We start from the raw sequence: 56657 nt of genomic DNA on the forward strand, positions 1-56657 counted from the left end.
ATACTAAAGAAAGTATTGTATAGAAGGCTAAATAACACACATCTTACGTTACGGATGGTGAGGTAAAAGAATGTTAAAGGCTATAAGAAGCGCTTTGTTCATCGATTTTTGTTGAGAAAGGCTTTGCTCACTCTTGATCGTTCCTGCGCAATCTTGATTTTTCGCGGAAATTATTGCGCTGCAACACCATATTGCGATGCACATATTGGCGTTGGCGAGGACCAGACTTTGTAATAAAAGTTGATTGAATTGTTTGACACACGGGTCAATAGCCCGGACGAGTTAATATCATGAAAATTGTATATGTCCGCTTAATGGACAACCTTAATGAGAAGGGCAAAGAAAGAGAAAAGACATCGAGTCCAATTGCGCATATTTCGGGGGACTAGTTTTAACGAGTGGTGGGTAAAGTCGTATTCATTCGCAACAGACCATAATCACTCGGTTGAATCTAAAGGATTCATTAAATATATTTGCCTTGTGGGTCTATTTTGGGAGGCAAGACCTTGACCGCTTTTTTCGTGATTGTGCGCGCGAGGTAACGTTATGTATGCGCCACGCTTTTTTGTCAGCATGCTCGGCGCCCTGGCCGTATTTGCCATTGCTACTTACTTCCTGACGCAATCTCTTTCGACCACTTTGATCGAAACGGTGATTTGCGCCGTACTGCTGCAGATCGGTTACTTTCTTGGCGTCCTTTACCTCGTCTGGAAAGAACAGAGGGCGCGAAACGCGTTGTTGAATGAAGATGCGGCCGCAATGCCGATGCGTGACGACGACAAGGTCACCGGCTTGCACGCTTCCAACCTCAACCGTTCCGAACCCTTCAATCCGTAAGGTCACCGCTTGGTCGATCTTTTGGCAATCGTGTGGTTGCCGATAGCTGATGCCGTCCTAAGTCTCCGGCAGAACCATGGAGGCTAATGTGACTGACAGTGCCGAGAACAACGTCTGTGTAATCATCGCCGCAAAGAATGCCGGCGACACCATCGGCCTTGCCGTCGCTTCGGCGCTGCGCGAGCCCGAGGTGGGTGAAGTCGTTGTCATCGACGATGGTTCAACAGATGGCACCGCCGCCTCCGCCAGCCTCGCCGACGACGGCAGTGGGCGTCTCACCATCCGGCAATTCGAGAAAAATCGCGGTCCTGCGGCAGCACGCAATCACGCCATCGAGATTTCGCGCGCGCCTCTGATCAGCATCCTCGATGCCGACGATTTCTTTTTCCCAGGGCGCTTCAAGCCGTTGCTCGCCGCCGACGATTGGGATTTCGTTGCCGACAACATTGCCTTCGTCAATGCCGATACGGTCTCGGATGCTTTTACGATGATCGATCATTTTGATCCAAAGCCGCGCTTTCTGGATCTGGTCGCCTTTGTCGAAGGCAATATCTCCAAACGTGGCGTCCGACGCGGCGAGATAGGCTTCCTGAAGCCGCTGATGCGCCGATCGTTTCTGAACGCCCATGGACTGCGCTATGACGAGGCCCTGCGTCTTGGCGAGGATTACGATCTCTATGTGCGGGCGCTTGCTAAGGCTGCTCGCTACAAAGTCATCCATAGCTGCGGTTATGGTGCGGTGGTGCGCAGCAATTCGCTAAGTGGTCGCCATCGCACCGAGGATTTGCGGCGGCTATACGAAGCCGATAGGGCGATTCTGGCGGCCGGCGGGCTTTCGCAGACCGATGCAGCCGCCATTGGCCGCCACGAGCAACATGTTCGCGGCCGCTATGAGTTGCGGCGCTTCCTGGATATCAAGGGACAGTCGGGTCTGGCCGCGGCGGCTTTTTATGCCTTGGGCAATCCCACCGCTATTCCGGCCATTGCTGGCGGTATTTTTGCCGACAAGACGGAGCGTTTTCGCAAGCGCGGCGCTGCGCCGATTGCTCATTCTGGGACGAACGGCCTGCGTTATCTGCTGCAGGCCGCTCCCAAATAAGTCTACACCGTATCAGAGGTAGTCGCGGCGCACGCCTTCGAGAACATCCCAAAGGCGCTGCTTGCGGCTGGCAAGTGTCGCATCGGCGCTCAATTGCGGCTTCGCCTTGCTGGCCTGCCAAAGCCCAAGTGCCGAAGGCATGGCAAGTGCCTGTTTTGCCATCACCCGTAAACGCGTCTGCTCTGGATCGGCGAGAACCATCGTCTCTCCCTGCCGGCGCTTGTCCAGATCGTCTCCAGCCTGTTCGTCGCGTTCGAAACCGACGCCCCAGAACCGGGCACCCTTGGCGATCGCTTCGGCGCGGGTGGAGACCGGAATGAGCTTTGGCGCGTAGGTAACACCGAGAGAGCGGGCCCAGTCGTTCCACTTGAAGCTGTTGATCGCTCGCGACGTGCTGACGGCGATCCACGGTACGCGGAAGGCATCGGCAAGGATCGCGCCGTGCATGGATTCGGCGACGATCAGCTCGGATGTCGCGATCTCGCGGATCACGGCCTTCGCCTCGCCACGGGGATCGAGGTAGGAAAGGCCGACGGTCTTGCAGATCTCCGGCCATATCCCCGCTGCTGCCGACTCCCAATGCGGCACGAAGGTGCGGCGTTTGCTTTTCGGCAGATTTTTGAATTCCGGCATTTCGGTCACCATCACTGCCGGATCGATGATGCCCATGTCTTGCGGGAGCCCGACTTTTTCCGCTGTCAGCGGGCCGCGCACGCAGCGAATATCCCATTCGTTCCTGTCGCGCATATCGGGAAGCGAGCCATAGCCAAAGCCGCTTCCGATGACGAGCTTGCGGCCCTCAAGCGGCAGTATCAGGGTGTTGAGGACGGTGCCGACACCGACCAGCAGTGTTTCTTCATGCACCTCGCGCAGGCCCGGGAGCAGAAAATCCCAGAGCCAGAGATTGAGATCGTCACCGAAATTGCCATGGGTGGATTCCCAGTGGAACGGCTTCATGCAGGTCTCCTTGGTGATGTGGTAGCCGAACACGCGTTGGCTTTTGAGTACTATGGCATCGACAGCTTTGCTGCAGGTGCGAAAACTAGGGCGCGAACTTGCCTGCGGCAAGCTGCATCGCGCTCTGCAATATCGCCGGATCGCGCCATGCCCATTTTGCCAGGAGCCCGACCTGCGGGAACCGCCGCCGGCGCAATTGTCGCACTTGGCTCCATAGCGCCTGTTTGCGGGCTCGGTTCTTGTAAACGCGAATGGCCGCAACGTCCTGAGGCCGGCGCGAAAACCGCTGTTCCAGTGTGTTAAGCGCCGTCCAGGTGTTGAACTGCTGGTGCAGGAATTCGGGAGAATCGTTATCGATGCTGTGAAAGATATTCATGCCCTCGCCGCGCATTGCGCCGGTATCTTCACAAAGCAACACGCGTTTGGCCGCCAGAATGCAGTCGCAGAAGAACAACACGTCCTCTGCCGCCAGCCGCAAGGCGGCTTCGAAGCGGATTTTCTCAAACAGTGGCCGGCCGATCACCATGCAGGAAAGATGCAGAAAACTCCAGTCTTTCAGCATAACGCTGGCGATATCGGGAATTTCGATGACTGACGGCATTTGGGAGAGACGGGTGGCATCGAACGATTTCGCCAGTTCCGCCATGCTAAAGTGGTAGAAGAATTCCTCGCCACCATAGATCGAGTCCCAATAACAATCAGCATTGTGTCGCGTCAGGGCCTCGAAGGCGTTGCTGAGATGTTCCGGCGCCCATTCGTCGTCGGAATCGAGAAAGGCAACGAAGCGGCTTGATGCCGGCACATTGTCGAGGCCGGTATTGCGCGCACCACCTGGGCCGGCATTGGCCTGACGGATCACCCTAATACGCGCGCGTTCCTCTTCCCCAAGCGATTGCAGTTCGCTTTCCGCCGGAAGCGGCGATTCATCATCGACGACGAGGATATCGAAATCCTGAAACACCTGCCTAGATATCGACCTCAATGCGCGCTGCAGAATGCCTGATTGCTTCTGGTAGAAGGGAATAACAATCGTAACTGACGCCATTTTCTCGCCTTTACGGTTTCAACAAAAAGTTTGCGGCCCCCTTTGCGGGGCCGCGGCCATGTGTTTTCCGACAATCTCCATCACTCATTTTTAGCCGGTCCCAAGAGATAGGATGTCGCAATGACCTCAACAGTTAGCGTCCGTTCGATTACGAACAATGTCGGATGGAGCGTTTTATCCAAGACAAGTACATTTGGATTGAAATTCATTACCGTCCCCATCCTTGCACGCATCCTCAGCCCGGAAGAATTCGGTGTCGTCGCCGTAGCGCTGACGGTGGTGCAATTCCTGGCCATGATCGGCGGCGCCGGACTGACCTCCTCCCTTGTCATTCAGGAAAAGGAGGACATGCTGACCATCCACTCGGTCTTCTGGGTCAATTTGGCCGTGTCGACGCTGATGGCCGTGGTTCTCTACGTCTTCGCCGACTTCTTTGCAGCATTATTGGGCGCAAAAGAGGCAGCCTACCTTCTGCGCATCATGGCCTTCATGATCCCGATTCAGCTTGCGGCCGACGTCGCCTACTCGATCCTGGCGCGGCGGATGAACTTCAGCAAGGACGCTGTCTGGAGCATGGTTTCGGAGTCCGCCGGCGCATTGATGGCGGTCGGACTGGCATATTTCGGATTTGGCGTCTGGTCGCTGGTTGCCCAGCTTTTTGTTTCGGGCACCGTGCGCCTCGTCGGTCTTTATAGCGTCTCCGGTTATTTTCCCCGCCCGGTCTTCTCGTTCAGCCGCGTCAGGGGACTGACGAAATTCTCCTTTGGTATGATGGGCTCGGAAATCGCCAATTTCGTCACCTTCCAGTCGCCGATGGTGATCATCGCCCGCTATCTCGGCCTTGCCGATGCGGGTGCCTATTCGGCCGGCAACCGCTTTGCCAGCATTCCGAACCAGGTGGTGCTCTCGGCAGTCATGGGCGTGTTGTTTCCGGCCTTCAGCCGCATGATGCACGACCGCAAACGCCGGTCGGATGCGCTGATGCTGAGCACGCAGGTGACGACAGTGCTCCTCGCGCCGATGATGTTCGGGTTGTGGGCGATCGCTCAGCCGGCCATGCTGGTGCTGTTCGGACAAAAATGGGCCTATGCCTGGCCGGTACTCGGACTGCTGGCTATTTCCAAGGCGATCCTGACTCCCTGCAGTACCTTCATCCCTTATCTCAAGGGCGTCGGCCGCGGCAATGTTCTGTTCTGGTCGGCAATCATCCGCGCCATCATAACGACCGCTGCTGTTGCCTATGGAGCGATCAGCGGCAATCTGATCTCGGCCATGGTCTGGCTTTGCATCGTCAGCGTCGTCACGCTGATCTTTTATTCCTGGGCAGTCTTTCGCGCCGATGGCACGCCGTTCTTCCAAGGCCTCTATATCAGCAATCGGCCGATGATCACTGCCCTCATCATGGCTCTCATCGTTCGCTTCATGCTTGACCACCTGCAGACGCAGCTACCAGGCGCCGTCCTGCAGGTCGTGGTCGGCTCGGTGGCAGGCGGCGTGATCTATACCGTGCTTGTTCTGCTGACCGAGGGAGCCCTTGTCCGCAAGCTGCTGGAACTTGTTCGCTCACGCAGAATGCCAAAGGGAGAACCACAACTCGTAGGTGAATGATCCTATTCGCACTTTCTCAAGAAGCTTGCATCGCCGCCTCATTTCGATCATTTTTGATCAAGAAGTCTGCGGCGATGCAAAAAAATCCTCGGCCGGTGGAAAAAAATTTGATGCCGCCACAGCGTGTATTTCAATTCCGTTCACATAATATTACGCCGTCCTTAAAATCGTTTTAAACCAGAGACTTCCAGACGAATTAACCCGTTTGGATTATATCGTCGCGCAGTGTTTTCGTCGCGAAATGACTGGCTTTAGCGCTCATATACCTCCGTTTTTTGCTGCAGTGCCATATTTCCTTTCGCGAGATCGCCCTAGGTTAGGTGTCGCGGGCTCTAGTCTGCTCTGGTTGAAGCGGCCGCAAGGGGGAGCGGTCCGAAAAAGGGGTGACAGATATCGTGAACGTGACTGCCAACGTGTCTTCGCGGATCAATCTTATGCGCATCGTGCTTATCTCCGGCATCGTGTTTGTACATATTCCATTCGATACGGATTCCAGCCCGTTCCAAGGCGCCTATGGCTTCTTCGATTGGTTTCGGGTCTTCCTGCGCGATAGCTTGTTTCGCGTCGGCGTACCCTGCCTCAGCGCCATTTCCGGCTATCTCCTTTTCCGTCACGGCGCGGCTTCGCTGGATTATCGCAAGACCATTCGCCGCAAGGCCAAGACAGTTCTTCTGCCGTTTCTGCTGTGGAACAGCGGCTTCTTTCTGTTCGTGCTGATCTTGCAGAACCGCGGCATAGGCGACGGCTATATTCCGGATCTGACAGACGCCAGCCCGCGCACGCTCGCTACACTTCTGTTTGCCATTGAAGGCACGCCAATTGATCTGCCGCTCTATTTCCTGCGCGATCTCTTCGTTTGCATTCTGCTCTCGCCGCTGCTGGCGATGCTGATCTGCCGCTATCCGCTGCCGACGCTGGCATCCTTGTTGCTGCTTGCGGCACTGCCGGTATCGCTTGGCATCGTGCTCAGGAACTCCATCCTCTTCAGCTTCAGCTTCGGTATCTATCTCAGCCTTTACCGCGTCGATCTGACAATCATCGACCGATATGCGGCCCCCATTGGCGCGGCTTTTCTCGCACTTGCGATTTTGTGGGCGACAGCAGCCTATGTGACTGCGCCGGAACCGCCAGTTTGGCTCGAATTCAGCCGAGATATGATGGTGCTTGCTGGTATTCCCGGGTTCTGGGCGCTTTCGGCAATCTTGATCAAGAGCAAGCTTGGACAGCGATTGGCAGAAACCGGCGGCTTGAGCTTCTGGATTTTCTGCGCCCATTATCCGCTGCTGTTCTGCCTTTTTGTTTTGTGGAATCGCAGCGGTGCGGACCTCTATCCTGTGTTCTACCTGCTGGCGGCCGGCATTACCCTGACGGCGCTGCCGCTGACCAACGGTTTGGCGCGCTATGCCGCTCCCTCCTTCTACAATCTTCTGACTGGCAGCCGCATGCAGCGGCCCGCCAATGTTCTGACTGCCGACGGTCGGCAAACGACCTCCGAGTAAAGGTGATACATGACGAATCCGATCTTCCGCGCGAGAAGACTTAGCCTTGTTTCATTCGCCATCTTGGGCATCGGCCTCATTCCCTGCGCGGCTTCCGCGCAGGAGGATCAACCGAGCGGCAAATCTTTCGTCGACAATTTCGACAGGATCGACAGCGGCCGCTGGTATATTTCGGATGGCTGGAACAACGGCCCGCACCAGAATTGCACCTGGTCTAAGAAGCAGGTCAGCGTTGACGGTGGCATGCTGAAGCTTCAATTCACCCAGGCCAAGACCGGTCAGCGCGACTATGCCTGCGGCGAGCTCCAGACGACCAAGACCTATGGCTACGGCACCTACGAGGCGCGTTATCGCACCGCGACCGGTTCGGGCCTCAATTCGGCTTTCTTCACCTATATCGGCGAGACCGACAAGAAACCGCACGACGAGATCGATTTCGAGGTGCTCGGCAAGAATCCTACACAGGTTCAGGTTAATCAATATATCGGCGCCAAAGGCGGCAACGAGAAACTGGTTCCGGTCGCCGGCGGCGCCGATCAAGGCTTCAACGACTATGCCTTCGTCTGGGAGAAGGATCGGCTTCGCTATTACGTGAACGGCAAGCTGGTTCAGGAGGTTACCGATCCTTCCAAGATACCGACGCACGCTCAGAAGATTTTCTTCAGCCTTTGGGGCACAGACACGCTCAGCGGCTGGATGGGCAAGTTCGCCTATGGCGGCGGGCCGGCAACGATGCAGATCGACCGAGTTGCCTTCACGGCGGCTGGCGACAAGTGCCAATTCCCTGAATCGATCGCCTGCAAGCTGAACTGAGATAGTCCGGCCGCGGAGTGAGTTCGCGGTTGGAGCAGGAACCCGTGATGCAACACGAATGAAACGAGGCGCCTGGCCGTTGCCGGGCACGAGAGCGGAAGTTTTGATGCTGCATATTCTCTATTTCGTCCATGATCTCGCCGATCCTGCCGTGCGCAGGCGGGTGCTGATGCTGCAGGCGGGCGGGGCACGGGTGACGCTGGCAGGATTTCGCCGCAGTGACAACGCCTTGGCTGCCATCCATGGTGTCGAACCGATCGAGCTAGGCCGGACGCGTGACGCACAGTTCGCGCAGCGTATCGCCGCTGTCGCCAAGTCCGCTCTGCGACTACGCGGCTTGCTGCGCTCGGTCGACAAGCCGGACATCATCATCGGCCGCAATCTTGAAATGCTGGCTGTGGCCAACCGCGCCAAGTCCATCTTCGGCGGCGATATGCCCGTTGTCTATGAATGCCTCGACATTCACCGGCTACTGTTGCGCCAAGATGTCTTTGGCGGTGCTCTGCGCGGCCTCGAGCGTCATTTCGGCGCGGACGCGGCACTGCTGCTCACCAGTTCGCCGGCTTTTGTCGAGCATTATTTCCGCTCGCGCTCCGGTCTCGACCTGCCGATCGTCCTCCTCGAAAACAAGGTTCTAGCCCTCGAAGGCGCTGAGGCTGAGATTGCGGCTGGTCCTCGATTGCCAGCCAGTGGCGAGCCCTGGAAGATCGGCTGGTTCGGTGCGCTGCGTTGCCGCAAATCGCTGGAAATGCTCGCCGATTTCTCCCGCCAGATGGACGGTCGCTTCGAGATCGTTTTGCGTGGCCGGCCGGCCCGTTCGGAATTCAGCGATTTCGATGGTTTCGTCCGTGATGCGCCTTTCATGCGCTTCGGCGGGCCCTACAAAAATCCCGAGGACCTCGCGGCGATCTATGGCGAGGTGCAATTCTCCTGGGCGATCGACTTCTTCGAAGAGGGGCTGAACTCAAGCTGGCTGTTGCCGAACCGTCTTTATGAAGGTGGCCTGCATGGCGCGGTAGCGATCGCTGTCGATGGCACCGAGACTGCGCGGTTCCTGACAAGCCGTAAAATCGGACTGACGCTCAAGGAGGCGGACGCTGCGCATCTCGCCGATCTTCTGGGCGATATGAGCGAGGAACGCTATCTCGCCGCTTTCAATGCCTTGGCCACGCAAGACCGCAGGCAATGGATGACCGATCGCGCCGATTGCCAGGCCTTGGTGCAACGGCTGGCTTCTCTTGCCCGCGCCAGCGAGCAAACCGCCGAATTACAGGCCCTCCCACAACTGCATCGCAATAGAGGTGGATTGCAATGAAGACCGGAATACCCATGGATAAACGTTGCTTAATCGTTATCCCCTGCCTCAACGAAGAGAAGCACATCGGGCCGCTGATTGCCAAGCTCGGGCCGGCGCTGGACGAACTGGATGCCAGGATCGTGGTGGCCGATGGCGGCAGCACGGATAAAACCCGTGACATCGTCAGGGATATCGCCGTGGCCGATCCGCGCGTTCTCCTGCTCAATAACCCGAAACGGCTGCAAAGTGCCGCGATCAATCTCGCAATCGAAACCTTCGGTGACGACTACGACTATTTCATTCGCATCGACGCCCATGGCGACTATCCGGATGACTACTGCCAGACGCTAGTGCGCGAGGCGGGCGCAACGGGAGCGGATTCCGTCGTGGTCGCGATGCGTACCATGGGCTTCAGCGCTTTCCAGAAGGCGACGGCTGTGGCGCAGAATTCAAAGCTCGGCAATGGCGGCTCGAAACATCGCGAAGGCGCCAAGGGGCACTGGGCCGACCACGGCCATCATGCATTGATGCGCATTGCCGCTTTCCGTGCCATCGGCGGCTATGACGAGACCTTCAGCCACAACGAGGATGCCGAGCTCGATTATCGGCTGCGGAAGGCGGGATATCGTATCTGGCTTACCGACAAGACGGCGATGACCTACTATCCGCGGGCCAGCATTCCGACGCTTTTCCGGCAGTATCTCGGCTATGGCCGCGGTCGGGCCCGCAATATCCTCAAGCATCGCAGCATGCCGAGCATTCGCCAGATGCTGCCGCTCGCCGTGGTGCCGATCTTTGTCGGCGCCTTTCTGGCGATCCTTAATTGGATCGCGGTCATTCCAGTCGGCCTATGGGCGTTCGCTTGCGTCGCCTATGGCTTCTGGATCGCCCTTGGCGAGCGCAACCCCTACGGACCGCTTGCTGCCATCTCGGCCATGGTCATGCATTTCGCCTGGTCGATGGGCTTCTGGATGGAGGTGCTTAGCTTCCGTGGACGCGGGGTAGTACCAGCACACAGAACCGGGAGTGCCGCCCCGTGAAGATCGACATCGCCGTCTGCACCTATCGCCGTGCCGAACTGGACCAGACCTTGCTGTCGCTGGCGGTCTTGTCCGTTCCTGCCGGCACTCTCGTCCGCATTATCGTTGCGGACAACGACGTGACGCCGAGTGCGCGCAACCGTGTCGACGCCATGCGTTCGGCGGTGCCCTTCGAGATCACCTATGTGCATTGCCCCGCTTCGAACATTTCGATTGCCCGCAATGCCTGCCTCGATCACGCGACCGGCGATTTTGTGGCCTTTATCGATGACGATGAGACCGCGTCGGAAGATTGGCTGGCGGAACTGCTGGTGACGGCGGATACGACCGGGGCCGCTGCTGTTCTCGGCCCGGTGCGCGCCGTTTACCCGAACATGGCGCCCGCCTGGATGCGGCGTGGCGATTTCCATTCGACATTACCGGTCTGGGTCTCCGGCGAGATCCGCACGGGCTATACCTGCAATGCGCTGCTGCGGCGCAACACACCGTCTCTTACCGGCCGCCGCTTCAACATCGCGCTGGGGCGCAGCGGTGGCGAGGATACGGAATTCTTCGCCCACATGCACAAGGCGGGCGGACGGATCGCCTATGCCGAAGACGCTCTGGTCTACGAACCGGTGCCGAGCGGGCGGGCGACACGCGCCTGGCTTGCAAAGCGGCGTTTCCGCATGGGCCAGACCCATGGACGCATGCTGCTGGAGAGTTCGGCAGGTCTTGGCCGGTGGAAGGCGATTGCGCTCGCTGGCGCCAAATCCGCCTACTGCTTTGCCGCGGCCACGCTTCTTGCCGCTTTCCCCGTGCAGCGCCATCGCTATGGCCTGCGCGGCATCATGCACGCGGGTGTGGTCAGCGGCCTGTTCGGTGTCCGCGAAATTGAACAATACGGAAGTTTGGAGAAGGCACCGCAATGACGGATTTCATCCCTGATGTCAGTTTCGTCATCGCAGCCTACAACGCCGAGGACACGCTGGAGCGCGCCATTGACAGCGCGCTTGCGCAGGGTGCCGTCAGCATGGAGGTGATCGTCGTCGACGATTGTTCCAGCGACAACACTCCGGCGATCGCCGGTAACCACGCCGACCCGCGGGTCCGGCTGGTGGCGATGCCCCGCAACGGCGGTCCAGCCGCGGCGCGCAATGCCGGCCTCGATGCCGCGCGCGGCCGATGGGTGGCCGTACTCGATTCCGACGATGCCCTGCGCCCGGACCGGATGGCGCGGTTGATCGCGCGGGCCGAAAAGGCCGAAGCCCAGATCGTGGTCGACAATCTCGACATCATCCGGGGAGAGGACGCGGCCGCGAGCACGATGTTTCCTGAAGCGGTGCTCACGCGCCTGCCCGTGCTGACGTTGGCGAAATTCATCTCGTCGAACATGATTTTCCACTCCGAGCATAATTTCGGCTACATGAAACCGGTCTTTGAGCGAGCCTTCCTGGAAAAGCATCGTCTCCGCTTCGATCAGTCCCTCCGGATCGGCGAGGATTACATCTTCCTCGCCTCCGCGCTGGCCAGAGGCGGCGTCTGCGCGGTCGAGCCGACTGCCGGCTATCTCTATTACATTCGCGAGGGCTCGATCTCGCGGGTGCTGAAGCGGGATCACGTCGAAGCGATGATTGCCGCCGACCGCACGTTTTTCGCTGACCATACTTTCGGTGCTGCCGCCCTTGCCGCCCAGCGGCGCCGGACGCGGAACCTGAAAGAAACACTGTCCTTCCTGATGCTTGTCGACAGCATCAAGGACGGCGCCCTGCTGAACGCGCTGAAGATTGCATGCCGCAATCCACGCGCGGTTCGTCACTTGCGCATGCCGATCGCAGCGCGTCTTCGTCGTCTTGCCGCCCTTCCTCGGGTTGGCGGTGAGGCAACCGTCCTGCGGGGCGGCGAAGTGGCTGCGACGTCTCAAATCTCCTCCTCCCTCCCCAGTCTGGGCGCAGGCCCTCACTCTAATAAAGGATAGAGCCATGGACCCTAAGCATCCTGTGAGAAAAGCAATCATCCCGGTTGCCGGCAACGGAACCCGTTTCCTGCCCGCCACAAAGGCTATGCCGAAGGAAATGCTGACGATCGTCGATCGTCCGGTGGTGCAATACGCCGTCGATGAGGCCATCGAGGCCGGCATCGAACACATCGTTTTTGTCACCAGCCGCAACAAGTCGGCGATTGAAGATCATTTCGACGACACACCTGAGCTGATCTCCTCGCTGCACAGGGCTGGCAAGACAAAGCAGGTCTCCGAACTGGAAAGTCTCCTGCCCAGAGCCGGTTCGATCAGCTTTACCCGGCAGCAGGCGCCGCTGGGCCTTGGTCATGCCGTCTGGTGTGCCCGCGACCTGATCGGCAATGAGCCGTTCGCGCTGCTGCTGCCCGACATGGTCTGCCACGGCCTGCGCGGCTGCATGGCCGGGCTCATGGACCTCTATGATGAAGTTGGCGGCAACATCGTCGCGGTCGAGGAATGTGCACCGGAAGAGACCTCGAAATACGGCATCATCGGCCGGGGAGCACCGGTTCGGCACGGCTTCGGTGTGACCAAAATGGTTGAGAAACCGCATCCGTCGGAAGCGCCTTCTAACTTTTACCTTAATGGGCGCTATATTCTCCAGCCTGAGATTTTCGACATCCTCGCGCGCCAGGAGCGCGGCGCCGGTAACGAAATCCAACTGACCGACGGTATGCTGCGCCTGTCGCAAACACAGGCCTTCCATGCCCAGGCCTACAGCGGAAAGACTTTCGATTGCGGATCGAAGCAAGGCTTCATCGAAGCGAATGTCGCCTTCGCGCTTGCACGCACCGATATCGGCGGTCTCGTCTATGACTCGATCCGAAACCTGGTTCTCTCGCACGAAGCGCAGATGACCGCAGCATAAGCCGCTTCAGACTTTCGCCTGCGGCCTCGATGGCCGCAGGCCAGAGCCGTTATTCATTTAGGCTTCTCCGACAAGGTGGTCGCCATGCATCAGAAGAATTTCACCTTCCACAGCGCCCTTCCCAAGGCGGACGATCAGGATGGTTTCATCGACCTCGACCGGCTGATGGCGGTCGTGACCCGTCGCATTCGCACCATTCTCGCCGGCGTGGCCCTTTTCGTCGCGCTGGCGGTCGCTTATCTCGTGACCGCACCTTCGAGCTATACGTCTGCGACACAGATATTGCTTGACGAAACCATGACCAAATACGCGGAGGACCAGCCGCCGGCGGCCAGCAGCCAACAGGCCGACATGGAGATCGCCAGCGCTGTCGAAATCCTGAAATCCAACGAAATGGCGTTGCGCGTCGTCGATGCGGCTGGCCTCCTCAACAATGACGCGATCCTGAATCCGCCGCAGTCGCCGGTAGCGCTGATCAAATCCGGCGTGAAGTCGATTGCCAGCGCCTTCAAGCCGGCGAAGCCGCCGCTAACTCCCGAAGAGGCCCGCGAGGCGCAACGTCAACAAATCGCCGCGACATTGCAGGACGCTCTGAAGGTTGAGCGTGTGACCCGTAGTTCCGTCGTCTCGGTATCTTTCGACTCGACCGATCCGCAATTGGCCGCCAAGGTTACGGCCGCCTATGCCGACGCCTATCTCACCGATCAGCTGAACGCCAATTTCGATGCGACCGAACGGGCATCCGTCTGGCTGCAGGAACGGTTGAACGACTTGCGCCAGCGTTCGCAACAGGCTTCGCTCGAAGTCGAAAAATACAAGGCGGACAATGGTTTGACTCAGACGGGCGGCGAGCTGATGTCGGAACAGCAGATTTCCGATCTCAACAAACAGCTGATCATCGCCCAGGCGGATACCGCCAGCGCCTCGGCACGCTACAATCAATATAAATCGATTATTGACCAGGGGCCGGACAATGCGGTGAAAAACGCAACGATCTCGTCCAGCCAGACCGACAACAGCGTGTTGCAGGATCTGAAGACCCGCTATCTCCAAGTGCAGAAGCGCGAGCAGGACGTGACGCAGAATTTTGGCGCCGATCATCCCCAGGCCGTGGCGCTGAAGGCGGAGCGCGAGGATATCACCCGGCAGATCTATCAGGAGCTCCAGCAATTGACGGCGAGCTACAAGAATGAACTTGACGTGGCACAGTCGCGTGCGGTGTCGCTGCGCGAGAGCATCGAGGGTGTGGTCGGCAAGAATTCCGAGGCCAACAAATCCCTCGTGCACTTGAACGAGCTTAATCAGAAGGCGACCGCGCTGAAGACGCTCTACGAATCCTATCTCAGCCGTTATGAAGAGGCATCGCAGCAGCGCTCCTTCCCGATCGCCAAGGCACGTGTCATATCTGCTGCTGGCGTTCCGACTGCACCGTCTGCCCCGAAAAAGACGCTCGCACTGGCACTTTCGGTCGTTCTTGGCTTGATGGCCGGCGGTGCTTTTGCCGCGCTCCAGGAATTCCGTGATCGCTACTTCCGGGTCGAAGGCGATGTCCGCGCAGCGCTCGGGCTTAAATTCCTGGGCTATCTGCCGCTACTCGGTCAGCAGTCGCTCGACAGGAAGAAGGGCCGCAAACGCAAAGCTGGGGCCGCACCGGCAACGGCCGAGGATGCCGAAAACGGCGTGGCTTTCGAACGCATCATGCGTGTCTCGGTCGAGGCGCCGCGTTCGATATTCGCCGAAACCCTGCGCAACGCCAAGCTTGCCAGCGACGTCATGCTGCAAGGGCGAGCAGATCGCGTCATCGGCGTCGTCTCGGCGCTGCCCGGCGAAGGCAAGTCGACGACGGCAGCAAATTTTGCCGCCCTGCTCGCAAGCAGCGGCAAACGCACGCTGTTGATCGATGCCGACTTGCGCAATCCCGGTTTGAGCCGGATGCTGAAGTCGCCGCCACAGACTGGTCTCATCGAGGCGGTTCTCGGCGAGGTTCCCTGGGCAAGCGCCGTCAGGGTGGATCCGCGCACCAAACTCGCCATTCTACCGGTGGTGCTGCGCGATCACCTGTTGCACACCAGCGAGCTCCTGTCTTCGCAGGGGATGATGAATCTGATGGAGAATGCGCGGAAGATGTTCGACTATGTCGTCGTCGACCTTGCGCCGCTGGGCCCTGTCATCGACGCCAAGGCATTCGCGCCGCAGGTGGACGCCTTCCTGTTCGTTGCCGAATGGGGCGCGACGCCGACCAATCTCGTCAGGGATATTCTGGAACAGGAGCCGCAGATCAGTTCGCGCATCCTGGGCGTCATCCTCAACAAGACGGATATGTCCGAACTGTCGCGCTATAGCGACTTCGGTGGCACGGAGCGCTATCGGCAGAAATACACCAGCTACTACACCGAGGAGCGGCCAAAGGCGGAGATCGACGCCTAAAGGTCGCTCCAGCCTCCTGAACCTAGGGCCACCACCTACGCTTTCGACGCCTTGGCGCCAGCGCGTGCCAAGGCGTTTTCGCGCCAAATGGTGAAAATGCCCGCGGCCACGACGATAATTGCACCGGCGACCGTATTGAAATTGAGGGTCTCGCCGAAAATCGACACACCGATGATCGCGGAAAAGACGAGTTGTAGATAGGTGAGTGGCTGGATCACGACTGCGTCGAGAAGATCGTAGGCGCGGATGAGAAAATAGTGGCTCGACATGCCGGTGAGGCAGAGTACACCCATGAAAACCCAGTCATGTGGCGCAAGCGGTGTCCAGAAGAACGGCCCGATGCAGCTCATCGCGACAGCACCGACGATGCCGGTGTAGAAAAAGCTGGTCATCGCGGAGTCGTCACGGCTCACATAGCGGGTGAGGACGACATAAAACGAAAACAGCAGGGCGCCTGAAAGCGGCACCAGGAAACGGATGTCGAAAAAGCCGCTTTCGGGTTTCAGGATCAGCAGCACGCCAACGAAGCCAATGCAGATCGCCAGCCAACGCCGCCAACCGACTTTTTCGCCAAGGATCGGCACCGACAACAATGCCACCATCAATGGTCCGGACGAGAAGATCGCCTGCGAACGGGCAAGGCCGACAATGACGAAGGACGAGATGGCGACGACGATCTGGGAGGCGAGCAATAGCCCGCGGGCTATCTGCAAGCGCGGTCGCTTGGTGTGGACGGCGACACGCAATCCGCCCGGCGACTTTGACGCCATCGCCACGGCAAAGAGCATGAAGGCCCAATAGCGGATCATCGCCACGAAGAGTGGCGGATAGGCACTGACCAAGTGTTTGGAGATGCCGTCCTGTATGGCAAAAATGCTGATTGCCAACAGCGTGAAGACATAACCGGCTGTATTGGATTTCATTTCAATTCGAAGAAAGATCGTATGCGGGCCCCGGAAGCGCCGGCCGACCCGACGCTGCCGGTCACAATAGGCTATTCTATCTTTCGATCATAGGGTTCGGCATCCGGCTCACTACACGAAATGTGTCGATCAGCTCTTTTGCGTGCTTTCGACAAAGGCGGCGAAACCCTGGACGAAAGCGGCGAGGTTCTGCTTGATTTTCTCGTCGACGATTTGACCTTCCGCATCGAAAACGCTGCCGGCACGCGAAACCATCAGCCGGCCGCCGAACCAGGGATTGGCACCAATGGTTCGCAGCACGGATAGCCAGGCATTCTGACTGAGGATCGTGCCGAAATTGCCGGGCGATGCGCCGAGAACGGCAACAGGCTTGGCCCTGAAGATGCGGGGAATATCGCTGGACGGCCGGGTCATCCAATCGATCGCGTTCTTGAAGACGCCGGGAAGCGAATTGTTGTATTCCGGCGTGAACAGCATCAGTCCATCGGCAGCCGCAGCAAGCTCCTTGAGCTCGGTGACCTTCTCTGGGATACCCTCGCCGACCTCGACATCAGCGTCATAAAGTGGGACGCCGTGGATGGTCGCGGCTATGAGCTCGACACCCGGCGGCGCAAGTTCGACGGCGGCGTGCAGCAGCGCCGTGTTGAAAGAGCCTTTACGGAGGCTGCCTGATATACCGACTAGTTTCAACGCGTCCTCCTTAGCTATTGTTATAAGGAGAGAGATTTATGGTTCGAGGCCGTTCGTCAAGGGCTGGCGAACGCCTAGAGGTGGATCATGCAGCAAGAAGTGATTTAAGTTTGATGTGGTTTGCCGTGAGCGCCACCGGATCCGGGCATATGCGGGCACCGATCAGCATTTCGGCGAGGCGGATATCACGGGCCACCGCATTGCCGCGACCGATGCCGCTCGCAGCGAGCAGGCGCCCGGTTTCATCGACATGGAAAAGGATGAATGCGTCGTCGCTGAGATCACGCCTGAACATCGTCGTCGCGCCATCGGCGAGGCCGGCGATCTGCAGCGTCAGATCATATTGATCGGACCAGAACCACGGCACGGCCGAGATACTGTTTTGTGCGCCAAGCAAATTGGCTGCGGCCAAGGTTCCCTGCTCCTGCGCGTTGCGCCAGGATTCCAGGCGAACCCGCCGTCCGCCATAGAGCGCCAAGGGGAAGGAGCAGCAATCGCCGGCGGCGTAAACGTCGGTCGCAGATGTTTCCAACCGCTCGTTGACGGCGATGCCGTTGTCGATCGCAAGCCCCGCTTTTTCCGCCAGGGCGACGTTCGGCTGCGCGCCGATTCCGATCAGGACAAGATCGGTGGAAATCACCTCGCCGCTCGCCAGGCGAACAATCGCATTGTCTGCCCCATCCTCCACGGCCATAATGGTCTCCCCGCAGCGGATATCGACGCCTTCTTCGCGATGACGCTGCGTTATCACCTCGGCTACGGCCTCCGGGACGCCTCGTTTCAACACGCGCGGCAGGCCCTCGATGACGGTTGCGTCCGCGCCAAGCCTGCGCGCCGTGGCCGCCAGCTCGAGACCGATAAAGCCGCCGCCGATGATGGCGATGTGTCGGCCCGGGAGAAGTGCCGCCCGCAAGGCCAGAGCGTCGGCGTGGCTGCGGAGCATGCGAATACGCTCGCCGGTTCTCGTGACACCGGGAAAGCTGCGCGCGGATGCACCGGTCGCCAGCAGCAATTTGTCGTAGCCAACCTTTTCGCCGTTTGTGAGTGTGACCAGCTTGCCGATCGGGTCGATGTCGGTCGCATCGATACCCAGCCGCAGATCGATGCCCTGCTCCACATAACGCTCCAATGCGGCCACGAACTTCGGCTCATGGGCGTGGACGAGGCCTTCCTTCGAGAGCGGCGGGCGTTCATAGGGGGCAACCGGCTCGGCGCCGATCAAGGTGATGTCGCCTTTAAAGCCCTTCTCCCTGAGCGCAAAGGCCGCGCGAGCACCACACTCTCCCGCCCCGACAATAATGAAATGCGGCATGCTCTTGCTCCTTATACCGCAATGAAGACGGTGCCGTTTTCGACCCTGACTGGATAGGTCTTAAGGCTGACGCAGACGGGCGCACCCTTGGCTTCGCCAGTCCTGTAGTCGAAGCGGCCATTGTGCTTGGGACATTCGATGATGTTGGCCATGACCAGCCCATCGGCGAGATGGACCTGCTCGTGTGTACACAGACCGTCGGTAGCGAAATAGTCGTCCTCCGGACTGCGATAGATGGCGAAGGTTCGACCGCCATGGTCGAAGCGCATGACGTCCTCTTCATCGATCGCATCTGCTGCACAGACCTCGATCCAGTTGCCGCTCATTCCTGCCTCCCTGTTTGCAATTTTCGACTGTTATTGTGCTGCATCAGCCAGCGTATTGTGGAATTCCTCCCGATAGGGTCTGGCCGTCGGCGGCAACTCACGCTTCAGGAAATAATCTTCATTGCGTAGCTGCCGCAGGAAGGCCGGGATCATTTCGCGGTAACCCGACCACATGGAGGGGTTGGGCTTCGGCAGGTCGTCTTTAATCATCGCATGCAGTTTCGGCAGCGCATGATAGGGAACCATCGGGAACATGTGGTGCTCCACATGATAGTTCATGTTCCAATAGACGAAGCGGCTGATCGGATTCATCAGCACCGTGCGGCTGTTCAGCCGGTGGTCGACGACATTGTCGGCCAGCCCGCCGTGCTGCAGCAGGCCGGTCAGCACATGATGCCAGGCGCCGTAGAGCCGCGGCAGGCCGATCAGCACCAGCGGCAGAAACGAACCCATGCAGAGAGCGGCGGCGATCGTTGCGATATAGATCGCGCTCCAGATGCGGGCGGTGCGGATGACCTTCGGCTGCTCCTGCTCGGGAATGAAGGTCTTTTCGGCGGCACTGACGACGCCGAACGCATTGCGGATCATGTCCAGCATGCCATAGGCGACATCGTAAATGCCGAAGAAATTCAGGACCAGGCGCAGGAGATCCGGCGGCCGCATGACGGCGATTTCCGGATCGCGGCCGACGATGACGGTATCGGTGTGATGGCGTGTATGGCTCCAGCGCCAGGTTACCGGATTGCGCATCATCATGAAGCTGGCGATCTGGTAGACCACATCGTTCATCCAGCGGGTCTTGAACGCCGTACCGTGCCCGCATTCATGCCAGCGGCTGTCCGAGGCGGAGCCATAAAGCACGCCGTAAGCCAGAAAGAAGGGAACACAGATCCAGGAGCCCCAGAAATAGACTCCGAGGCCGGCGAAGATCGCCATGCAACCCAGCCAGATGATCGTGTCGCGGATCGCGGCTTCATCCGAGCGCTGCATCAGCGCTTTCATCTCCTTGCGCGGAATATCCGTGTGGTACCACTCCGCCGCCGCCAACCCGGTCTCGACAGCCGCTTTGCCGCTCGGGCCAAGCAGGCTGTAATCGCGCTTCACTATCTCGATCATCTCAGCCTCCCGCGATGCGCAAAAGCGCGCACCGCACCTCATATTCCTAATGATAGGTCCAGTTTTCGCTTGCCTCAATGCGGGAATGATGGAATCTATCATTATCCATCAATGCCCTATCTCATGCATGATGGAATACCTCAGGGGCAAACATGCGTCGTCCGACAATCTCCGATCTCGCAAAGGCATCCGGCGTGAGCGTCGCCACGATTGATCGCGTGCTGAACGGACGGCATCGTGTGCGGGAGGAAACGGCTCGGCGCGTCTACGAAGCAGCACAATCGATCGGCTACCATGCTGTCGGTCTGTTGCGGCAGCGGGTGTTCGAGGATCTACCGCAATATCGATTGGGCTTCGTGCTGCAGAAGCCGTCCCAACCGTTCTATCAGTCTTTCGCCAAGGAGATCGGCGCAGCGGCGCAATCGGTTGCAACGGCGCGCGCCCATGCGCAAGTCGATTTCGTCGCTGCATCGACACCCACGGCGATCGTCGAGAAGCTGAAAGCCATGGCGGCGCGGAGCCAGGCGGTCGCCTTGGTCGCACCCGATTATCCGGCGGTGACGGCGGCGGTCGAGGAATTGAAGGAGAAAGGCATCCCCGTATTTTCATTGCTCTCCGATTTCGCGACAGGGGTGCGCGAAACCTATGTCGGCGTCGATAACCGCAAGGTCGGGCGCACCGCCGCCTGGACGATCGCCAGATCCGCCCGCCAGCCAGGCAAGGTCGCCTGCTTTGTCGGAAGCCATCGCTTTCATGGCCATGAACTGCGCGAGATCGGTTTTCGCTCCTACTTTCGCGAGAACGCGCCTGATTTCGAAGTGCTGGACACGCTGATCAATTTGGACACCGCGGAAATCACCCATGAGGCGACACTCAACCTGCTGCAGAAACATCCCGATCTCATCGGCTTCTACGTCTGTGGCGGCGGCATGGAAGGCGCGATATCCGCCATTCGCGAGGAAGCGCTTGCCGGCAAGCTAATCGTCGTCGTCAACGAACTGACGCCGGAATCGAAAGCGGCGCTCGCCGACGATGTCGTCACCATGGTCATCGGAACACCTCTCCCGTCGCTCTGCAAGGAGTTATTCGGTTTGATGATCGGCGCCATCGAACGTGGCGAAGCGGCAATGCCGGGGCAATCCTTCCTGCCTTTCGACATCTTCGTGTCGGAAAACATTTAGCCGAGAATGATGGAATTCCATCACGGCTTGGAATATTTCTATCACGAATGATTGGAGATGCCGGCGCTCGCCTGTGGATCGATGGCATGATTCTCGGTACTCGTTTGGAGGCATGCGCGGCCGATCGACATTCTGCTGGGCCGGTGCTTAAGAGGAGGAATGCCTACCATGAGTTCCATTCGTTTCGCGCTCAATCATATGTGTGCGCCGTCCTTGAGCTTGGAATCGTTCTTTTCAGCGGCGAACACACTCGGCATCGACAGCGTCGAAATCCGCAATGATTTGGCCGGCAAAGCGATCCTGGACGGCACCCCGGCCGCAACGGTCGGGGAACTTGCGGCGCGCTACGGACTGACGATCATTTCGATCAACGCGCTGCAGCGTTTCAACGAGTGGAATGAGGCGCGCGCCAAGGAGGCGGCCAAGCTCATCGGTTATGCGCGGGATTGTGGCGCGCAAGCCCTAGTGCTCGTTCCCGTCAATGACGGCAGCGGCAGGGAACCGGAGGCACGCAAGCAGAATCTCGTGGCGGCCTTGACGGCGCTGAAGCCGATGCTAGATGCCGCAGGGATTGTCGGCCTAGTGGAGCCACTTGGCTTCGAGATCTGCTCGCTGCGTTCGAAGACGGAAGCCGCTGCTGCAATCGAAGAGCTTGGCGCGCAATCGGCGTTCCGTCTTGTCCACGACACCTTCCATCATCACCTCGCCGGCGAGACGGCGATTTTCCCTGCGCTCACCGGCCTGGTCCATATCTCCGGCGTCAGCGATACCGCCGTCTCGGTTGCCGATATGCGCGATCCGCACCGCGTTCTGGTCAATGCCAGCGACCGTCTCGACAATGTCGGGCAGATGCGGGCACTGTTGTCCGCCGGCTATGCCGGCCCCTTCTCCTTCGAGCCCTTTGCACCGGACGTGCATGCGCTGAAGGAACCGGTGACGGCGTTGAAGGAAAGCATGGCGTATATGGCCGCGCACGTTTGATAGCCACTTGACCAACGAGATCCCCTAGTCTCGTTGGTCAATCTCGCCAGTGCAGCCGACGATTATGCAAACCTTGCTCTGACGGAATGCTGTGTAAATTCCGCAACGTCGCCCGCCTGTTATTCCCTGCCTCGGAAGCGACGCTGATAGGCGGGATCGTACAGCGAGCTTTCGCGGAAATCGCTGGCGGCTAGCGACGGACCGACGAAGATCAACGCTGTGCGCTCGATCGGCTCGGCCGCGACCTTTGCTTCGATCGTGCCGAGTGTGCCGTGAAGAATGCGCTCATCAGGCCAGGAGGCTTTGACAACGATCGCGACCGGGCAATCCGCGCCATAAAGCGGCGTCAACTCCTCGACCACCTGAGGAAGTGCGTGGATTGCCAGGTGGATGGCGAGCGTTGCGCCCGTGGCGCCGAATTTCTCCAGAGTTTCGTTGTTCGGCATCGGCGACGCGCGGCCGGAAACACGCGTCAGAACAAGGCTTTGCGCAACGGCGGGTATGGTCAGCTCGCGCCCAAGCGCGGACGCCGCCGCGGCGAAGGCGGGAACGCCGGGGGTCAGCGTATAGGTGATGCCGTGCTTTTCCAGGCGGCGGATCTGTTCGGCAACGGCGCTCCAGACGGAGAGGTCACCGGAATGGAGGCGGGCGACATCCTCGCCCGATGCCGCTGCTTTCAGATATTCGGCCTCGATTTCATCCAGCGACATTGGTGCGGTGTCGATGATGCGGGCGCCGGGCGGGCAATATTGCAGGAGGTCCGGCGAGACGATCGAGCCGGCATAGAGGCAGACCGGGCATTTGCCGATCAGGTCCCTGCCACGCACCGTGATCAGGTCCGCTGCCCCCGGGCCCGCTCCAATGAAATGCACCGTCATCCCGCTACCTCGTTTTTCATTCTTGTGGTTTGACCCAGGACCATTGCGTCACCGGCATAGCCGGCCGCCAGCCGGTCATGGTGCCGATGGGCCCGGCCCGGGCGATATCGATGCGGATCAGCGAGCCGCCGCGGCAGGCATGTTCGGCAAGCAGGATCGCCTCCATCTCCGTCGTCACCGCATTGACGACCAGCCGCCCTCCGGCCTTCAACGCGGCAATAGCGGCATCCATGACGCCTGCGTCGCTGCCGCCACCACCGATGAAGATGGCATCCGGCGCCGGCAGGCCGACAAGTGCTTGCGGCGCCTGTCCTTCGATGATGGTAAGGCCTGGAACACCGAAGCTCGCCGCGTTGCGGCGGATGCGAGCAGCGCGCTCGCTGGAAGATTCGACGGCGATGGCCCGCATCGAAGAATGGGCCAGCATCCATTCTATGCCGATCGAACCGGAGCCGGCACCGATATCCCACAGCAACTCGCTATGGCGTGGCGCCAGCGCTGACAGGGTCATCGCTCGGATTTCCCGTTTGGTGATCTGGCCGTCATGCTCGAACAGGCTGTCGTCTAGCCCGGCGCTGAGCGGCAGGATGCGAGCGCCGGCCCCTGCGATGACTTCAATGCCGCAAACATTCAGATCATTGATGCCAGAGAGCGTGAAATCAGCAGCCCGCCGCGTCGAGACTCGTTCATGAGGCCCACCCAACGCCTCGAGAATTGTCAGCATCGATTGACCAAATCCAGTCTCCTGCAGCAAACGCGCAAGATCGGCTGGACCTTGGCCATCCCACGTCAAGGCTAGGATCTTGCGACCGGGATGGAGATGCGGACGGATGAGGTCGAGCGGTCGCCCATGCAGGGAAAGAACGGTGACGTCTTGCAAAGGCCAGCCGAGGCGCGAGGCGGCCAGGCTGAAGGAAGAAGGCGCCGGAATTACTGTCATCTCGGATGCCGGAACATGCCGCGAGAGCGTGGCGCCGACGCCGTAGTAGAAGGGATCGCCGGAAGCAAGGACGACGGTCGGCATTCCGCGTCGCGCCAGTAGGGCGTCGACGGATTTCTCAAAGGGGCTCTGCCAGCGATGCGCCTCACCCTTGATCATGGCCTGCATCAGCTCGATATGCCGCGCGCCGCCGAAGACGACCGGCGCTGCCGCAATCAGCCGCTTGGCCTCGTCGCCAAGCCCGGCTGGACCGTCTTCGCCGATGCCGATTATAATGAGCCAACGTTGAGGGGAAGGCATCTCAGACATGGGCAGGACCCGAATTCTGATCTTGGGCGGCACGACGGAAGCACGTCAATTGGCGGAGGCACTGGCGTCGCGCGCCGATCTCGACGTCGTCCTGTCGTTGGCGGGCAGAACCATCGAACCTGCTCCGCAGCCGGTTCCGGTGCGTACTGGCGGCTTCGGTGGCGCAGAGGGTCTTGCCCGCTATTTGAGAGACGAGGCGATCGATCTGCTGATCGATGCGACCCATCCCTTCGCCGCCCGCATGTCCGCCAACGCGGCGGAGGCGGCTCACCTCTGCGGTATCTCCGCTTTTGCACTTCGCCGCCCAACCTGGCTGCCGGTCGAGGGCGATCGCTGGCGCTCTGTACAAGGTGTTTCGAAGGCGATAGCGGCGCTTGGTCCCTCGCCTCTCAATGTCTTCCTGGCGATTGGCCGACAAGAGGCTCATCAGGCCAATGCTGCGCCCATCCATCATTATTGGGTGCGCAGCGTCGACCCGGTCGAGCTGCCGCTGACGGTGCCCAACGTCACCTATATCCATGCCAAGGGTCCGTTCCGGCTGGAAGACGAACTGGACCTGTTGCGGCAATATCGTATCGACGTGATCGTGACCAAGAACAGCGGCGGCAGTGCGACCTACGCGAAGATCGAGGCGGCGCGGCAACTGGGCATCGAAGTGATCATGATCGAGCGCGCGCCGGCAGCCGATATGCTGGCGGTCGAAACTGTCGAGGCAGCGCTGCATCATATCGATCATCTCGCCCCTTCCTTGATGAAGCGCGGCGTATAGACCAGATCAGGTCTCGTCTCCCGGGCGATGACGCGCGTCTCGGCCGAGCCGATGATGACGCAGGTGGCCATATCAGCGCTCGACGCGTCCGCATCCGCCAGCCTTGCAACTGTCATGCGCTCGTCCGGCCGGCCCGCCGCGCGGCCGAAAATGACGGGAACGTCGGCGGGCAGAACGCCGCGCAGGATGTCGAAAGCTTTGCCGAGCTGCCAGGGACGCGCTTTGCTGATGGGATTGTAAAGGGCGATCACAAGCCCGGCTTCAGCGACCAAACGCAGCCTATTTCCTATTATATTCCAGGGCTTTAGATTGTCCGACAGTGAGATTGCGCAGAAATCATGTCCCAACGGCGCGCCGATCCGAGCCGCGACGGCAAGCATGGCGGTAATACCGGGCACGACGACAAGATCGATATCCCGCCATTCGTCGGGTCCATTGTCGATCGCCTCGCACACAGCTGCCGCCATGGCAAAAACACCGGGATCGCCACCCGAGACGACGCAGACGTTTGCGCCGGCGACGGCACGCTCCAGCGCTGCCTTGGCTCGATCCAGCTCTTCGCGGTTGTCGGATGCCTGGCGGATCTGATTCGGCCGAAGCGACAGGCGATCGAGATAGGGGCCATAGCCGAAAAATTCGGTGGCGTCGGCCACAGCCGCCTGCGCTTCCGGCGTCATCTGCGCGGGATTGCCGGGACCAGTGCCGATGACATAGAGGCGGCCGCTCATGGCTTGTCTTCCCAGCCGGGAACGAGGATCAGGGAAAAATAGGGTGCCTCGCCGTCTCCCCTTTCAGCGAGTGGCGTTATGGCGCCGTTCGTCATTGTGCCGCGCTCGACGTAAATCGCCTCCTCGAGGCGTCCCACGGCCTCAAGGGCACGGCGGATCTTCGGCAAGTTGCGGCCGACCTTCATGATCACGGCTGCCTGCGTGTCGGCGAGGCGGCGGGCAAGTTCGCCTTCCGCCATCGTACCGGGGAGTACGGAAAGCACATCGTCCCCTTGGACAATCGGCAGTCCAGCCAACGACCAGCAGCCAGACATCGCCGTTATCCCCGGAATGACTTCCGTTGGATAGCGGTCGGCAAGGCGCACGTGCAGATGCATATAGGAGCCGTAGAACAGCGGATCGCCTTCGCTGAGCACGGCTACGGTCTTGCCGGCTTTCAGATAGGCGGCGACCATTTCGGCGGAGGCATTATAGAAATCAGTAATCTGGCTCTTGTAGTCCGCCTCGTTCTTGTCGATTTCCGTCGTCACGGGATAGTAGAGCGGCAGCAGCATCACGTCGGTTCTGAGCAGATCGCCGACGACGGCGCGGCCGTTGCCGTTTCTCCCCTGCTTGGCGAAATAGGCAACGACATCGGCTTTCTCCAAGGCTCTGACGGCCTTGATGGTCAGCAATTCCGGATCACCGGGCCCGGTTCCGATCCCGATCAGCCGGCCCGTGGAATGCGCGCTCATAGGCCAGACCTCGCCAATGCGTTGATCGCGGCGGCGGTGATGGCGCTGCCGCCAAGACGGCCACGGACTATGGCATAGGGTACGCCATAGGAATTTTCCGCCAGCGCATCCTTGGACTCGGCGGCTCCTACAAATCCGACGGGCATACCGATGATGGCCGCCGGCTTCGGCGCGCCGTCGCGCAGCATTTCGAGGAGATGAAACAACGCTGTCGGCGCATTGCCGATGGCGACGACGGAGCCAGCCAGGCGGTCGCCCCAAAGATGCATTGCGGCCGCCGAGCGGGTATTGCCGGTCGTCTTCGCCAATTCCGGCGTGCGGGGATCATGCAGCGTGCAGATCACCTCATTGGCCGCTGGCAGACGCGCGCGCGTAACGCCATGGGCAACCATCTCGGCATCGCAGAAGATCGGTGCGCCATTGGCAAGCGCCGAACGCGCGGCGGCGGCGAAATCGGGAGAGAAGACGAAATGCTCCGATGCTTCGACCAGGCCACAGGCATGGATCATGCGGATGGCCACATCGGCTTCCGCATCTGAAAAGCGCGACAGATCGGCCTCGCTGCGGATGATCGCGAAGGAGCGCTCGTAGATCGCGTTGCCCTCGCGGATATAATCATAGTCAGGCATTCCTACCCCTGTCGTAGCGCTGTAACGATCGCGTCGGTGCCAAGCCGTGTAAGACACTCCTCCGCCGATTCGCCAGCAACTTTGTTATTCCGCACCAGCCTGCTCATATGCATCAATGCAGATTTCAGCTTGTCTTTTCCGATGTAGGCCACTGGCTCGCTCGATGCGGACCCATTTACGACAATGCCATAGCCCATTGGCGCACCGACGATGGTGAGACCGGCCGCGACCGGCCGAGCACAGCCCTTGCGGCAGCCGGACAGATGGACTGTTAGCGAGCTGTCAAGCAGTTCCGGAGCTGTGTCGAGAAGCTCCGCGGCTGCGGACTTCGTTGCGTAGAAAGCGGAAGCACACGCCCCTGCTCCGGAACAGACGTCTATGTGGTTTAGCGGATCGTCCGCCTCCGTGCGAAAACCGCAGACGGCTGCTGCCAACTGCGCCTCTCTCGCTGCTTGGACATAGAGACCCAGCACCAAGATGGCATGTTCCGGAGCGGTGCGGATTTCGGTTGCTCCGGCAGCCTCGGCAATGGCGAGAAAGCGGAGAACGTCGCTCGCATGGATTTGCCCGAAGGACGGGCGCAGGCCGAGCGCGAGACCATCGCCGATGGGATGGATGCCGACCGGCGAAACATACTTGTCGGCTATGCCGAGTGCGCTGATTTCCGGCGATTGAAGCTCCATTCGCAGTCTGTCCGCGTCGAGATCGCGGCCTCGTGCGCGCGGCCCGAGACGCGCAAGCGTTTTCAGAAGCCCGATGACGGCCGGTATGAATTGTTCGGCAGAGAGCGATGCGAGAACCTTCGCCGTCTGCGCCGTACCGCCTATGGCAAGAACCCATGTGGTCGAACCGTCAGCGGTTCTTCTCGCTCTCAGCCGAATATCCGCTGAAATCGCATCCAGGTTCAGCCGCCCGCCGGAATCGATGATGATGGTCAGCTTGGGTGCCAATACCGGCTGAGGATCGAGCGCGGCGATCTGCTGGCGAAGCCGTGTGGCTAACTCGCGGCCATCGGCGATTTCCAGCGGGTCCAATCCGCTGTGCGGCGGGATCTCTATTGTGACGCCGGTTTCAGGGACTATACCGGCACGATCGATGTCCGCGGCAAGTCCGGTCATGCTTTCCGCAGTCATGCCGCGCAGTTGAAGATTGCCGCGCGCCGTGATTTCGATCAGTCCGTTGCCGTGTCTGTCAGCCGCCTCGGCAAGCGCTCGGAATTGCCCGATCGTCAGGCCCGGCGTCATCGGACGCAGTCGCACGAGCAGTCCGTCACCAGTGATCATCGGAGCACCGAGCGATGGGCAAGCGCCGCGGGCCATCGATGGTGCATCCGCAACGCAGGCGACGGCATCGACACCCTCTCGCGAGGAGATATCGCGCTCTTCGATCAATTGCCTGTCGGCCTGTGCCATAAGACCATCCTTCCCGAAGGACATGTCCTTACACAATCCTCATCGGCGGGCAAACAATTTGGCGGCGGCACAGTGCCTCACGCCTGGTCGTCGAAATCTGAGCCTTTGCGCAGCAGATAGATATCCATGATCCAGCCATGCTTCGCCCGCGCTTCCGTCCGCGTCGCCACGATACAGTCAGACACATCGGCAAGGCGGCCGGCAATGGTGATTTCATCCTCGGTGCCGAGATAGGCACCCCAATAGATGTAGGCATCGGGATCATCGATCTTGCTGAAAGCCAGCTCGCCGTCGAGCATGACGACGGCGGTTTCAACAATACCCGGAAAACTCTCGGTTAGTCGGCGGCCCGTGGTGATCTGCACCGGCTTTCCGACGAGGTTGAGCGGAATGCGATGGCTCGCCGTCAGAGCCTGGATGCTGGTGATTCCAGGCATGACGCTGTAGTCGAGGGCGACACGGTCCCGCGCCCTGACCCGCTCGATGATGCGGATTGTGCTGTCGTAGAGGCTGGGATCGCCCCAGACAAGGAAGGCACCGCTTCCCTCTTCCGTCAAATGATCCTGGAACAGCCGCTCATAAGTCGACGAAATTTGCGCATGCCAGTCGTCAACGCTTTGGACGTAGCTGCGGTCGGCCGTCTGACGCACCGGCACGGCATAGTCGACGAAGCGGATGGCCATGTTCGTAACATAGCGCTGGCAGATATCTTTCCGGACGTCGGCAAGCTCGGCCTTGGCCGCACCTTTGCTGGGAATGAAGATGACATCCACCTTGTTCAGCGTGTTGATCGCCTGAACGGTGAGGTGCTCGGGATTTCCCGTTCCGATGCCGACTATGTAGATGTGTCTCATTTCCACGCCCTCGTTCTTCCGGCTGTTTGCCGGAAGCAGGGGGCTATTTCAAGTGCTGAAGCATTCGGTGCTGGTTCCAGGCGACGTATCTCTAAACGAGCTTTTGTCGCCCATAGAGCAGCAGCATGCAGATAATGACGACGCCATAGATGAGCTGCCGTCCGGCTTCTTCGATCTGCATGACGGACAATATGGATTGCAGAAGGGTAATCAGGATGACGCCGGCGACGGTTCCGAGATACGATCCTTTGCCGCCAAGCACATGGGTTCCACCAAGAACGACCGCCGCAATCGACGGCAACAGATAGGCGTCGCCCATCGATTGGGAGGCCTTGGACGCATAGCCGGCCAACAGCACTCCGCCGAGAGCGCTGAGGGAGCCTGAAATGACGAACGCCAGCAAAGTGATGCGGCGCGTGTCGATTCCCGACATATAGGCGGCTCTCTCCCGGTTTCCGATCGCATACAGCGAACGGCCGAATGTGGTCCTGACAAGCAGGAAAACGGCCAGGATACCGACAACCAGCCAAACGATCACACCATTCGGAATCGGGGGTATGACATAGCCGGTCGCGAGAAAACGCATCGCGGGAGATGCGGAGTCTTGCGGCGCAAAACCTCCGGTATAGACGACCATCAAGCCCTGCACGACCGCGTTCGTCGCGAGCGTGATGATCATCGATGGAATGCGCAGATAGGCGACCGCAAGGCCATTGACCGCGCCGATCACCGCACCGCACACGATCCCGAACGGAATGGCGAAGAACGATCCAAAACTGCCGTAGGCGGTTGCCGCGCAAGCCATCATCGCTCCGGCGGCGACGACCCAGGGAACCGAGAGGTCGATCTGCCCGATGAGAATGACCATCATCATGCCGGTTGCGATGACGCCGAGAAACGACGCGACCTTCAACTGTTGCAGCAGATAGTCAGGCGACAGGAAATTCGACGAATAGATGGAGCCGCCAAGAAGCAGGAGCAGGATGCAGCCGAAGGCAATTGCCACCGCCGGATCGACGCGGCGCAAGCGCGCGGGTATGCCGGACCGCTGCATGAGGGATACATCATCGCTCATTGAAACCACTCCAGACGATTGCGAACCCGCGCCAAGCCCATGCTACCTATGCTGATCGCCAGCATCAGCACGATGCCCTGGAACAGCGGTTGCCAGAGGGGATCGAGATCGAAGACGAACAGGAGGTCGCCGATCGTCCGGAAAGCCAGCGCGCCGAAAACCGCCCCGACGGCGCCACCTTTCCCACCCGCCAGCGAAACTCCGCCAAGCACCACGGCCGCGATCGAATAAAGCGTGTAGGCATTGCCGCTCGCGAATGCGGCTTCGCCGGTATAGGAGAAGAAGGTCAGGTAAAGCCCGCCAATCGCCGACATCAATCCCGCCAGTGCATAGGATGCGAATTTGGCACGCTTGATCGGCATGCCGGACATATAGGCGGCGTTTTCAGCGGATCCTGCCGCGTAGGCGGCCCGGCCCAGGATCGATCTGCCGAACGGGATCCAGAAGATCAGGAGGGTTGCCGCAAGCACGACAAGGCTCGCCGGGATGACGCCGAAAAGCTTGGAGGTAAAGGCATCCGCCAGCGTCTCGTTCACCGCACCGCCGGGCGTCGGACGCAGCACCAAGGCAAAGCCGAAGAAGATTGCACTTGTCGCGATCGTGGTCACGATCGGCTGCAGCCGTCCGAAGATGATGATCAACCCGTTCAGCATGCCGCAGGCAAGCCCCGTCAAAAGAACGGCGACAACACCCAAAGCGGTCTGAAACGGCGTTCCGACGACAAGCCATGAGGCGAGACAATTGCACAGGATGAGGATCATACCGACTGAAAGGTCAATGCCGGCGGTGATGACCACAAAACATTGCGCCATCGCCACGAAAGCCAACAACGCCGCCTTGTTGGAAGCGGTCTGCACGACATTCGGGGTAAACCCAGCCGGATGGTTCGAGACATAGATTACGAACATGACGACAAAGAGCACCGCTGCCAGCAGCGTCCCCTTGTGTTGCGCATACCAGAAGCGCCACTCGCCGTGCGGTATCTCTTTCATTGGCCGACCTTCTGTTCTGTCAGGTGTGCGCCGATGTTCAACGCACTGCCAATCAATTCCCGTTCATTGATGTCGGAACCTTCCAGCACGCGGACGATCTTGCCGTCGTACATGACCAGTACCCGGTCACAGCAGCCGATCAGTTCGTCATAGTCGGTGGAATAGAAGATGAGCGCGACGCCGGCTTCCGCAAGCTCGCGGAGCAGGACGTAGATTTCCTGCTTGGTGCCGACATCGATGCCGCGCGTCGGGTCGTTCAGCAGAACGATCTTCGGCCGGTTCATCAGCCACTTGGCGATGACGACCTTCTGCTGATTGCCGCCGGAGAGGGCTCCGACCGGCATGTCGATCGTCGCTGCCTTGATCGCCAGCAGCTTGAGGAGTTCGTCGATCCGCTCCGCCTCGGCCGCGCGATCGATCACGCCCCTGTTGGACACGCTGTCGAGGGCCGCGATCGAAAGATTTTCGCGCACGGTCATGGGCAGCATGAGGCCTTCGGTCTTTCGGTCTTCCGGGATAAGCGCGATCGAGGTCTCGGCGGATTTTGCCTGTTTCGGACTTTTCATCGTCACGCTTCGGCCAGCAATCTGTACATCGCCCCTGACGTCGCGCAGCACGCCGAACAGCGACAAGAGCAGTTCCCGTTGCCCCTGCCCGTCCAGACCGCCGAGCCCGACGATTTCGCCGGGCCTGACATCGAAGCTGATGCCGGAGAGCCGGCTACCCCAGGAAAGGTTCCGGCACGCGAGGATTGGGGCAAGCGTCTTCTCAGGAGGATACTTCGGCGGAAATACGCTGGTATACTCGCGTCCGATCATCAACTCGATCACCTGATGATCGCTTTTCGTCCCGGCTGGATAGGATTCGATACTGCGTCCGTTGCGGAAGACGGTGCATTCATCCGCCAGTTGGGCAATCTCATGCATGCGGTGCGAAATGTAGATAAGCGCCATGCCCTCCGCGCGCAGCCGCTTCAGCACGCTGAAAACTTTTTCGACGTCGGGTTGCGTCAAGGCCGAAGTTGCCTCGTCGAGGATCATGATCCGCGGTTTACGGGCAAGCGCCTTGGCAATCTCGACCATCTGGCAACGCGAGAGCGGCAGGTCTTTGACCAGCGAGGAAGGGTGGATATCGGAAGCTCCGGCGCGCGCCAGTGCTTCTTCAGCGATCAATCTCTGCCTGCGGCGGTCGATCATCCCGAAACGCAGCGGCGGATTGCTGATGACGATGTTGTCCGCAACGGACAGATCCGGAATCAGCGACAGTTCCTGGAAGACGCAGACGATGCCCGCACTGTTTGCCGTGGCAGGTGTCGCGAAAGACACCTCCTTGCCGTCGAACACCATCCGGCCTTCGTCGGCCGCCACGACACCCGCCATGATCTTGATAAGGGTCGATTTGCCCGCACCATTTTCGCCGAGAACGGCGTGGATGGCTCCCGGCCGAATGGCGATGTTGGCCTCTTTCAGCGCGACGACACCGCCATAGCGCTTGGATATGCCTTCCATCCGGAAAAACGGTTCGGATAAACTCACGCGCCCAACCTCCCATCGGGTGCCGCAAGAACGAGACTGCGGACGCGAAGGTCCGCAGTCAAGCGTCGGAATCAAAGGGAATTATTGATTTTCCTTCGTCTGCCCCATGATTTCCTGAGCCGTGAAATTGATGCCGCAAGTCGGGAAGGAATTGCCGACAAAGAAGTTGTCGGACTGCTTGGGATAAAAATCCTGGCCTTCCTTGAAATCCGGATCAGAGACCAGAGCCGTCGGCAGCTTCACTGCCTGGGGTATGACCTGACCTTCCAGAGCGGCGATCGCGGTCTTGATGGCAACCGCAACCTGAGCCGGTCCGGTTCCCGCGGATGCACATTTCAGGCCATCACCCGAATGCGAAGCGCAAAGCTTGCGAAAGCCGTTTTCCGTCTCGCCGCCGAAGGGCACGAAGGGATGCTTAGCATCCATCATTGCCTGCACGACGCCGGTATCGCCACCCTGCGCGGTGATACCGTCGAAGGGACCATTGGTCGCGATCGCATCGGCAGTCGCCTTCTGCGCAACGCCGTCATCCCATTTGCCGACGACTTCTGTCACATTGAACTTCTTGCCGGACGCGCTCAGTGTCTCTTTAATGCCATTGTGCCGATCGGTGTCGACGGAGGTACCGGCAACCCCACGTACCTCGAGAACCTTGCCGCCGTTGGGCATGTGCTTCACAAGCCAGTCACCCCAGATGACACCGAGACCCTTTTGATCGACATTGACGTTGATGGCGTCTTTCGTGTCGAGCGTGTTGTCAAAGGCGACCAGGATGACGCCCGCTTCCTTGGCGCGTTTGATGACCGGGCCAAAAGCGGTCGGGTTTTGCGCGTCCACGACAATCGCATCGTAGCCTGCGTCGATGAAATTATTGATTGCCGATATCTGGGCAGGGACATCTTCGCCCGTCGATACGACCTTGAATTCCTTCAGCTTGGCGGCAACATCAGGTTGTGCCGCATAAGCCTTCGCCGTCTGCACCATCTGGATGCGCCAGGTATTGGCGATATAGCCGTTGGCAAGCGCTATCCGATAGGGTCCCTTCTTTTGGGGATACTGAAGAAACACTGTATCGGCTGCCCAGGGCGTCATGCATTTCGGATCGCCCGCAGGCCCGGACACGACTTTTGGTTCCGCATAAGCCGCGCCGGCAAGCAGCGTCATAAGCGGTACGGAAAACACAGCGATCCGGGCGGATCTTGCTTTGATTGCTTTCAGCATAGAAGTCCTCCTCCTTGGGCGGATCGATCCACCCCTTCTATTTTTGATCGGCATGATTGCATCCGGAAAGGCTCCATCCCATCCTTTCCGAATTTCTCGGAGCGTAACATAGTTGACAGCGCTGTCAAATTACAATTGCTAGCGCTGTCAACTATGGAGTATCTATAGATATTCTTTGTCTCTCGGAAATCGAAAGCAACAACGACTGAAACGTTACTTATGCGCCGAATAACACTGGATGATGTGGCAAACCTCGCTGGCGTCAGCCCGATCACTGTATCCCGCGTTCTGAGGAAGCCGGGGGCAGTGTCGGAAGGATTGCGCCTGCGCGTCCATGCAGCGGTGAACGAACTCGGTTATGTGCCGAATGTCGCTGCGAGCAGGCTCGCCTCATCGCGCACGCATACGATCGGCGTGATCGTGCCGACCCTCTACAATGTCATCTTCGCCGAATACCTTTTTGCGCTACACGAGGTTCTGATCGACGCCGGTTTCCAGGTATTGGTCGTCAACAGCCGCTATTCCGAGATCGAGGAAGAGAACGCCATCAAAGTGCTGCTCGGACAAAAGGTCGAAGCGATCATCATCGCCGGTATCCACCATACGGCGCTATCGAGGCAGCTTCTCAGTCAGGCAAACCTTCCGGTCGTCGAAACCTTCGAGCTCTCTGACTCCCCGATAAATCTCAACATCGGGATGTCGCAGGAACATGCCGGCTACGTGGCCACCCGCCATCTCATTCAGCGCGGCTTTCGTCGGATTGCGTTTCTGACCGGCAATCTCGATCATCGCGCGCAATCGCGCTTCGACGGATATCATAGAGCGATGCGAGAAGCCGACATACCAACCTCGGAAATCATCGCCGAGAAGCCGCGGCACAGTTCTGTTGCGCTGGGATCGGAACTCTTCGCCACGGCGCATGAACGCGGAAATGTTCCGGAAGCCATATTCTGCACCGATGATAATCTGGCTCTCGGCGCGATGCAGGAGTGTCGCAAGCGCGGCATCCGGGTGCCGGACGATATATCGATCATGGGATTTCATGATCTCGAATTCGCGGCATGCGTCTCGCCGTCGCTTTCCTCGATCGCAACACGACGCTATGAAACCGGAAAGCTTGCGGCGGAGAAGGTTCTCTCGGCACTGGAAGCCGGGGCGAAGCCCGACGCGGAGCAGATAGACCTTGGATTTGAGCTGCTGCCGCGCCAGAGCACCAGTGCCTGAAGGACATACGTCATTTTGCGCCCCTGGCCGTGCACGGTAGCGGAGCCTAGAATCATCCCTATCCCTTTACAGCTCCCGCGGCCATCGAGCCCGAAATCTGGCGATACATAAGGAGACCGAGAAAAACCGGGGGCAGCGCGCCGAGCATCATCACCGCGGAGGCTGTGCCCCATTGAACGCCGCCGCCGCTTGCCGCGAAGAAGAACGACGCGCCGACCGTCATCGGCACTGCCTTGTTCGTCGTCAGCATCAGACCAAAGAGGAACTCGTTCCAGGCGGTGATAAAGCCGAAGATGAAGGTCGTGACCAGCGCCGGGCGCACGACAGGCCTGATAATGCTGATCATGATCCGCCAGGAATTTGCACCGTCCACTCTCGCGGCCTCGTCCAGTTCCAGCGGCACATCGGAAATTGCGTTGACGAGAATGACAAGCGCCAGCGGCGTGTTGACGACGGTGAGGATCAGGCCGAGGCCGAGCCGGGTATCGAGCAGGCCAAGCCATTGATACATCATGTAGAGCGGGATCGCGAAGATGATCAGTGGCACAGCGCGCAAATTGACAACGATAGGCAATAAGGTCCGCTTACCCGCTTCGCTTCGCGCGATCGCATAGGCCGCCGGAAAAGCCAGGAGGATGGCGAGCCCCGTCCCAATCAACGAGGCGACAGTGCTGTTCCAGAGATAGGAATAGATGTTGAAGCGATCCGTCTGCGTCAGAACGCGCAGGTAGTTCTCGAGTGTCGGCTGGTTGATCCATAGGCCGGGATTGACGGAGAGCTCGCGCGCGCTCTTGAACGAGGTAACAAGTGTCACGACGATCGGAAAGTTCATCGCAATGGCGGCAACGGCGAAAACGATCCAGCGCAGGGCGTTCACAAACACTCAAATTCTCCTGCGGCCGGCAAGCCAGTTGAGGCCGTAGAGCACGGCGAGCGATGCGAGGAAAAGGATGACGGACGCCGCAACCGCCTTGCCGATCGCGCCTTCTTTGAAGAAAGCCTGGTAGATGTAGATCGACAGCGACGTCGTCGAGCCGCCTGCGCCGCTGCCGGTCAGCGCATAGACATTGTCGAACACGCGAAAGCCATCGATGAAGCGGATGAAGAAAGCGATCACCAATGTCGGCAGCATCAGCGGCAGCTCGATCCACCAAAGTGTTTTGAGCGCCGACGCACCATCGAGCGAAGCCGCTTCGCGCACGTCGAGCGGCACCGCGACATAGGCCATGTAGAACAGCAGAAAAGCGAAGGGCGTCCACTGAAGCGTCTCAACGACGGTCAACGTCCAGAAGGCATGATTGATATCGAGAAAGGCGGGACTGTCGCCGAACCATTCGAAGAGATAGTAGGGCACGGGGCCGGCAAACTCATGCAGCACGAGGCGATACATCAAACCGATCATGGCGGGCGCAACCATCAAGGGCAGCATCAGTGGCGCCATCAGCGCCGAGCGCTTGGAAAGAAGTGGGGCCAGAAAGATCGCCAGGAAAAGGCCGACCAGGCATTCGATAAGCGCTGTCAAAATCCCAAATCGCATGGAAAAGGAAATCGCTTGCCAGAAACCATGATCGGTAAGCACGGTCAGATAGTTGCCGAATCCACTGAGGCTCGGGCTTCGCAGCGTCTGGAAGCTGACGGTCGATACCGAATAGATGAGATTGACGATTGCGGGGAAACCCAGGAACAGCAGCAGGAATCCCACGAGCGGCGTGAGATAAGCCCTTCCCTCAGCACGATGTACGATAGCCATTTCAATCCGCCGGATGGGCCGGACGCCGGGAAAACACGGCGTCCGGCTGATGTTACTTCTTCAGGAGACCCTGCATGCCAGCTTTGGTGTGAGCAAGTGCGTCGTCAAGGCTTTGCTGACCGGACCAGTAGCCGGTAAACTCCTTGGCCTGCAGCTCATAGATGGAGAGCGCATTGGCAGAGGTCGCTCCGTTCATCACATAGCCGTACTTGCTGGCAAACTCCCCGAGCTTGACGAGATCCGGCCGCTCCTTGGCAACCTTCGCCACCACGTCGGGCGCAAGCGCCGGCGAGCCACCGCTGCGGGCATAAAGCAGAGCCGCGTCTTCGGTCGCCAGCCATTTCAGGAACTTGACTGCACCGTCCTTGTTTTTGGCGTTCTTGTTAAGGCCAAGGCCAAGACCATGGATATGGTCGGCGCGGCCCTTGGGACCGGCCGGCGGCGCCACGATGCCGGTGACGTCGGCAACCGCCGGGGACTTGTCGGCACTGGTCAAATCCGCAGCGGCAGCATTCCACTGAAGCGCGGTGGCAGCCTGGCCGGAGCTATAGGCCGCATTGGTTTCCGGATATTCGTAGCTCAGGGAATCCTTCGGTGACGCGCCGGCGTCGTAGAGCTTCTTATAGAGTTCCAGTCCGGTCTTGTAGGCATCGGAATCGATGGTGACGTTGCCGCCCTTGTCAGCCCAATCCCCGCCGTAGGACCGCGGCAGCGACTGGAACACCATCATGTTGAAGAGCAGGTTCTTCATCTGCAGCACCGTGCCGTAACGCACCGGGCTTGCCGAATTCACCCCTTTCGAGAAATAGAGCGCCGTTGCTGCCCAATCCTCCCAGTTCCAGCTATCGGGGTCCTTCGGCTGCAGTTCCTTGCCGAGATACTTCTTGGAAATTTCGGCATATTTCGCCTTGGCGGCGTCGTCCTTCATCAGGGCGTCGATCAGGTCCTTGCGGTAGTACATGAAGTGCAGCGACAGATCGGTCGGCACACCATATTGCTTGCCGTCGAACTGCATGGTCTTCAGCACGGATTCGCCGAACGTCTTGGCGGCGTCGCTACCGAGATCGACCGGCTCCATATAAGGCGCGTAGCGGCCGATCGAGTAGGTCGCCACCAGATTGATATCGAAGGCATTGGAGCCCGCCGCCATGTCGGCCTGGAGCTTGTCGTAGAAGCCCTCACGGTTGAAGAACAGGAGTTCGACCTTGTCGGCGTCGGTGATGCCGGGTCTGGCGTTATAGGCTTCCACGGTGGCGCGAAGCGCCGTTTCCTCCGAACCGCCCGGCCAGCCGAGAACCGTCACGGTCGCATTCGAGGTGCCCGGCATGGCGACGCTTGCAAGAAGCACCGCAAGGGCTGGGAGAAATGTCCTGCTCAATTTCATCGTAGTTCCCTCTCTCTTTTATTGTTGGGTCTGAATGTATGTCTTTTGGAATTGTCAGTCTTGTTCCCCGGCAAGACTTGCCACCCCGATGATCCCCGCGCGGCTACCAAGCTTTGCGGGAACGAGAACAGGTCTCAGGCGGCTTTCGATGCCAGCAAGCTGCTCCCGCATCTGATCGAGATAACCCTTGGCAAGCCCGATGCCGCCGCCGACGACGATCCGCTTCGGATCGAGCATCATCTGAATATCGCGGCAGAGCGTGGCGACCCGGAGCACCGATTGCGAAACAATCGCCTTAGCCCAGGGCGCACCTTTTTCCGCGAGGTCGAAGACCTCCGCGGCGGTTGCCTTGTGACCGGCTTTGAGAGCTTCCGAGGCGATCCACCGACCCGATGTCTGATCTTCCAGCGGAGAGCGGCCTTCAGACGGACCGCGGATCAAGCCGAAATGACCGGCAAGACCGGCAAGCGGACGGCCGTTGATGACGATCCCGCCGCCGATGCCCGTGGAAATGGTAAGAAACACCAGGTCGCCGCGTTCCCCGGCGCCAAACCTGTATTCTCCCCAAGCAGCTGCCTGCGCGTCATTGGCCGCAAAAACCGGCTTGCCGAAGATGGCCTGTGCCTTTTCGACAATCGGATATTGGTCGGGAATGCCGAGCGTCGCCGGATTGAGCGCCGACCACCGGCCGTCCTGAACGAAGCCGGTCACCGCGATGCCGACGCGGGAATAGCGATCCTTCCATATCCCAGCCCTGTCGGCGATCGCCGCAAGCCATGCATCCGGCCCTTCTTGCCGCGCGGTCGGAACAGTTATTTCGTCGAGAACATCGCTGCCTCTGACGAGCGCGGCCATGGTCTTCGTGCCGCCGATATCAATGGCAAGGATGGTTTCAGCGCTGTTGGTATCATGGGCTTTCGCGACTGCCTCATGAAACCATGAGGTCACATGTTCAGTGCGCGTAATTGCCGAGCCGACGACGACGGCGAAGGCGCCGGCCTTTACCGCCGCGGCGGCCTGTTCCGTCGTGCGGATGCGGCCCTCGGCAATGACATAGGGCGTGAGTTGCCGCATCCCGGCGATAAGACTGAGGTCAGGATCGATGGGCTCAGGCCCGCCGACATAGCCGGATAGCGTCGTGCCAACGAAATCGACACCGGCCGCCAAGGCGTGGCGCGCGTCCTCGATGCTCGAGCAATCGGCCATGGTCAGCTTGCCCTTCGCTCTTACCGCCTTCACCAATGCCTCGATGGAGGCAGGACGAACACGGTCCGTGGCATCGAAGGCAACGATATCGGCACCCGCATCCGCCAGGGCCTCGGCGTCTGCCACAAACGGGGTGATGCGCACCGGACTTTCTTCGAGATCTCGCTTGACGATGCCGATGATCGGCACGGTGACCGCCGGACGAACGGCCTTCAGATAGGCAACGGATTCGATCCGTAACGCCCTTGCTCCGGCGTCAACGGCGGCTCTGGCAAATCCAATGACGAATTCCGCCGCATCCATCGGCCCATCGGGAACCGGCTGGCAGGAAACGATGAGGCTGCTCTTGATGTCGTCGCGCTGCAATCGTGGCACTCCATTTCCGTGCCACGATAATTGGAAAATACCAGATTACAACCAGTTTATGACTGGTATCATCGCTGCAGTTCGAAGACGAAGTCGTAGACATCGCCCTTATAGCGGCTTTCGCAATATTCGACGATCTGTCCGTCGGCAAGGAAGCAGCGGCGCTCCGTCATCAGCAGCGGGGCGCCCGGGTCGCAATGAAGATGCTGCGCGTCCTCTGCGGATGCCGCACGCGACCGCATCCTCTGGATAGCCCGTTGCGGCAGGAATCCTCGCGCTTCCAGGGCCTCGTAGAGCGAGTCCTTGACCATCTCCGCAGAGGGCAGGAAACGGACGGGCACCGCCGAAATCTCGACCGCGATCGGTACGCCGTCGGCGGTCCGGATACGCTTCATGCGCACGACATTGCTGTTTCCGGCAACGCCCAGAGCCATCATCTCCGTTGGAGAAGGTCGGCTTATCTGCTTGGAAAGCCAGACACATCCCGGAACAAGCCCGCGGGCAATGATATCCTCCGAAAAACTCGTCAGTGTCGACAAGGATTTTTCGACGCGCGATCCGACTTCCGTCTTGAAACCATGGCGGCGGTTGAGAAAACCTTCTTCCTCGAGCAACGCCAGCGCCTTGCGGACAGTCACGCGAGAGAGCGACAACGTATCGGCAAGAACGCGCTCCCCCGGAAGAACCGCGCCAGCCTTCAAGGCGTTCGACAGGATCGCGGTTTCGATCGCCGCCTTCAGCCGCTTGTAAAGCGGCAGGCCCGGTGTCGTTGCTTCCAGTTCACTGCTGACGAGTTTGATCAACCCATCCGTCGTCATGCGTGCTCCCGTCTCAAACTTCCGCACATCATCTTTCTGCTGAAATCTATCTGGACCTATACTGGTATTAAAATGAAAGAGCAATTGCTGACCGATGGAGCTATCGCATCGATGGGTTTACAGTTGACAGATATCCTACAAGTCAATATGTAAGCTTCATCTTGATCGTGATTGTCCGCGAAAGAAACCGAAAATGGCCTTGAAATCGATGAAGCCCCTGACCCGAGCACCCCTGCTGCACGTCTCCGTGCAGGAGAGTTTGCGCGCCTATATCGATGAAAACGGGCTGGCGCCCGGCACGCTCCTGCCGCCCGAGGGAGAGCTCGCGACGCAGCTCGACGTGAGCCGGAATTCGTTGCGCGAGGGAATCAAGGCGCTGGAATCGCTAGGTGTGCTGGAGACGCGGCGTGGAGTCGGCATCTTCGTGAAGGCTTTTTCCTTCGAACCGCTGCTCGACAATCTCGCCTATGGGCTCGGCGGCGCGCTGCGCCAAATCGAGGAGGTCCTTGAAATCCGCCGCACGCTGGAAGTGGGCCTGATCGGCAAGACGATCGAGATGATCGGCGAGGAAGACATCACCGAACTGCGCGACACGGTCAACAGAATGCGCGTCCATGCCGAGCGCGGAGAGGCCTTTGCGGAAGACGATCAGCTCTTCCACCGACTGCTTTTTCGCTGCCAGCACAATGAAACGCTCGTGCGGCTGATCGATGTCTTCTGGCTCGCTTTCTACAAGGCTTCGGATTTCGTCAACTTGGAAAACCTCGACCCGATGGCGACCTGGCGCGATCACGCCGCGATCGTGGACGCAGTGGAAGCAAGAGATCTGGACGAGGCGCGCAGGCGGCTGGACCGTCACTACGAGGGCATTGCCGTGGTGATTGCGAACAACAAGACAAGTTCAAATGTGGGAGGAACACGTGAGAAAACCATTTAGATTATCCATCATCGCCCTCGCGGCCATGCTGTCGACGACCGCAATTCCGGCCCTTGTCGGCCAGGCGCAGGCAGCGACCCTTTCCGGTGGCTTCGACGTCGGCCCGGGCGGCTTCCAGGGCAACTTCAATCCGCTTGCCGCTACTGCCGGATTCACTTGGCTCAGCATCTATTTCGAACCGCTCGTCACTTATGACGAGAAGCTGCAGAAAGTCGTCGGCGAGCTCGCGAGCTCCTACGAGGTGAGCCCCGATCAGAAGACCTACACGTTCAAACTGACGGACGCCAAATGGCATGACGGCCAGGCATTCACGGCGAAGGACGCCAAGTTCACCCTCGGCCTCGCAATGAACGCCAAGACCGGCTCGGTACTTGCCGCCCGCTTGCAGAACATCTCATCCGTTGAAACGCCGGACGACCACACGGTTGTCGTCAAACTGAGCGCTCCGACCGGCAGCTTTCTCGACACCATGACGAAGGTCATGATGCTGCCGGAGCATGCCCTGTCCTCGATCCCGGCCGATCAGTTGGCCAAGAGCACATGGTGGTCCACCACGCCGATCGGTACCGGACCTTTCAAGTTCACGAAATACGTATCCGATCAATATGTCGAGCTCGCAGCCAACACCGAATACCGTGGCGGCAAGCCAGCACTTGAACGCGTCATCAACCGCTATTTCGCCAATCCGGCTGCGGCGATCGCGGCTCTAAGATCCGGTGAGATACAGTTCACCTACGTCGATTCCAACGACGTGCCGACTTTCAAGGACGACAAGAACTTCAAGGTTATCGAGGGCGATTCCTTCGTCGTCAACTATCTCGGCTTCAACCACGAGTCGCCGATCTGGAAGGATCCGCGCGTCCGCAAGGCAGTGATGTACGCCATCAATCGCGATGCCATCATCAAGAGCCTTTACGGCGGCGCAGCTCAGCCTGCCAACTGCGCTTACGTTGCAGACCAGCTGGTGCCAAAAGGCATCGACGACTATGCCTACGACCCGGCAAAATCCAAGCAATTGCTGGCGGAAGCGGGCTGGGATCAGATCAACGGCAGCAAGCCGATCACCCTGCTGACCTACTATACGACGCCGCTCGCAACCAATGTTCTGGCTGCCGTCCAGGCGATGCTCGCCCAGGTCGGCATCAATGTCGTCCCGCGCGCAGTCGATGCGCCAACCTATAACAGCATCGTGCTCAACCCAAAACCGGACGTCGCGCAGTTCCAGATGGTCTACGCCGGGCTTCAGAACGGGCCGGATGCCGGAAGCATCAATGTCGGGCTGAATGAAAGCCAGATTCCGCCGGCCGGAGCGAATGTCGTTAGGGCACGCATGCCGGAGGTGAGCACCGCACTCAACGCCGCGCTTTCGGAGACCGACGGCTCCAAGCGTGACGGCCGTTATCAGGACGTCTGCAAGGCCATGAATTCCAATCTGCCCTGGGCAACGCTCTGGGTGGCAAAACGCTACGGCATCGTCTCGTCCAAGGTGAAAGACTTCGTCTGGACGCCGGCGCCGGGCGGCGGACCTTATCAGGCCGATGCGCAGAAATGGTCGATCGCCGAATAAGGCGCTCCTTTCCTGAAACGCCTTGAGGGTGGCCAGGGCCACCCTCACAAGACGGATTCACAATGCTTCGATACAGCCTTCGACGCCTGATCATAGGAGTTGGCATGCTCATCGCCCTGAGCATGCTGATCTTCCTGCTGTTGCGTCTGACGCCCGGCGATCCGATCGACGCCTATATCGATCCGAACGTCCCGATGTCGCCGACCGACCTCGCCAACCTGCGCAAAAGCCTGGGTCTCGACCAGCCCTTGCCGCTGCAATATCTCGGTTGGCTGCAGAACGCGCTGATGGGCAATCTCGGCTATTCGATCAAGCGTCTCGACCAACCGGTTCTGGGTCTCGTGCTATCGCGGATCGGACCGACCGTCCTCCTCATGGGTTCGGCTCTGGTGATCGCCGTTATTGCTGGTATTGCCGTGGGCGTTTTCAGCGCCGTCCGCCGCAATTCGATCGCCGATCTGTCCTTCTCCGTCTTCGCGCTTGCCGGCATTTCCAGTCCCGCATTCCTCAGCGCCCTCATCGGCCTCTATGTCTTCTCCGTTCGCCTGCATTGGATGCCGTCCGGCGGCATGCTGACGCCGGGCGAGGAATTTTAGATTGGTGATCTCATTCATCACCTGATCCTGCCCGCCGCACTGCTGTCTATCGCGCAGGCTGCATTGATCACCCGCTACATGCGCGCGTCGCTGCTGGAGGTTCTCAACCAGGATTATGTGCGCACAGCTCGCGCCAAGGGTGTTGTGGAGTTCTGGGTCATCACCAAGCATGCGCTCCGCAATGCCCTTCTTCCCATCGTAACTCTCGTTGGTTCCACCATCGGGCTTGCGATCGGCGGCGCCATCTTCATCGAGAGCGTCTTCAATTGGCCAGGCATGGGCCTGCTCCTCGTCGATGCCGTTGAGACGCGAGATTACCCCGTCATCATGGGTGCGACGCTCGTCATCGGCATCTGCGTCATCGTCGTCAATCTGTTGACCGACATTACCTATGCGGTTGTCGATCCGCGCATCAAGGTAGGCTGACGATGTCTGATAGCTCCACGTCCCGCCGCAGCGCCGGGCCGCTCGCCCGCGCATTCGAACGCTTTCTGCTGAACCGCGCCGCTGTCGCCGGCATTTGCGTCGCCGTTCCGATGTTGCTGCTGATCCTGTCCTATCCGCTGTGGTGGACGTTTCAGCCGAACGATATCGACCTTCTGGCCATGAACAGCGGCCCGACGGCAACGCACTGGTTCGGAACCGACGGCGTCGGCCGCGACGTCTTCGCGCGTGTTCTGGAAGGCGGCCGAATTTCGCTGCTCGTCGCCGTTGCATCGACCGCCCTTTCGGCGATCATCGGCTTTCTCTTCGGCGCCGTCTCCGCGCTCGCCGGCCGATGGGCCGATGCCGTCTCGATGCGCTTCGTCGATCTGGTGATGACCTTGCCGCCCGTCATTTTCCTGCTTGTGCTCGCCTCGATCGCCGGCACCGGCATCTGGCCGACGGTGATCGTTATCTCTCTGCTCTCCTGGCCGCTTCTTGCGCGCATGGTCCGCTCGCGGCTTCTGGAACTGCGCGAGCGCGATTTCGTCTTGGCCTCGCGCGGCATGGGCGCCGGCATTGGACACCTGCTTTTTCGCCACGGTCTGCCGAACGCGATCGACATCCTCGTCGTCTACGCAACGCTGCAGATCGCCAATGCCATCCTGCTCGAGGCTGGTCTGTCCTTCCTCGGTCTCGGCATTGCCCCGCCTGCCGCAAGCTGGGGCAACATGCTCAATGCCGCCCGCTCGACCGCGGTTCTCGAACAATATCCCTGGCAATGGCTCTTCCCCGGCGGAGCGCTGATCCTTGCCGTACTTGCAATCAACTTCATCGGCGATGGCCTCAGAGATGCCTTCGATCCGCGTGCCGAACTAAACTGACAATCGAAAGAAAGCGAAAATGACCAAATTCAAGGGTGTCGTCCCCCCCGTCGTAACGCCGCTCAATCCGGATTTCACTGTCGATTATCCGTCCTATACTCGGGTTCTCGAACATCTGATCGATGCCGGCTGCCACGGCGTGTTCGTGCTCGGCTCGACGAGCGAAGTCGTCTTTCACGATGAAAAGACGCGACGCGAGATCATCGAGCATTCGGCAAAGGTGGTGAACGGCCGCGTGCCGCTCATCGTCGGCACCATCGATCCGACGACCGATCGCGTCATCGCCCATGCGAAAGTCGCGAAGGCCGCCGGCGCCGACGCGGTGGTGGTAACGGCACCCTTCTATACTGTTACCAGCCAATCCGAGATCCTCGATCATTTCCGCTACATCAGGGATGCGGTAGACGTCCCGGTCGTCGCCTACGACATTCCCGTCTGCGTTCATGTGAAGCTGCAGCGGCAGACCGTCGTGACGCTCGCCAAGGAAGGCACCATCATCGGCCTCAAGGATTCGAGCGGTGATGACGGCAATTTCCGCTATGCTCTGCTCGATCTCGCCGAACACAAGGACATCTTCCTGATGACCGGCTCCGAGATCGTCGTCGACAATGCCCTGCTGATGGGCGCCCACGGCGTCGTTCCGGGCATCGCCAACGTCGACCCTCATGGCTATGTCCGTTTGTGGGATGCCGCACAGCGTGGCGATTGGGCCGCAGCGCGAAAGGAGCAGGAGCGCCTCTGCCGCCTCTTCGAAATCGTGTGGGTCGCCCAGGGTCGCGTTAGCGGCGGCGCATCGGGCATAGGCGCTTTCAAGGCCGCCATGCGCAGCCTCGGGATCATCGATACCGCCATCATGCCGCGGCCACGCGCCGCGCTGAACGAGGCCGAAACGGCACGGATCGACGAAATCTTGCGCGCAACCGGCCTGTTGAACTGAGGCGCGTAATGGAGCTGACCACCGATCCCGTTCTCGACATCAAGGGGCTGCGAACGATCTTCCGCATCCGCGGCGGCGAGATCACGGCTGTCCACGATATCGACCTGACCGTTGCCGCCGGCGAGACCCTGGCGCTCGTCGGCGAATCCGGCTCTGGGAAATCGGTGACCAGCCTTTCCGTCATGCGTTTGCTCACCCGCAATATCGGGAGGATCGCCGCCGGCAACATCCGCCTGAAGAGCAAGAACGGCGAAGTTCGCAATCTCGTCTCCCTTGGCGATGAGGCTATGCGCAGGATCAGGGGCGATGACATCGGCATGGTGTTTCAGGAGCCGATGTCGAGCCTCAATCCCGTGTATACGATCGGCGACCAGATATCGGAACCGATCCGCATCCATCGCGGCGCGGATCGGAAATCTGCGATGGATGCGGCTGTCCAACTGATCGACAGCGTCGGTATTCCGGATGCGAAGCGGCGTGCCGGCCAATATCCGCACGAACTGTCGGGCGGCATGCGGCAGAGGGCGACGATCGCCATGGCTCTCGCATGCGATCCGACATTGCTGATTGCCGATGAACCCACCACGGCGCTGGATGTGACAATCCAGGCGCAAATTCTCGACCTGCTCCTCAGGCTGCAGCGCGAGCGCGGCATGGCCATGCTGTTTATCACGCACAATCTCGGCGTCGTTGCCGAGATCGCCCATCGCGTTGCTGTCATGTATGCGGGGCGGATCGTCGAAGAGGGGCCGGTCGGCGAGGTCTTCAGCAATCCGCGCCATCCCTATACGATGGGCCTTCTGGCCTCCATGCCGCGTCTCGGCGATGCGGCGCGGATGAAGCAGGCCGGCGAGAAACTCGCCGCCATTCCGGGCGTGGTCCCGAGCCTGACGAACATGCCGGCCGGCTGTGCATTTTCCCCGCGTTGCAAATTCGCGGTCGATGCCTGCCGCGCGGCCGTTCCGGAGCTCGCGGAGGTCAGTCCGCAACACCGCAGCCGCTGCATAAGATGGCAGGAGATCTAGATGAGCGAGCCCTTGCTCTCCGTCCGCGATCTCGGGAAGCACTATACGTCCCGAGGTACCAAGCTGAACATTCTTCAGAATATCTCCTTTGATATCGCCAAGGGCGAGGTCGTCGGGCTTGTGGGCGAATCCGGCAGCGGAAAAACCACGATCGGACGTTCGGTCCTGCGCCTCGTGGAGCCGTCGGCGGGCAGTGTCCGCTTCGACGGCGTGGAACTGACCACGCTGTCCGCCTCCGCTCTGAGACGCGCACGACCGCGCATGCAGTATATTTTTCAGGATCCCTTCGCCAGCCTCTCGCCGCGCATGACGATTGGCGAGATCCTGACCGAGGGCCTGAAGATCCAGCGCATCGGGACCAGCAAGGAGCGGCTCGAGCGGGCGCACTCCGCCCTCGCCCAGGTCGATCTGCCCGCCGATGTGATCAATCGCTACGCGCACGAATTTTCGGGTGGCCAGCGCCAGCGCATCGGCATCGCCCGCGCCTTGACCCTGTCGCCCGAATTTATCGTGGCCGACGAGCCGGTCTCGGCACTTGACGTCTCGATCCAGGCGCAGGTCATCAATCTGTTGCGCGAATTGCAAATGCGCCTCGGCCTGACCATGCTCTTCATTTCGCATGATCTGGCCGTCGTCGAATATATCTGCGACCGGGTGATCGTGCTCTATCTGGGCCGCATCATGGAAATCGCGCCGAGTGCCGATCTCTACGCCAGGCCGCAGCACCCCTATACGCGCGCGCTGCTGTCGGCGATTCCGTCGACCGATCCCAATGTCCGGCGCGAGCGCCAGATCCTCAGAGGCGACATACCGAGCCCGGCCAATCCACCCTCCGGCTGCGTCTTCCGCACACGCTGTCCGCACGCACAGGATGCCTGCGGCAAGACGGTCCCGGAGCAGAGAGAGGTCGCACCGGGTCATTTCAAAGCCTGCATTCGCGACGATTTGAATTGAGAGGCACTCGGTGACAGCAAAAAAGCGGCATGCCATCGCCGGCAATTGGGCGACCCTTCTTCTGCCGATCGGCGTGGGCGATGAAATCGAATTCGCAAAGCTCAGCGAGGAAATCGACATCCTGATCGCGGCCGGTGTCGACGGCATCTATTCGAACGGCACGGCGGGTGAATTTCATAGCCAAACCGAAGCCGAATTCGACCGCATCCAATCGATGCTGGCCGAACGATGCACCGAGGTCGGCATGAACTTCGTCATCGGCGCGTGCCAACCGGACGCCCGCATCACGCTGGAGCGGCTTCGCCGCGCGGCGCTCTTGAAGCCACTGGCGATCCAGGTCATCCTGCCCGACTGGTGGCCGGTGACGGATCAGGAAGCCATCGATTTTCTGAAAGGCGCTGTCGACGTCGCAAATGGCGTTCCGCTGATCCTCTACAACCCACCGCATGCCAAACGGGTCCTGGCGCCGGAGGAGCTGGGCAGGATCTGTGCCGCAGCGCCAGGCGTCATCGGCGCGAAGGTGGCTGACGGTGACAAGCAATGGTATGCGGAAGCACGCCAACACCTCTCGGAGCTCTCGCTCTTCGTCCCTGGCCATCATCTCGCAACTGGCATTGCGGAAGGAGTCGCGGCGGGTTCTTTCTCCAACGTCTGCTGCCTGAGCCCCCGAGGCGCACAGATGTGGACCGCATCGATGCAGGAGGATATCCATGCCGCTCTCGGTTTGGAGTGCCGGATTTGCAAATTCATGGAAACGCATATCGTCCCCTATCGCCAGCGACTGGGCTACTCAAACGCCGCGCTCGACAAGCTCCTCTGTGCTATCGGCAACTGGGGACCTGTCGGCACCCGTCTGCGCTGGCCATACCGCTCGATAGAGATGAGCGAGGCAGAAAGACTTCGCGACGTCGCGCGGATCGAACTGAGCGAACTTTTCGGCTGATTAAGGGCGGCTCGGACCGATATCGCGGCTAGCTCCACCGCCTTCGGAATTGCCGGCAGCGCGAGGGACATGCCCGATGCGCAGAGCAGAAGAAAGATGATCAGCTTCAGGACCTTGGGCGACAAGGGCGGCGGCAGACGTCTGGCCAGGTGGGTGCTGATGGCAACGGTGACGACGGCTGAAAAAGGCGGCCAATAACGGGGTTCGGGAAAGGTGTCGTCGGCAATGACGACGAGAAGACGGATCAGCGCGTTGAAAGCAAAGATCGCCACCAGCATCTCACGGATGGCGGCGATCGGCAGCGGCTGACGGTAGAAATGATAGACCAGCGGCGGGCCGCTGGTGGAGAACAGCCCGCCCATAAAGCCCGAGAAGGCGCCATAGACAACAAAGGACGAATCCCTCGTTTCCCGTCGTTCCTCCTTGGGCGGCAGAACCAGTTGCAGGGAGGAGGCGACGATGACGACGCCGAGGATGATGCGCAGATAGATCAGCCCGTTGCTGGCGAGTTGATCGAGCAGGAAATAGCCTGCCACAACACTAAAACGAACTCCTGGCGCAACACATAGCGCCAGCCCTTCACCATCATGATCGTCGCGTTGACCAGCGTCAGCACATCCGTTATGACGGCCACATCCGGCAGCGGCATGACGGCGGTGAGACCGACACCGCCCATCGGCAGCAGGCCGAAGGCAAAGCCCGTCAATGTCTGCACATATGCGGCCGCTCCGGCGAGCAACACGAAGCCGAGAATTTCAGCCGATGTCATTGCTCGACGGCACCTGGGATACTCCCTCGATCGATCGCAGGGGCATCAGACGTTTCCGTCGAGCGTCAACATCAGGTTGGCAAGCAATGCCGTGCGCGGCGCGACGCTGCTCACATAGATAAATTCGTCGAACGTATGAGCGCCGGCACCGTCCGCACCCAGGCCGTCCAGCGTCGCGACTCCGAGAGCGGCGGTGAAATTGCCGTCCGAGCCGCCCCCGGTGCTGACGCCTTCCAATGTGATACCGAGTTCGGCGGCGATCTCTGCCGTATGGTCGAAGAGCTGCCTGCCGCTTTCAGATTGCGCGAAGGGCGGCCGGCTGAGGCCCCCTGTGATCTCGATGGTGATGTCTGGATCGACGGGCCTCACGGCCTCGATCTTGCCCAGGATTTCCAGAGCCGCCTGCTCGTCGGGCAGGCGCGCGTCGACCTGCATGCGGCATTCCGCCGGCACTGTGTTGCGGCCGGTACCGCCGCGAATGGTGCCGACCGTCACGGTGACGCCACACACCGGATCGTTCAGCGCTTCAAGCTCAAGTACCAACCGTGCGGCCGCACGGATCGCGCTTCGGCCATCCTGTGGCTTGCTCCCGGCATGGGAGGCGCGGCCGCGGACGATGATGTCGTACATGGCAACACCCTTGCGCGCGACGACGATCTTGCCGCCATCACGGGCAGGCTCGACCACCAGCGCATAACGGGCATTGCGGCCAAAAGTTTCGATCAGTGCGCGGGAGCTGGCGCTGCCCATCTCCTCGTCCGGCATGAAGAGCAGATCGACCGGAAGCTTGGGACCGGAATCGTGCCGGACTGCGAGCTTCATCGCCTCCAATGCCATAAGCGCACCGGCCTTCATGTCGTAGATGCCCGGCCCATAGAGACGATCGCCCTCCTGCCGCCATGGCAGCTTGCTCTCGATCGTGCCGGCTGCATGAACCGTGTCGAGATGGGCAAGGATGAGCGTGCTCTTCTGGTTGCTGCCCGCAGGGCGCGGCGTGCGCACGGCAAGAATATCGCCGAACCCCATCGTGCCAGGCGTCCGCTCGGTAGCGAGACCGGCGGCTCTGGCGATTGCCTCGACGCGGTCAACCAGTTGGTTCACGGCATCCGCATCGGGCGTATGCGTTTCCAGCTCAACCCAGTGCCGCAGTTCTGCGAGCAAGGCTGCTTGGTCGATATCATCAGCAGAAATGTCGATAGTCATAAAGGTATCCAATTTAGAAATCATGTGGCCGGCCAGATCACTGCTGCCAGCTCATGTCCATGACGAACATGGCTTCATTCGGACTCGGCTGCCACTTCAGATGGCGATTGGCGCCGTAAACGGCGTCGCCCTGATATAGGCCAATGCCGGGTACATCGTCCCTCAGGATCTCGTAGGCTTTCTGGTAATCCGCCAGTCGTTTGGCGTTGTCGAGTGTCGAGCGAGCGTCGTCGACGAGGCTGTCGTATTGCGGATTGCTGTATTTCGCCCAGCTGCTGCCGGTGCGAAAGAGCGGGAAGATGATGCCATCCGCGTCCTGGCAGGCGCAGGACCAGCGGCCGAGCGCGACGCTGCCGGCGTCCTTCGCGTCGCCCTGGCGGCGCTTCAGGAATGTCGCCTGATCGAGCGCGGTAATTTCCGTATTGAGGCCGACATCGTTCAGCATCTGCTGGATGGCCTCAACCATCGAGCGATCATAGGCCGGCGAGGTGAGGAACTCGATTTTCGCCCCTTCGGCGCCCGCTTCCTTGATCAGGGCGCGCGCCTTGTCCGGATCGAAAGGATAGCCTTCGACCTTGTCGGTATAACCGAAGATCGGTTGCGCGCCGAGAATGTTGACCGGGGACCCGAAGCCCTGCAGCAGCGCGTCGATCAGGGTCTGCCGGTCGATCGCATAGGCGATCGCCTGTCGCACGCGGACGTCCTTGGTCGCCCCGGCCTGGGCATTGATGTAGATATAGCCGACACGCTCGGTCGGAACCGACAGCACCTGTGCACCCTGATCACTCTTCAGCGCAATCGCCTGATCGGAAGGAAGATCGCGAACCAGATCGGCCTTGCCGGTCTTGAGATCGGCGATACGGGTCGAAACGTCCGGAACGGCGCGGAAGAACACGTGTTCAAACGGCGGCTTTGCACGCCAGTATTGGTCGTTGGCCTGCAGCTCGGTCTGCACGCCCTTCTGCCACTGCACGACCTTGTAGGGGCCGCTGCCCATCGGCTTTTGATTAAATTCCTGAGCGCCCACCTTCTCGACATAGGCCTTCGGCACGATGGAAAGCTTGACAAGCTGGGCGAGCAGCGCCGGATAGGGCGATTTCGTCGTCATCTTCACGACCGTCGCACTGGTCGCCTCGGCCTTGTCGATCTGGTTGAACTGCGACAGCTGCGGGCTCTTGAGCGCCGGATCGATAATGCGGTTGATGCTGTAGGCGACGTCATCAGCCGTCAGCTTGCTGCCGTCCTGGAAAGTCACATCATCGCGGATCTGGAACTCGAGCGTCTTATCGTCAAGATATTTCCAGGACGTCGCGACCTGCGGCACAATCGTGCCCGACGCATCGCGGGTGATGAGATTGTCAAAGATGTTGCGGTAGACGCTGTAGCTGTCGGTGTCCCATTGAAGATGCGGATCGAGCGTTGCAGCGTCGTTCGGCAGGTCGATGGTGAGCGTATCCTTTGCCGATTGGGCATAAGCGGCCGATGCCAGGAGGCTCAGGGCAAAGGCGGCTGCGGATAGAAGCTTGAAATGCATAGTCTGATACCCCTCTTTTTTATCTCGAAATTTCGTAACACCATTATCCGGCGATGGTCATCTTACTAATCCGATGCCCGCAAGCCAAAACTGTTACAAGCCAATCAATTGATCAACAACGGGGGAATCGTTCCCGTACATGAACTCCGAGGTGAAGAGCGCCGGTCGTATTCATCGCGATCAGCCGCAGCCTTGGATGGGCGCGGGTGAAGCGAACGCTACTTCTTCGCTTTTGTCCGCCTGAGCTTGCGGTCGGCAATCAGAAAAAGGCCCTTGAGTTCCGGTTCGCGCACACGGCTGGCAGCTTCGATGAAAGAGACCCATTCGATACGGCGCTGCCCTCTTTCCGGAAAGTTCTCGCAGATCTTTTCGACCTCGAGAAGGTGCAGTTGAACGACGCAGGGGACGCGATTGCCGTCGACAAGCTGCTTCAGGTAGGTGAAATAGCCCAAGGGCTTCTTCTTGATCTTGCCGCGCACCCCGGCTTCCTCGAAGGCCTCTATCGCTGCAACTTCGTGCGGCTTTTTCCCCTTTATTGGCCAGCCCTTGGGAACAATCCAGCGCCCGCTTTCCCGGCTGGTGACAATGAGCACTTGCGCCGCGCCGAGATCGGGATGTTTCCGATAGCAGATCGCTGCATATTGCTCATATATCGGACCGTGAAACAGCGCATCCGCATGGGAGGCAAGCTCAGACAGAAATCTGTCCGATCCTCCGGAGAATTTCGCCCGCCCTGAGATCAGAGGTGCCATGTCCTCAACCACCCCTGATCGAGCTGCGCCATACGAGATCGGCATGGAGGCGGATGGCGGATGTCCGTCCTTCCGAGTTTGCGACCGGCCCGCTTTCGAGCCAGGAGACCGCCTCCCGGGCGATGGTGGCGAGCGGCTGGGCAAATGTCGTCAGTTGATAGGATGCCCAAGAGGCCTGTTCGATGTCGTCGAAACCGGCGACACAGAGCTGGTCGGGAACAGAGATAGAAAACTGGTGGCGGGCGGCATCCATGAAACCGCAGGCAAGCAGGTCGGTCGCGCAGAAGACGGCATCCGGCCGCTGGTTCCGGGTGAGAAGCCGCTGCGCAAGAACCCTGCCGCTCTCATAGCCGGTCCAGCCATAACGCTCGACGACTACATCCAGGCCATGCGCCCTGGCCGCAGCAACGAAGCCGTTCTCCCTTGCCATAAGGCTTGGCGTGCCTGCTTCCGAATTGGCGAAGGCCAACTTGCGGCAGCCGGCACGAAGGAAGGCAATCAGGATGCGGCCGGCGGCCTCTTCGTCATCCAGATTGATCCGCAAAGGTCCGTCCTGCTCGTCGTCGCGATTGATCAATACCAGGCGCTGACCGCTCTTCAGGCAAAGCTGCGCGATGGACTTGTCGGGCATCCCCGAGAGAATGATCGAGGCGTCGGCGCGATAGTGGATCGCCTGGCGCAGCGCCAGGTCGACACTGCCGTCCGAGAGATCGGTGTTGACGAGCATGGCAATCTTGCCGCTGTGCTGCAGTTCCTGCGTCAGCACCTTAATCATGCCGGAGCGATGAGGCGTGGCCAAGTCAGACACGATCAGGCAGACGATGCCGCTTTCGTTGCGCATCAGCCCGCGAGCGAGATGATTGACGTGATAGCCTAGTGCGTCGGCTGCTTCGAGCACCTTCCGTCGTGTCTCGGGCGACACGCTCGCTCCCGGCGTAAACGTGCGCGAAACGGCCGAGCGGGAGACCCCTGCGCGATCAGCCACTTCCTGTGCGCTCACGAACACTTTCTGTGACACGCCAATCTCCTACCCGCCAGCGACTCCGCCCAATGTTTGCAATTGCGTGCACTATCCTCTGAGCCGCCGCGGTGACAGTTTTATGAAGAAGGCTGTTGATGGGCGTCGTTGGGGCGTGCGGCATTTGCACGCGATTGCAAGGCTTCCACGATGTGCAAGGGAGGAGATAGGAATGGGTGATTGGCGCAGCGTGCCCCTCAGTCGCGCGGAACAAGCTTGATCTCGGCGTTGCCGGCTTTGTGGTCGAAGCGCTGTGATCAGCTATAGTCTTCGGCTCCACGCCGCTCGCTGATCAGCGGCACGAAAATCACGGCGCCGAGATTTTGGGTGGCAAAATCATCCGGGCCTTTCCGCAGGATTTTCAGAAGCGTCTGCCTGCTCTCCTCCGGTCCCACCGGGATGACGAGCCGACCGCCGATCGCCAGCTGCTCTTTCAGGGCCTGCGGCACTTCCGGGGCGGCGGCGGAGACGAGGATGACATTGAAGGGCGCCGCTTCCGCCCACCCCCTCGAACCGTCCCCACAATGCAAATCGACATTGTCGTAGCCGAGACGGTGCAGTCGTTCTGCCGCTCCCGCCGCCAGAGAGGCGTGGCGCTCTACGGCAATGACATGAGCGGCTATGCGGCTGAGGATCGCTGCCGCATAGCCGAGCCCCGCGCCGATTTCGAGAACAGTATCGGTGGACTTGACTTCGGCCGCCTCGATCATCAGCGCGACCATGTAGGGTTGCGAGATCGTCTGCCCCTGGCCTATCGGCAGGGGGCAGTCGTTATAGGCAAACATCTCGAAGCCCTTCTCGACGAACATTTCCCGTGGCACCCGGCGCATAGCGTCCAGCACTGCCGGGTCGCGAATGCCGCGACCGGCGATCTGCTTTTCCACCATGCGAAGACGTCCGTGCATCGTCGGCTGTCTCCACGACCGAAACATGCCCAGGTTTACGTCGTTTGGCTATGCTCGCCCCCGTGGCGTGAAATGCTCTTCAGCGCTTCGCTGGCTGCACCATTGCCTTGGGCTACGGCGATGTCGCCGAGCGACAGGATACCGACCAGCCGCTTGCTATGATCCAGCACGGGCAGACGCCGAACCTTGATGTTGCCCATGTTGCGGCAGACCTCATCGATCTCCTGATCGTCGAAGCAATATTTGACTTCCGATGTCATTACGTCGCGGACCTTCGCGTCCGGGCCTCTGCCTCTCGCGATGCCGCGAATGGCGATATCACGATCGGTGATCATGCCGACCAAACGATCGTGGTCGCCGACAGGCAGGATGCCGGCATCGAGATCCGCCATCGTCCGGGCGGCCTGCAGGATGGTCTCGTCGGGATTGGTGATGCGCACATCGTGCGTCATGGCGTCTCGAACTTTCATTGGTTCCTCCATGATCGGACGCTCGTGTCCGCGCTTTCGCCGCGGGACACATCCTTGCAGCGAGCTTAGATCGGGCGGCGCCCGGCTCCCCATTGGTCGCAGCACCCTCTTTTGAGGGCCTGTTACAACAACAAGCGAAGCGCCGATCTGTTCCAGACCGCGCCGCGGATATTCGAAATTACATCTCGAATTCGTCGTCTTCACGGGGCGAAAGCATATCGACAAGCTCAGCCACCTTGCCGGTCGGCAACGTCCTGCCCTCGCCAATCAGCGCCTCATCATTATTGACCCAGGCCCAGGCCTCCGCGAGCTCCCCCAGCGTTGCCCCAGTCGCGGAGACATCCGCCATCAGGGCCTTATCGATGGGTCCGAGAACGGAGATAATATCTTTTGCGGTCATCGTCATGCGCATTCTCCTGAAATCTCATTAGCAGTCGGGCTATCGGCAGAGGCCCTTTCATCTCCTTGGAGACGGAACGAAATCCCTCTAGCTTTGTTCCGGCATTCGAGGGCGGCCATGAAACGGATGTGAGGACGGTGCGATGCCGAGTACGATGATCGAGATCATGCCCTTGAAACCGACATGGTTGGAGATCGCCATATGCATCCTATTGGTCATCGCCGCCGGCGGGCTGACCGGCCTCAATCGCGAGGCCGGCGGACATGCCGCCGGGTTTCGGACGACCATCCTCGTCGGGTTGGCGGCATGCGAGCCAGGCACGGACGATTCACGCTCGGCTGACACTGCAGATTGTGAAAGGCAGCGTATGGAAGCCTTGGACACTGCCGCCGGCCGGATCGCGGAGGCCGTGAGGGCTTCGCGACCGCGTCACACGATGCGCAATGCCACGGTGCTGGCAATCGGCGGTCTGGCGGGCTTTTTGCTCCGTGGAGTTCT

53 protein-coding genes and 3 pseudogenes are annotated in these 56657 nt (G+C 59.9%); 24 read left to right on the top strand and 32 right to left on the bottom strand.

Going from position 1 to position 56657, the window contains the following annotated elements:
* Positions 1 to 546 precede the first annotated feature (546 nt).
* Positions 547 to 837, top strand: a complete 291-nt coding sequence (locus tag PY649_RS23565; protein ID WP_285871181.1) for an exopolysaccharide production repressor protein — start codon at positions 547 to 549, stop codon at positions 835 to 837.
* An 88-nt stretch (positions 838 to 925) separates the two neighbouring features.
* Positions 926 to 1936, top strand: coding sequence for a glycosyltransferase family 2 protein (locus PY649_RS23570; RefSeq protein WP_285871182.1), 1011 nt, complete (start codon positions 926 to 928; stop codon positions 1934 to 1936).
* Between the two features lie 12 nt (positions 1937 to 1948).
* On the opposite strand, the gene PY649_RS23575 is transcribed toward PY649_RS23570, so the two are convergent.
* Positions 1949 to 2893: a polysaccharide pyruvyl transferase family protein gene (locus PY649_RS23575; RefSeq protein ID WP_285871183.1), complete on the bottom strand. Its 945-nt coding sequence runs from the start codon at positions 2891 to 2893 to the stop codon at positions 1949 to 1951.
* An 85-nt stretch (positions 2894 to 2978) separates the two neighbouring features.
* Positions 2979 to 3938 carry a glycosyltransferase family 2 protein gene (locus tag PY649_RS23580; protein WP_285871184.1) on the bottom strand — a complete coding sequence of 320 codons (960 nt, stop codon included), beginning with the start codon at positions 3936 to 3938 and terminating at the stop codon, positions 2979 to 2981.
* 120 nt (positions 3939 to 4058) lie between these two features.
* Between PY649_RS23580 and PY649_RS23585 the strand changes: the two genes are divergently transcribed.
* From PY649_RS23585 to PY649_RS23625, 9 genes are all read left to right on the top strand, one after another.
* On the top strand, positions 4059 to 5546 hold the full coding sequence (locus PY649_RS23585) for a lipopolysaccharide biosynthesis protein (protein ID WP_285871185.1): 1488 nt from the start codon (positions 4059 to 4061) through the stop codon (positions 5544 to 5546).
* Between the two features lie 434 nt (positions 5547 to 5980).
* The gene (locus tag PY649_RS23590; RefSeq protein WP_285871186.1) at positions 5981 to 7045 is read left to right on the top strand and encodes an acyltransferase family protein; all 1065 of its coding nucleotides are present in this window, start codon (positions 5981 to 5983) and stop codon (positions 7043 to 7045) included.
* Positions 7046 to 7054: 9 nt separating this feature from the next.
* Positions 7055 to 7858, top strand: a complete 804-nt coding sequence (exoK, locus tag PY649_RS23595; protein ID WP_285871187.1) for an endo-1,3-1,4-beta-glycanase ExoK — start codon at positions 7055 to 7057, stop codon at positions 7856 to 7858.
* Between the two features lie 106 nt (positions 7859 to 7964).
* Positions 7965 to 9173 (top strand): glycosyltransferase family protein, encoded by a 1209-nt coding sequence (locus PY649_RS23600; protein WP_285871188.1) that lies wholly within the window; start codon positions 7965 to 7967, stop codon positions 9171 to 9173.
* Positions 9170 to 10195 carry a glycosyltransferase family 2 protein gene (locus PY649_RS23605; RefSeq protein WP_285871189.1) on the top strand — a complete coding sequence of 342 codons (1026 nt, stop codon included), beginning with the start codon at positions 9170 to 9172 and terminating at the stop codon, positions 10193 to 10195. Before PY649_RS23600 ends, PY649_RS23605 begins: the two co-directional genes overlap by 4 nt.
* Positions 10192 to 11106, top strand: a complete 915-nt coding sequence (locus tag PY649_RS23610) for a glycosyltransferase family 2 protein (protein WP_285871190.1) — start codon at positions 10192 to 10194, stop codon at positions 11104 to 11106. The genes PY649_RS23605 and PY649_RS23610 overlap by 4 nt, the downstream gene beginning before the upstream one ends.
* On the top strand, positions 11103 to 12152 hold the full coding sequence (locus tag PY649_RS23615) for a glycosyltransferase family 2 protein (protein ID WP_285871191.1): 1050 nt from the start codon (positions 11103 to 11105) through the stop codon (positions 12150 to 12152). Before PY649_RS23610 ends, PY649_RS23615 begins: the two co-directional genes overlap by 4 nt.
* A gap of 4 nt (positions 12153 to 12156) precedes the next feature.
* Entirely contained in the window at positions 12157 to 13062 is a 906-nt protein-coding gene (locus PY649_RS23620) for a UTP--glucose-1-phosphate uridylyltransferase (protein ID WP_285871193.1), read from the top strand.
* Positions 13063 to 13146: 84 nt separating this feature from the next.
* Positions 13147 to 15489 (top strand): polysaccharide biosynthesis tyrosine autokinase, encoded by a 2343-nt coding sequence (locus PY649_RS23625; protein ID WP_285871194.1) that lies wholly within the window; start codon positions 13147 to 13149, stop codon positions 15487 to 15489.
* 35 nt (positions 15490 to 15524) lie between these two features.
* Here PY649_RS23625 and PY649_RS23630 read toward each other — a convergent pair whose 3' ends face one another.
* The 5 genes from PY649_RS23630 to PY649_RS23650 form a co-directional block, all read right to left on the bottom strand.
* The gene (locus tag PY649_RS23630; RefSeq protein WP_285871195.1) at positions 15525 to 16412 is read right to left on the bottom strand and encodes a DMT family transporter; all 888 of its coding nucleotides are present in this window, start codon (positions 16410 to 16412) and stop codon (positions 15525 to 15527) included.
* A 129-nt stretch (positions 16413 to 16541) separates the two neighbouring features.
* On the bottom strand, positions 16542 to 17102 hold the full coding sequence (locus PY649_RS23635) for an NADPH-dependent FMN reductase (protein ID WP_285871196.1): 561 nt from the start codon (positions 17100 to 17102) through the stop codon (positions 16542 to 16544).
* Positions 17103 to 17187: 85 nt separating this feature from the next.
* Positions 17188 to 18414: an NAD(P)/FAD-dependent oxidoreductase gene (locus PY649_RS23640; protein ID WP_285871197.1), complete on the bottom strand. Its 1227-nt coding sequence runs from the start codon at positions 18412 to 18414 to the stop codon at positions 17188 to 17190.
* A gap of 11 nt (positions 18415 to 18425) precedes the next feature.
* Complete coding sequence (locus PY649_RS23645; protein ID WP_285871198.1) at positions 18426 to 18740, bottom strand: MocE family 2Fe-2S type ferredoxin; 315 nt, start codon at positions 18738 to 18740, stop codon at positions 18426 to 18428.
* A gap of 30 nt (positions 18741 to 18770) precedes the next feature.
* Positions 18771 to 19856, bottom strand: a complete 1086-nt coding sequence (locus PY649_RS23650) for a fatty acid desaturase family protein (protein ID WP_285871199.1) — start codon at positions 19854 to 19856, stop codon at positions 18771 to 18773.
* Positions 19857 to 20008: 152 nt separating this feature from the next.
* Between PY649_RS23650 and PY649_RS23655 the strand changes: the two genes are divergently transcribed.
* Positions 20009 to 21037 (top strand): LacI family DNA-binding transcriptional regulator, encoded by a 1029-nt coding sequence (locus PY649_RS23655; RefSeq protein WP_285871200.1) that lies wholly within the window; start codon positions 20009 to 20011, stop codon positions 21035 to 21037.
* A gap of 168 nt (positions 21038 to 21205) precedes the next feature.
* Positions 21206 to 22018: a TIM barrel protein gene (locus PY649_RS23660; protein ID WP_285871201.1), complete on the top strand. Its 813-nt coding sequence runs from the start codon at positions 21206 to 21208 to the stop codon at positions 22016 to 22018.
* Positions 22019 to 22137: 119 nt separating this feature from the next.
* Here the strand turns inward: PY649_RS23660 and cobM are convergent, their stop codons facing one another.
* Entirely contained in the window at positions 22138 to 22896 is a 759-nt protein-coding gene (gene cobM / locus PY649_RS23665; RefSeq protein WP_285871203.1) for a precorrin-4 C(11)-methyltransferase, read from the bottom strand.
* A gap of 16 nt (positions 22897 to 22912) precedes the next feature.
* Complete coding sequence (cbiE, locus tag PY649_RS23670) at positions 22913 to 24145, bottom strand: precorrin-6y C5,15-methyltransferase (decarboxylating) subunit CbiE (protein WP_285871204.1); 1233 nt, start codon at positions 24143 to 24145, stop codon at positions 22913 to 22915.
* Here cbiE and PY649_RS23675 point away from each other — a divergent pair.
* Positions 24144 to 24914, top strand: coding sequence for a cobalt-precorrin-6A reductase (locus tag PY649_RS23675; RefSeq protein ID WP_285871205.1), 771 nt, complete (start codon positions 24144 to 24146; stop codon positions 24912 to 24914). The two genes, cbiE and PY649_RS23675, sit on opposite strands and share 2 nt — an antisense overlap.
* Here the strand turns inward: PY649_RS23675 and PY649_RS23680 are convergent.
* From PY649_RS23680 to PY649_RS23720, 9 genes are all read right to left on the bottom strand, one after another.
* Positions 24878 to 25642 (bottom strand): precorrin-3B C(17)-methyltransferase, encoded by a 765-nt coding sequence (locus tag PY649_RS23680; RefSeq protein ID WP_285871206.1) that lies wholly within the window; start codon positions 25640 to 25642, stop codon positions 24878 to 24880. The genes PY649_RS23675 and PY649_RS23680 overlap by 37 nt on opposite strands.
* Positions 25639 to 26376, bottom strand: a complete 738-nt coding sequence (locus tag PY649_RS23685) for a precorrin-2 C(20)-methyltransferase (RefSeq protein WP_285871208.1) — start codon at positions 26374 to 26376, stop codon at positions 25639 to 25641. Before PY649_RS23685 ends, PY649_RS23680 begins: the two co-directional genes overlap by 4 nt.
* Entirely contained in the window at positions 26373 to 27005 is a 633-nt protein-coding gene (locus PY649_RS23690; RefSeq protein ID WP_285871210.1) for a precorrin-8X methylmutase, read from the bottom strand. The genes PY649_RS23685 and PY649_RS23690 overlap by 4 nt, the downstream gene beginning before the upstream one ends.
* Before the next feature lie 2 nt (positions 27006 to 27007).
* Positions 27008 to 28417, bottom strand: coding sequence for a precorrin-3B synthase (cobG, locus tag PY649_RS23695; protein WP_285871211.1), 1410 nt, complete (start codon positions 28415 to 28417; stop codon positions 27008 to 27010).
* 77 nt (positions 28418 to 28494) lie between these two features.
* Positions 28495 to 29271, bottom strand: a complete 777-nt coding sequence (gene cobF / locus PY649_RS23700; RefSeq protein ID WP_285871213.1) for a precorrin-6A synthase (deacetylating) — start codon at positions 29269 to 29271, stop codon at positions 28495 to 28497.
* Between the two features lie 91 nt (positions 29272 to 29362).
* The gene (locus PY649_RS23705; RefSeq protein ID WP_285871214.1) at positions 29363 to 30346 is read right to left on the bottom strand and encodes an ABC transporter permease; all 984 of its coding nucleotides are present in this window, start codon (positions 30344 to 30346) and stop codon (positions 29363 to 29365) included.
* The gene (locus PY649_RS23710) at positions 30343 to 31338 is read right to left on the bottom strand and encodes an ABC transporter permease (protein WP_285871215.1); all 996 of its coding nucleotides are present in this window, start codon (positions 31336 to 31338) and stop codon (positions 30343 to 30345) included. Before PY649_RS23710 ends, PY649_RS23705 begins: the two co-directional genes overlap by 4 nt.
* Positions 31335 to 32873: a sugar ABC transporter ATP-binding protein gene (locus PY649_RS23715; protein ID WP_285871216.1), complete on the bottom strand. Its 1539-nt coding sequence runs from the start codon at positions 32871 to 32873 to the stop codon at positions 31335 to 31337. The genes PY649_RS23710 and PY649_RS23715 overlap by 4 nt, the downstream gene beginning before the upstream one ends.
* Positions 32874 to 32954: 81 nt before the next feature.
* Positions 32955 to 34094, bottom strand: a complete 1140-nt coding sequence (locus tag PY649_RS23720; RefSeq protein WP_285871217.1) for a sugar ABC transporter substrate-binding protein — start codon at positions 34092 to 34094, stop codon at positions 32955 to 32957.
* Positions 34095 to 34313: 219 nt separating this feature from the next.
* Between PY649_RS23720 and PY649_RS23725 the strand changes: the two genes are divergently transcribed.
* Positions 34314 to 35318, top strand: coding sequence for a LacI family DNA-binding transcriptional regulator (locus PY649_RS23725; RefSeq protein WP_285871218.1), 1005 nt, complete (start codon positions 34314 to 34316; stop codon positions 35316 to 35318).
* A 58-nt stretch (positions 35319 to 35376) separates the two neighbouring features.
* Here the strand turns inward: PY649_RS23725 and PY649_RS23730 are convergent, their stop codons facing one another.
* The 5 genes from PY649_RS23730 to PY649_RS23750 form a co-directional block, all read right to left on the bottom strand.
* A complete protein-coding gene (locus PY649_RS23730) occupies positions 35377 to 36150 on the bottom strand; it encodes a carbohydrate ABC transporter permease (protein ID WP_285871363.1) in 774 nt (257 codons plus the stop codon).
* Positions 36151 to 36201: 51 nt separating this feature from the next.
* Positions 36202 to 37068 (bottom strand): carbohydrate ABC transporter permease, encoded by an 867-nt coding sequence (locus PY649_RS23735; protein ID WP_285871219.1) that lies wholly within the window; start codon positions 37066 to 37068, stop codon positions 36202 to 36204.
* A gap of 52 nt (positions 37069 to 37120) precedes the next feature.
* Positions 37121 to 38452 carry an extracellular solute-binding protein gene (locus PY649_RS23740; RefSeq protein ID WP_285871221.1) on the bottom strand — a complete coding sequence of 444 codons (1332 nt, stop codon included), beginning with the start codon at positions 38450 to 38452 and terminating at the stop codon, positions 37121 to 37123.
* Positions 38453 to 38506: 54 nt separating this feature from the next.
* Complete coding sequence (locus PY649_RS23745; RefSeq protein WP_285871364.1) at positions 38507 to 40024, bottom strand: putative N-acetylmannosamine-6-phosphate 2-epimerase; 1518 nt, start codon at positions 40022 to 40024, stop codon at positions 38507 to 38509.
* Between the two features lie 68 nt (positions 40025 to 40092).
* On the bottom strand, positions 40093 to 40842 hold the full coding sequence (locus PY649_RS23750; RefSeq protein WP_285871222.1) for a GntR family transcriptional regulator: 750 nt from the start codon (positions 40840 to 40842) through the stop codon (positions 40093 to 40095).
* A 193-nt stretch (positions 40843 to 41035) separates the two neighbouring features.
* Between PY649_RS23750 and PY649_RS23755 the strand changes: the two genes are divergently transcribed.
* From PY649_RS23755 to PY649_RS23790, 8 genes and pseudogenes are all read left to right on the top strand, one after another.
* The gene (locus tag PY649_RS23755) at positions 41036 to 41779 is read left to right on the top strand and encodes a FadR/GntR family transcriptional regulator (protein WP_285871223.1); all 744 of its coding nucleotides are present in this window, start codon (positions 41036 to 41038) and stop codon (positions 41777 to 41779) included.
* 25 nt (positions 41780 to 41804) lie between these two features.
* On the top strand, positions 41805 to 43346 hold the full coding sequence (locus tag PY649_RS23760; RefSeq protein ID WP_285871365.1) for an ABC transporter substrate-binding protein: 1542 nt from the start codon (positions 41805 to 41807) through the stop codon (positions 43344 to 43346).
* 62 nt (positions 43347 to 43408) lie between these two features.
* Positions 43409 to 44368 (top strand): annotated as a pseudogene (locus tag PY649_RS23765) (ABC transporter permease).
* A 2-nt stretch (positions 44369 to 44370) separates the two neighbouring features.
* Positions 44371 to 45249: an ABC transporter permease gene (locus tag PY649_RS23770; protein WP_285871224.1), complete on the top strand. Its 879-nt coding sequence runs from the start codon at positions 44371 to 44373 to the stop codon at positions 45247 to 45249.
* 19 nt (positions 45250 to 45268) lie between these two features.
* Positions 45269 to 46186 carry a dihydrodipicolinate synthase family protein gene (locus PY649_RS23775; RefSeq protein WP_285871226.1) on the top strand — a complete coding sequence of 306 codons (918 nt, stop codon included), beginning with the start codon at positions 45269 to 45271 and terminating at the stop codon, positions 46184 to 46186.
* A gap of 8 nt (positions 46187 to 46194) precedes the next feature.
* A complete protein-coding gene (locus PY649_RS23780; RefSeq protein WP_285871227.1) occupies positions 46195 to 47211 on the top strand; it encodes an ABC transporter ATP-binding protein in 1017 nt (338 codons plus the stop codon).
* The gene (locus tag PY649_RS23785; protein WP_285871228.1) at positions 47212 to 48165 is read left to right on the top strand and encodes an ABC transporter ATP-binding protein; all 954 of its coding nucleotides are present in this window, start codon (positions 47212 to 47214) and stop codon (positions 48163 to 48165) included.
* A gap of 10 nt (positions 48166 to 48175) precedes the next feature.
* Positions 48176 to 49108 carry a dihydrodipicolinate synthase family protein gene (locus PY649_RS23790; protein ID WP_285871229.1) on the top strand — a complete coding sequence of 311 codons (933 nt, stop codon included), beginning with the start codon at positions 48176 to 48178 and terminating at the stop codon, positions 49106 to 49108.
* A 125-nt stretch (positions 49109 to 49233) separates the two neighbouring features.
* Here PY649_RS23790 and PY649_RS23795 read toward each other — a convergent pair.
* The 9 genes and pseudogenes from PY649_RS23795 to PY649_RS23835 form a co-directional block, all read right to left on the bottom strand.
* Positions 49234 to 49644, bottom strand: a pseudogene (locus PY649_RS23795) (TSUP family transporter); the annotation flags it as partial.
* Positions 49599 to 49877, bottom strand: a complete 279-nt coding sequence (locus PY649_RS23800; RefSeq protein WP_285871230.1) for a hypothetical protein — start codon at positions 49875 to 49877, stop codon at positions 49599 to 49601. The gene PY649_RS23800 and the pseudogene PY649_RS23795, both read right to left, overlap by 46 nt.
* A 45-nt stretch (positions 49878 to 49922) precedes the next feature.
* A complete protein-coding gene (locus PY649_RS23805; protein WP_285871231.1) occupies positions 49923 to 51080 on the bottom strand; it encodes a M20 family metallopeptidase in 1158 nt (385 codons plus the stop codon).
* 37 nt (positions 51081 to 51117) lie between these two features.
* Positions 51118 to 52614: an ABC transporter substrate-binding protein gene (locus PY649_RS23810; RefSeq protein ID WP_285871233.1), complete on the bottom strand. Its 1497-nt coding sequence runs from the start codon at positions 52612 to 52614 to the stop codon at positions 51118 to 51120.
* A gap of 218 nt (positions 52615 to 52832) precedes the next feature.
* Entirely contained in the window at positions 52833 to 53366 is a 534-nt protein-coding gene (locus tag PY649_RS23815; RefSeq protein WP_285871234.1) for an NUDIX hydrolase, read from the bottom strand.
* A 4-nt stretch (positions 53367 to 53370) separates the two neighbouring features.
* Positions 53371 to 54384 (bottom strand): LacI family DNA-binding transcriptional regulator, encoded by a 1014-nt coding sequence (locus PY649_RS23820; RefSeq protein ID WP_285871235.1) that lies wholly within the window; start codon positions 54382 to 54384, stop codon positions 53371 to 53373.
* A 257-nt stretch (positions 54385 to 54641) separates the two neighbouring features.
* Positions 54642 to 55289 carry a protein-L-isoaspartate(D-aspartate) O-methyltransferase gene (locus PY649_RS23825; protein ID WP_285871237.1) on the bottom strand — a complete coding sequence of 216 codons (648 nt, stop codon included), beginning with the start codon at positions 55287 to 55289 and terminating at the stop codon, positions 54642 to 54644.
* A gap of 35 nt (positions 55290 to 55324) precedes the next feature.
* Positions 55325 to 55759 carry a CBS domain-containing protein gene (locus PY649_RS23830; RefSeq protein WP_285871239.1) on the bottom strand — a complete coding sequence of 145 codons (435 nt, stop codon included), beginning with the start codon at positions 55757 to 55759 and terminating at the stop codon, positions 55325 to 55327.
* Positions 55760 to 55937: 178 nt separating this feature from the next.
* Entirely contained in the window at positions 55938 to 56165 is a 228-nt protein-coding gene (locus tag PY649_RS23835; protein ID WP_285871241.1) for a hypothetical protein, read from the bottom strand.
* Positions 56166 to 56301: 136 nt separating this feature from the next.
* Between PY649_RS23835 and PY649_RS23840 the strand changes: the two are divergent.
* A pseudogene (locus tag PY649_RS23840) lies at positions 56302 to 56469 on the top strand (MgtC/SapB family protein); the annotation flags it as partial.
* Positions 56470 to 56657 lie beyond the last annotated feature (188 nt).

Source organism: Rhizobium mayense (assembly GCF_030272705.1).
Lineage (GTDB): Bacteria > Pseudomonadota > Alphaproteobacteria > Rhizobiales > Rhizobiaceae > Rhizobium > Rhizobium mayense.

Excerpts from the sequence above, each read along its gene's own strand:
- PY649_RS23565 (WP_285871181.1), top strand. The coding sequence starts at position 547 with ATGTATGCGCCACGCTTTTTTGTCAGCATGCTCGGCGCCCTGGCCGTA.
- PY649_RS23575 (WP_285871183.1), bottom strand. The coding sequence starts at position 2,893 with ATGAAGCCGTTCCACTGGGAATCCACCCATGGCAATTTCGGTGACGAT.
- PY649_RS23580 (WP_285871184.1), bottom strand. The coding sequence starts at position 3,938 with ATGGCGTCAGTTACGATTGTTATTCCCTTCTACCAGAAGCAATCAGGC.
- PY649_RS23585 (WP_285871185.1), top strand. The coding sequence starts at position 4,059 with ATGACCTCAACAGTTAGCGTCCGTTCGATTACGAACAATGTCGGATGG.
- PY649_RS23590 (WP_285871186.1), top strand. The coding sequence starts at position 5,981 with ATGCGCATCGTGCTTATCTCCGGCATCGTGTTTGTACATATTCCATTC.
- exoK (WP_285871187.1), top strand. The coding sequence starts at position 7,055 with ATGACGAATCCGATCTTCCGCGCGAGAAGACTTAGCCTTGTTTCATTC.
- PY649_RS23600 (WP_285871188.1), top strand. The coding sequence starts at position 7,965 with ATGCTGCATATTCTCTATTTCGTCCATGATCTCGCCGATCCTGCCGTG.
- PY649_RS23605 (WP_285871189.1), top strand. The coding sequence starts at position 9,170 with ATGAAGACCGGAATACCCATGGATAAACGTTGCTTAATCGTTATCCCC.
- PY649_RS23615 (WP_285871191.1), top strand. The coding sequence starts at position 11,103 with ATGACGGATTTCATCCCTGATGTCAGTTTCGTCATCGCAGCCTACAAC.
- PY649_RS23620 (WP_285871193.1), top strand. The coding sequence starts at position 12,157 with ATGGACCCTAAGCATCCTGTGAGAAAAGCAATCATCCCGGTTGCCGGC.
- PY649_RS23625 (WP_285871194.1), top strand. The coding sequence starts at position 13,147 with ATGCATCAGAAGAATTTCACCTTCCACAGCGCCCTTCCCAAGGCGGAC.
- PY649_RS23630 (WP_285871195.1), bottom strand. The coding sequence starts at position 16,412 with ATGAAATCCAATACAGCCGGTTATGTCTTCACGCTGTTGGCAATCAGC.
- PY649_RS23640 (WP_285871197.1), bottom strand. The coding sequence starts at position 18,414 with ATGCCGCATTTCATTATTGTCGGGGCGGGAGAGTGTGGTGCTCGCGCG.
- PY649_RS23645 (WP_285871198.1), bottom strand. The coding sequence starts at position 18,740 with ATGAGCGGCAACTGGATCGAGGTCTGTGCAGCAGATGCGATCGATGAA.
- PY649_RS23650 (WP_285871199.1), bottom strand. The coding sequence starts at position 19,856 with ATGATCGAGATAGTGAAGCGCGATTACAGCCTGCTTGGCCCGAGCGGC.
- PY649_RS23655 (WP_285871200.1), top strand. The coding sequence starts at position 20,009 with ATGCGTCGTCCGACAATCTCCGATCTCGCAAAGGCATCCGGCGTGAGC.
- PY649_RS23660 (WP_285871201.1), top strand. The coding sequence starts at position 21,206 with ATGAGTTCCATTCGTTTCGCGCTCAATCATATGTGTGCGCCGTCCTTG.
- cobM (WP_285871203.1), bottom strand. The coding sequence starts at position 22,896 with ATGACGGTGCATTTCATTGGAGCGGGCCCGGGGGCAGCGGACCTGATC.
- PY649_RS23675 (WP_285871205.1), top strand. The coding sequence starts at position 24,144 with ATGGGCAGGACCCGAATTCTGATCTTGGGCGGCACGACGGAAGCACGT.
- cbiE (WP_285871204.1), bottom strand. The coding sequence starts at position 24,145 with ATGTCTGAGATGCCTTCCCCTCAACGTTGGCTCATTATAATCGGCATC.
- PY649_RS23680 (WP_285871206.1), bottom strand. The coding sequence starts at position 25,642 with ATGAGCGGCCGCCTCTATGTCATCGGCACTGGTCCCGGCAATCCCGCG.
- PY649_RS23685 (WP_285871208.1), bottom strand. The coding sequence starts at position 26,376 with ATGAGCGCGCATTCCACGGGCCGGCTGATCGGGATCGGAACCGGGCCC.
- PY649_RS23690 (WP_285871210.1), bottom strand. The coding sequence starts at position 27,005 with ATGCCTGACTATGATTATATCCGCGAGGGCAACGCGATCTACGAGCGC.
- cobG (WP_285871211.1), bottom strand. The coding sequence starts at position 28,417 with ATGGCACAGGCCGACAGGCAATTGATCGAAGAGCGCGATATCTCCTCG.
- cobF (WP_285871213.1), bottom strand. The coding sequence starts at position 29,271 with ATGAGACACATCTACATAGTCGGCATCGGAACGGGAAATCCCGAGCAC.
- PY649_RS23705 (WP_285871214.1), bottom strand. The coding sequence starts at position 30,346 with ATGAGCGATGATGTATCCCTCATGCAGCGGTCCGGCATACCCGCGCGC.
- PY649_RS23710 (WP_285871215.1), bottom strand. The coding sequence starts at position 31,338 with ATGAAAGAGATACCGCACGGCGAGTGGCGCTTCTGGTATGCGCAACAC.
- PY649_RS23720 (WP_285871217.1), bottom strand. The coding sequence starts at position 34,094 with ATGCTGAAAGCAATCAAAGCAAGATCCGCCCGGATCGCTGTGTTTTCC.
- PY649_RS23725 (WP_285871218.1), top strand. The coding sequence starts at position 34,314 with ATGCGCCGAATAACACTGGATGATGTGGCAAACCTCGCTGGCGTCAGC.
- PY649_RS23730 (WP_285871363.1), bottom strand. The coding sequence starts at position 36,150 with ATGAACTTTCCGATCGTCGTGACACTTGTTACCTCGTTCAAGAGCGCG.
- PY649_RS23735 (WP_285871219.1), bottom strand. The coding sequence starts at position 37,068 with ATGGCTATCGTACATCGTGCTGAGGGAAGGGCTTATCTCACGCCGCTC.
- PY649_RS23740 (WP_285871221.1), bottom strand. The coding sequence starts at position 38,452 with ATGAAATTGAGCAGGACATTTCTCCCAGCCCTTGCGGTGCTTCTTGCA.
- PY649_RS23750 (WP_285871222.1), bottom strand. The coding sequence starts at position 40,842 with ATGACGACGGATGGGTTGATCAAACTCGTCAGCAGTGAACTGGAAGCA.
- PY649_RS23755 (WP_285871223.1), top strand. The coding sequence starts at position 41,036 with ATGGCCTTGAAATCGATGAAGCCCCTGACCCGAGCACCCCTGCTGCAC.
- PY649_RS23760 (WP_285871365.1), top strand. The coding sequence starts at position 41,805 with ATGCTGTCGACGACCGCAATTCCGGCCCTTGTCGGCCAGGCGCAGGCA.
- PY649_RS23770 (WP_285871224.1), top strand. The coding sequence starts at position 44,371 with ATGTCTGATAGCTCCACGTCCCGCCGCAGCGCCGGGCCGCTCGCCCGC.
- PY649_RS23775 (WP_285871226.1), top strand. The coding sequence starts at position 45,269 with ATGACCAAATTCAAGGGTGTCGTCCCCCCCGTCGTAACGCCGCTCAAT.
- PY649_RS23780 (WP_285871227.1), top strand. The coding sequence starts at position 46,195 with ATGGAGCTGACCACCGATCCCGTTCTCGACATCAAGGGGCTGCGAACG.
- PY649_RS23785 (WP_285871228.1), top strand. The coding sequence starts at position 47,212 with ATGAGCGAGCCCTTGCTCTCCGTCCGCGATCTCGGGAAGCACTATACG.
- PY649_RS23800 (WP_285871230.1), bottom strand. The coding sequence starts at position 49,877 with ATGACATCGGCTGAAATTCTCGGCTTCGTGTTGCTCGCCGGAGCGGCC.
- PY649_RS23805 (WP_285871231.1), bottom strand. The coding sequence starts at position 51,080 with ATGACTATCGACATTTCTGCTGATGATATCGACCAAGCAGCCTTGCTC.
- PY649_RS23810 (WP_285871233.1), bottom strand. The coding sequence starts at position 52,614 with ATGCATTTCAAGCTTCTATCCGCAGCCGCCTTTGCCCTGAGCCTCCTG.
- PY649_RS23815 (WP_285871234.1), bottom strand. The coding sequence starts at position 53,366 with ATGGCACCTCTGATCTCAGGGCGGGCGAAATTCTCCGGAGGATCGGAC.
- PY649_RS23825 (WP_285871237.1), bottom strand. The coding sequence starts at position 55,289 with ATGCACGGACGTCTTCGCATGGTGGAAAAGCAGATCGCCGGTCGCGGC.
- PY649_RS23830 (WP_285871239.1), bottom strand. The coding sequence starts at position 55,759 with ATGAAAGTTCGAGACGCCATGACGCACGATGTGCGCATCACCAATCCC.
- PY649_RS23835 (WP_285871241.1), bottom strand. The coding sequence starts at position 56,165 with ATGACGATGACCGCAAAAGATATTATCTCCGTTCTCGGACCCATCGAT.